Source organism: Flavobacteriales bacterium, from assembly GCA_019694795.1.
GTDB lineage: Bacteria > Bacteroidota > Bacteroidia > Flavobacteriales_D > UBA2798 > UBA2798.
This window is the reverse complement of record JAIBBF010000002.1, coordinates 115,343-168,602: the sequence shown is the minus strand read 5'-3', so window position 1 is coordinate 168,602 and position 53,260 is coordinate 115,343. Positions and strand designations below refer to the sequence as shown.

The 53,260-nt window shown below is 41.7% G+C and carries 50 protein-coding genes (1 of these 50 only partly in view); 16 read left to right on the top strand and 34 right to left on the bottom strand.

Going from position 1 to position 53,260, the window contains the following annotated elements; all coding sequences use genetic code 11:
* Nucleotides 1–103: 103 nt before the first annotated feature.
* Both K1X56_02135 and K1X56_02130 read right to left on the bottom strand, forming a co-directional pair.
* Complete coding sequence (locus K1X56_02135; GenBank protein MBX7093491.1) at nt 104–1,681, bottom strand: 4Fe-4S binding protein; 1,578 nt, start codon at nt 1,679–1,681, stop codon at nt 104–106.
* Nucleotides 1,678–3,015 (bottom strand): NAD(P)/FAD-dependent oxidoreductase, encoded by a 1,338-nt coding sequence (locus K1X56_02130; protein ID MBX7093490.1) that lies wholly within the window; start codon nt 3,013–3,015, stop codon nt 1,678–1,680. The genes K1X56_02135 and K1X56_02130 overlap by 4 nt, the downstream gene beginning before the upstream one ends.
* Before the next feature lie 72 nt (nt 3,016–3,087).
* Between K1X56_02130 and K1X56_02125 the strand changes: the two genes are divergently transcribed.
* A complete protein-coding gene (locus K1X56_02125; GenBank protein ID MBX7093489.1) occupies nt 3,088–3,681 on the top strand; it encodes a hypothetical protein in 594 nt (197 codons plus the stop codon).
* On the opposite strand, the gene K1X56_02120 is transcribed toward K1X56_02125, so the two are convergent.
* The 6 genes from K1X56_02120 to K1X56_02095 all read right to left on the bottom strand — a co-directional run bounded on the left by K1X56_02120 (nt 3,682) and on the right by K1X56_02095 (nt 12,557).
* Nucleotides 3,682–4,140, bottom strand: coding sequence for a DUF4293 domain-containing protein (locus K1X56_02120; protein MBX7093488.1), 459 nt, complete (start codon nt 4,138–4,140; stop codon nt 3,682–3,684).
* Nucleotides 4,141–4,152: 12 nt separating this feature from the next.
* Nucleotides 4,153–5,880, bottom strand: coding sequence for a M3 family oligoendopeptidase (locus tag K1X56_02115; protein ID MBX7093487.1), 1,728 nt, complete (start codon nt 5,878–5,880; stop codon nt 4,153–4,155).
* On the bottom strand, nt 5,880–6,512 hold the full coding sequence (locus tag K1X56_02110) for a DUF5606 domain-containing protein (protein ID MBX7093486.1): 633 nt from the start codon (nt 6,510–6,512) through the stop codon (nt 5,880–5,882). The genes K1X56_02115 and K1X56_02110 overlap by 1 nt, the downstream gene beginning before the upstream one ends.
* A 115-nt stretch (nt 6,513–6,627) precedes the next feature.
* Nucleotides 6,628–7,893 (bottom strand): DEAD/DEAH box helicase, encoded by a 1,266-nt coding sequence (locus tag K1X56_02105; protein ID MBX7093485.1) that lies wholly within the window; start codon nt 7,891–7,893, stop codon nt 6,628–6,630.
* Between the two features lie 166 nt (nt 7,894–8,059).
* On the bottom strand, nt 8,060–10,615 hold the full coding sequence (locus tag K1X56_02100) for a DUF5686 and carboxypeptidase regulatory-like domain-containing protein (GenBank protein MBX7093484.1): 2,556 nt from the start codon (nt 10,613–10,615) through the stop codon (nt 8,060–8,062).
* 64 nt (nt 10,616–10,679) lie between these two features.
* Complete coding sequence (locus K1X56_02095; GenBank protein MBX7093483.1) at nt 10,680–12,557, bottom strand: ABC-F family ATP-binding cassette domain-containing protein; 1,878 nt, start codon at nt 12,555–12,557, stop codon at nt 10,680–10,682.
* Between the two features lie 88 nt (nt 12,558–12,645).
* Here K1X56_02095 and K1X56_02090 point away from each other — a divergent pair, with 88 nt between their 5' ends.
* Nucleotides 12,646–14,640: a SpoIIE family protein phosphatase gene (locus tag K1X56_02090; GenBank protein ID MBX7093482.1), complete on the top strand. Its 1,995-nt coding sequence runs from the start codon at nt 12,646–12,648 to the stop codon at nt 14,638–14,640.
* On the opposite strand, the gene K1X56_02085 is transcribed toward K1X56_02090, so the two are convergent.
* From K1X56_02085 to K1X56_02070, 4 genes are all read right to left on the bottom strand, one after another.
* The gene (locus K1X56_02085) at nt 14,641–14,958 is read right to left on the bottom strand and encodes a hypothetical protein (GenBank protein ID MBX7093481.1); all 318 of its coding nucleotides are present in this window, start codon (nt 14,956–14,958) and stop codon (nt 14,641–14,643) included.
* 108 nt (nt 14,959–15,066) lie between these two features.
* Complete coding sequence (purL, locus tag K1X56_02080; protein MBX7093480.1) at nt 15,067–17,331, bottom strand: phosphoribosylformylglycinamidine synthase subunit PurL; 2,265 nt, start codon at nt 17,329–17,331, stop codon at nt 15,067–15,069.
* A 216-nt stretch (nt 17,332–17,547) separates the two neighbouring features.
* Nucleotides 17,548–18,792, bottom strand: coding sequence for a hypothetical protein (locus K1X56_02075; GenBank protein ID MBX7093479.1), 1,245 nt, complete (start codon nt 18,790–18,792; stop codon nt 17,548–17,550).
* Between the two features lie 5 nt (nt 18,793–18,797).
* Nucleotides 18,798–19,454: a hypothetical protein gene (locus K1X56_02070; GenBank protein ID MBX7093478.1), complete on the bottom strand. Its 657-nt coding sequence runs from the start codon at nt 19,452–19,454 to the stop codon at nt 18,798–18,800.
* A gap of 128 nt (nt 19,455–19,582) precedes the next feature.
* Here K1X56_02070 and K1X56_02065 point away from each other — a divergent pair, with 128 nt between their 5' ends.
* Genes K1X56_02065 through K1X56_02045 form a run of 5 tightly spaced genes read left to right on the top strand, consistent with a single transcriptional unit; the run spans nt 19,583 to nt 25,868 of the window.
* Nucleotides 19,583–20,716 carry an ATP-binding protein gene (locus K1X56_02065; protein ID MBX7093477.1) on the top strand — a complete coding sequence of 378 codons (1,134 nt, stop codon included), beginning with the start codon at nt 19,583–19,585 and terminating at the stop codon, nt 20,714–20,716.
* Nucleotides 20,713–22,497 (top strand): hypothetical protein, encoded by a 1,785-nt coding sequence (locus K1X56_02060; protein ID MBX7093476.1) that lies wholly within the window; start codon nt 20,713–20,715, stop codon nt 22,495–22,497. Before K1X56_02065 ends, K1X56_02060 begins: the two co-directional genes overlap by 4 nt.
* Nucleotides 22,498–22,547: 50 nt before the next feature.
* A complete protein-coding gene (locus K1X56_02055) occupies nt 22,548–23,192 on the top strand; it encodes a hypothetical protein (GenBank protein ID MBX7093475.1) in 645 nt (214 codons plus the stop codon).
* Between the two features lie 2 nt (nt 23,193–23,194).
* Nucleotides 23,195–24,046, top strand: coding sequence for an MBL fold metallo-hydrolase (locus K1X56_02050; GenBank protein MBX7093474.1), 852 nt, complete (start codon nt 23,195–23,197; stop codon nt 24,044–24,046).
* A 4-nt stretch (nt 24,047–24,050) separates the two neighbouring features.
* Nucleotides 24,051–25,868, top strand: coding sequence for a sulfatase-like hydrolase/transferase (locus K1X56_02045; GenBank protein MBX7093473.1), 1,818 nt, complete (start codon nt 24,051–24,053; stop codon nt 25,866–25,868).
* Here K1X56_02045 and K1X56_02040 read toward each other — a convergent pair whose 3' ends face one another.
* Genes K1X56_02040 through mazG form a run of 3 tightly spaced genes read right to left on the bottom strand, consistent with a single transcriptional unit; the run spans nt 25,869 to nt 28,816 of the window.
* Complete coding sequence (locus K1X56_02040; GenBank protein MBX7093472.1) at nt 25,869–26,813, bottom strand: protein kinase; 945 nt, start codon at nt 26,811–26,813, stop codon at nt 25,869–25,871.
* Between the two features lie 2 nt (nt 26,814–26,815).
* Nucleotides 26,816–28,009, bottom strand: coding sequence for a hypothetical protein (locus K1X56_02035; GenBank protein MBX7093471.1), 1,194 nt, complete (start codon nt 28,007–28,009; stop codon nt 26,816–26,818).
* Nucleotides 28,010–28,045: 36 nt separating this feature from the next.
* On the bottom strand, nt 28,046–28,816 hold the full coding sequence (gene mazG / locus K1X56_02030; protein MBX7093470.1) for a nucleoside triphosphate pyrophosphohydrolase: 771 nt from the start codon (nt 28,814–28,816) through the stop codon (nt 28,046–28,048).
* Nucleotides 28,817–28,876: 60 nt separating this feature from the next.
* Here mazG and K1X56_02025 point away from each other — a divergent pair, with 60 nt between their 5' ends.
* From K1X56_02025 to K1X56_02015, 3 genes are all read left to right on the top strand, one after another.
* Complete coding sequence (locus K1X56_02025) at nt 28,877–29,998, top strand: acyloxyacyl hydrolase (protein MBX7093469.1); 1,122 nt, start codon at nt 28,877–28,879, stop codon at nt 29,996–29,998.
* Entirely contained in the window at nt 29,991–30,725 is a 735-nt protein-coding gene (locus K1X56_02020) for a DUF2807 domain-containing protein (GenBank protein MBX7093468.1), read from the top strand. Before K1X56_02025 ends, K1X56_02020 begins: the two co-directional genes overlap by 8 nt.
* A gap of 79 nt (nt 30,726–30,804) precedes the next feature.
* Complete coding sequence (locus tag K1X56_02015; GenBank protein ID MBX7093467.1) at nt 30,805–30,996, top strand: membrane or secreted protein; 192 nt, start codon at nt 30,805–30,807, stop codon at nt 30,994–30,996.
* Here K1X56_02015 and K1X56_02010 read toward each other — a convergent pair.
* Genes K1X56_02010 through K1X56_02000 form a run of 3 tightly spaced genes read right to left on the bottom strand, consistent with a single transcriptional unit; the run spans nt 30,993 to nt 33,569 of the window.
* Nucleotides 30,993–32,039 carry an FAD:protein FMN transferase gene (locus K1X56_02010; GenBank protein MBX7093466.1) on the bottom strand — a complete coding sequence of 349 codons (1,047 nt, stop codon included), beginning with the start codon at nt 32,037–32,039 and terminating at the stop codon, nt 30,993–30,995. The two genes, K1X56_02015 and K1X56_02010, sit on opposite strands and share 4 nt — an antisense overlap.
* Nucleotide 32,040: 1 nt before the next feature.
* Nucleotides 32,041–32,775, bottom strand: coding sequence for a hypothetical protein (locus K1X56_02005; GenBank protein ID MBX7093465.1), 735 nt, complete (start codon nt 32,773–32,775; stop codon nt 32,041–32,043).
* Entirely contained in the window at nt 32,772–33,569 is a 798-nt protein-coding gene (locus tag K1X56_02000) for a DUF2797 domain-containing protein (protein ID MBX7093464.1), read from the bottom strand. The genes K1X56_02005 and K1X56_02000 overlap by 4 nt, the downstream gene beginning before the upstream one ends.
* 102 nt (nt 33,570–33,671) lie before the next feature.
* Between K1X56_02000 and K1X56_01995 the strand changes: the two genes are divergently transcribed.
* The 5 genes from K1X56_01995 to K1X56_01975 all read left to right on the top strand — a co-directional run bounded on the left by K1X56_01995 (nt 33,672) and on the right by K1X56_01975 (nt 37,991).
* Nucleotides 33,672–35,183 carry a GH3 auxin-responsive promoter family protein gene (locus K1X56_01995; GenBank protein ID MBX7093463.1) on the top strand — a complete coding sequence of 504 codons (1,512 nt, stop codon included), beginning with the start codon at nt 33,672–33,674 and terminating at the stop codon, nt 35,181–35,183.
* Complete coding sequence (locus tag K1X56_01990) at nt 35,132–35,968, top strand: hypothetical protein (protein MBX7093462.1); 837 nt, start codon at nt 35,132–35,134, stop codon at nt 35,966–35,968. Before K1X56_01995 ends, K1X56_01990 begins: the two co-directional genes overlap by 52 nt.
* 85 nt (nt 35,969–36,053) lie before the next feature.
* Nucleotides 36,054–36,713 (top strand): deoxynucleoside kinase, encoded by a 660-nt coding sequence (locus K1X56_01985; GenBank protein ID MBX7093461.1) that lies wholly within the window; start codon nt 36,054–36,056, stop codon nt 36,711–36,713.
* Between the two features lie 39 nt (nt 36,714–36,752).
* Nucleotides 36,753–37,328, top strand: a complete 576-nt coding sequence (locus K1X56_01980) for a hypothetical protein (GenBank protein MBX7093460.1) — start codon at nt 36,753–36,755, stop codon at nt 37,326–37,328.
* A 69-nt stretch (nt 37,329–37,397) separates the two neighbouring features.
* Nucleotides 37,398–37,991: a hypothetical protein gene (locus K1X56_01975; protein MBX7093459.1), complete on the top strand. Its 594-nt coding sequence runs from the start codon at nt 37,398–37,400 to the stop codon at nt 37,989–37,991.
* On the opposite strand, the gene K1X56_01970 is transcribed toward K1X56_01975, so the two are convergent.
* The 7 genes from K1X56_01970 to K1X56_01940 are packed head-to-tail and all read right to left on the bottom strand — an operon-like array spanning nt 37,988 to nt 44,700.
* The gene (locus K1X56_01970) at nt 37,988–38,413 is read right to left on the bottom strand and encodes an acyl-CoA thioesterase (GenBank protein ID MBX7093458.1); all 426 of its coding nucleotides are present in this window, start codon (nt 38,411–38,413) and stop codon (nt 37,988–37,990) included. The genes K1X56_01975 and K1X56_01970 overlap by 4 nt on opposite strands.
* Nucleotides 38,410–39,000, bottom strand: coding sequence for a sugar transferase (locus K1X56_01965; GenBank protein ID MBX7093457.1), 591 nt, complete (start codon nt 38,998–39,000; stop codon nt 38,410–38,412). Before K1X56_01965 ends, K1X56_01970 begins: the two co-directional genes overlap by 4 nt.
* Nucleotides 38,997–40,220 (bottom strand): DegT/DnrJ/EryC1/StrS aminotransferase family protein, encoded by a 1,224-nt coding sequence (locus tag K1X56_01960; GenBank protein ID MBX7093456.1) that lies wholly within the window; start codon nt 40,218–40,220, stop codon nt 38,997–38,999. The genes K1X56_01965 and K1X56_01960 overlap by 4 nt, the downstream gene beginning before the upstream one ends.
* 1 nt (nt 40,221) lies before the next feature.
* Nucleotides 40,222–41,490, bottom strand: coding sequence for an O-antigen ligase family protein (locus K1X56_01955; protein MBX7093455.1), 1,269 nt, complete (start codon nt 41,488–41,490; stop codon nt 40,222–40,224).
* Nucleotides 41,487–42,716, bottom strand: a complete 1,230-nt coding sequence (locus K1X56_01950; GenBank protein MBX7093454.1) for a glycosyltransferase family 4 protein — start codon at nt 42,714–42,716, stop codon at nt 41,487–41,489. Before K1X56_01950 ends, K1X56_01955 begins: the two co-directional genes overlap by 4 nt.
* Entirely contained in the window at nt 42,713–43,789 is a 1,077-nt protein-coding gene (locus tag K1X56_01945) for a glycosyltransferase (GenBank protein ID MBX7093453.1), read from the bottom strand. Before K1X56_01945 ends, K1X56_01950 begins: the two co-directional genes overlap by 4 nt.
* Nucleotides 43,786–44,700 (bottom strand): glycosyltransferase family 2 protein, encoded by a 915-nt coding sequence (locus K1X56_01940; GenBank protein ID MBX7093452.1) that lies wholly within the window; start codon nt 44,698–44,700, stop codon nt 43,786–43,788. The genes K1X56_01945 and K1X56_01940 overlap by 4 nt, the downstream gene beginning before the upstream one ends.
* Nucleotides 44,701–44,759: 59 nt before the next feature.
* Between K1X56_01940 and K1X56_01935 the strand changes: the two genes are divergently transcribed.
* Complete coding sequence (locus K1X56_01935; GenBank protein MBX7093451.1) at nt 44,760–45,920, top strand: glycosyltransferase family 4 protein; 1,161 nt, start codon at nt 44,760–44,762, stop codon at nt 45,918–45,920.
* On the opposite strand, the gene K1X56_01930 is transcribed toward K1X56_01935, so the two are convergent.
* The 9 genes in view from K1X56_01930 to K1X56_01890 are tightly spaced (at most 2 nt apart) and all read right to left on the bottom strand, a layout consistent with a single transcriptional unit that may run on beyond the window.
* Complete coding sequence (locus K1X56_01930) at nt 45,889–46,770, bottom strand: hypothetical protein (GenBank protein ID MBX7093450.1); 882 nt, start codon at nt 46,768–46,770, stop codon at nt 45,889–45,891. The two genes, K1X56_01935 and K1X56_01930, sit on opposite strands and share 32 nt — an antisense overlap.
* Entirely contained in the window at nt 46,767–47,672 is a 906-nt protein-coding gene (locus K1X56_01925) for a glycosyltransferase (protein ID MBX7093449.1), read from the bottom strand. Before K1X56_01925 ends, K1X56_01930 begins: the two co-directional genes overlap by 4 nt.
* A gap of 1 nt (nt 47,673) precedes the next feature.
* Complete coding sequence (locus K1X56_01920) at nt 47,674–48,387, bottom strand: glycosyltransferase (protein MBX7093448.1); 714 nt, start codon at nt 48,385–48,387, stop codon at nt 47,674–47,676.
* Entirely contained in the window at nt 48,384–49,661 is a 1,278-nt protein-coding gene (locus tag K1X56_01915; protein ID MBX7093447.1) for a glycosyltransferase, read from the bottom strand. Before K1X56_01915 ends, K1X56_01920 begins: the two co-directional genes overlap by 4 nt.
* Entirely contained in the window at nt 49,661–50,632 is a 972-nt protein-coding gene (locus K1X56_01910) for a polysaccharide deacetylase family protein (GenBank protein ID MBX7093446.1), read from the bottom strand. The genes K1X56_01915 and K1X56_01910 overlap by 1 nt, the downstream gene beginning before the upstream one ends.
* A complete protein-coding gene (locus K1X56_01905; GenBank protein MBX7093445.1) occupies nt 50,619–51,407 on the bottom strand; it encodes an FkbM family methyltransferase in 789 nt (262 codons plus the stop codon). Before K1X56_01905 ends, K1X56_01910 begins: the two co-directional genes overlap by 14 nt.
* The gene (locus tag K1X56_01900; GenBank protein MBX7093444.1) at nt 51,404–52,375 is read right to left on the bottom strand and encodes a hypothetical protein; all 972 of its coding nucleotides are present in this window, start codon (nt 52,373–52,375) and stop codon (nt 51,404–51,406) included. The genes K1X56_01905 and K1X56_01900 overlap by 4 nt, the downstream gene beginning before the upstream one ends.
* 2 nt (nt 52,376–52,377) lie before the next feature.
* Entirely contained in the window at nt 52,378–53,076 is a 699-nt protein-coding gene (locus K1X56_01895) for a hypothetical protein (protein MBX7093443.1), read from the bottom strand.
* A 1-nt stretch (nt 53,077) separates the two neighbouring features.
* A protein-coding gene (locus tag K1X56_01890) for an ABC transporter ATP-binding protein (GenBank protein ID MBX7093442.1) crosses the window boundary here: on the bottom strand, nt 53,078–53,260 show its final stretch. Its footprint extends 1,050 nt past the window's final position; only the last 183 of its 1,233 coding nucleotides appear in the window; its start codon lies off the right edge, out of view; the stop codon is at nt 53,078–53,080.

Below are 53,260 nucleotides of genomic sequence, written 5' to 3'. Positions count from 1 at the left end.
GGCGAAAATGATGATGGGGACAATAAAATAAATCGGACGAAATACTTTTTCAGGATATTGTTTCCTTCGGGGTTTCTCCTGTTCGTCTAAGATTTCCGACATGTTATTTAATTAAATCTGTATTCATTTTTACACCTTCTCTTCCAATGAGAATCGGATCATTATTTATTCTGCCTGCTTCAGGAGCGTTTTCGAGTTTAAGGACACCGCGCGGACAAACACTGGAGCAAATTCCGCAACCCACACAAGAAGCGCGAACGATATTTTGTCCCCTTTGCGCATACCAGCGCACATCAATTCCCATTTCACAACTGGCACTGCAATTACCACAAGAAATGCATTGTCCGCCATTGGTAGTAATTCTAAACCGCGATTTAAACCGCTGGATGATTCCCATGTAGGCAGCGAGCGGACAACCAAACCTGCACCATACACGATTTCCCATTAGGGGATAAAAACCCGTACCAACTACACCGGAAAAAATAGAACCAATTAAAAATCCATAAATCATTTTTATAAAACCACTGCTTATGCCCATCACCTCATCTTTTCCGCTATACCAGGCTACCACAACAAGAAGCGTCATAACACTCACAAACACCAGCACCGAATAAATCATCCAGCGTTCAATTTTCCATGCCTTTTGCGATTTATCACTCAGGTGACGAAAAGGATCACCCGCGGTTTCTGCGAGTCCGCCACAACCACAAATCCAACTGCAATACCAGCGTTTGCCGTAAAAATAAGTGAACAAGGGAACACCGATTAAAAACAATGCTATTCCCCACCAGAATAAAGTAATTCCAATACCACCGAAGGCATACATCTGATCGATACGGGCGCCATCGAAATAATTATAGTGGAGCGGCCAGATATGTTTTACATCTACGGCAGGTTGATTTAATGCAGATAGAATTTCGGGAATGATAAATGCAAAACACAATTGAAAAAACATCACCGAAACTGTACGGAAAGTTTGATAGCGATTTCCCTTCCATTTGATCAGCATGCGTATTCCCATTACCAGCATGGCCATGCAATACATCCATCCGTATAAAAACCATTGGTCCGCCTCACCTTTATCCGTAAACCAATGTCGCAAAGGATCGGCAAGCAACATCCAGGGCGACAAATAAGCGGGGAAAAAATAAAGAATGATGTAGAATAAAATCAATCCGCTGCCCAACACAATTCCCGCAACACCACGATTACTGAGCGAAGAAAACCACACCGCGCGTCGACGATATTCATTGGCGGGACCCGTCACTAAAAAATAAAGAATTCCACCCAACAACATACCCAAAAAGCAAAAGGTAGAAACATATACAGCATGATCGGCCAACCAACCCGACGAAGAATGTTTGGTAATCATTACCAATTGATCATCTTTAATTACTTCATCCCAATTACCTGCTGCGATAAGTGGTTCATTGTATTTTTTTATGATGGCAGAATAATCGGAAATAAATCCAAATGAAGAATGGTACTCCACATTGACCATCGGTTCCAGTTGCGGTCGTAAAATTTCGTAATAGGATTTGCCGGAAGCCGTGTACATCACACTAAACCGTTCGGCAATCACCTGATCGCTTAAACGGTAAGATGACAAAAAGAGACTGCTTAAAAACAGCAATAGCGCTGCAAAAAAGACGGTGAGAGATATGTTCCTTATCGCCCTCATCTCCACTGAAAAATTCGTTTAAAATCTCTTTTCTTCAAGCGCAGGTTTTTTCCGCTTTCGCGATTATACAAATCCAGCACTTCCTGTTCGAAAGGCAAAGCAAATTCCTGGTCGAAATTAAGATCGCATAAATGGGTCAATACGTCCTCCACACTCTTGTTCTCATTGAGCCAGCGATCGCATACTTCGTGACGCAAACGAATTCCCAATGCGCTGACCCCTTCGAAACGAAGTGTGGAATCATCGTAATAAATACGAATGCAACGACGTTGAGCGTGATTTTCCCAAAAAACGGATTTCAGTTTATCGCTTAACACCGTTTCTCTGCTGTAAACCTGAAACTCGATATCGAAGAGTTTGGATGAATTAAAATAATTGGAAGGGCGATACACCGATGGGCTTCCCGAAATAATTTCGGCCAGCGTTTCGCCATGCATTCTTCCGGTGTACCAATTTTGCTCAATGGCTAAACGTCCCGGTAATGCAGGAGAAAATTCTGCGCAATCGCCAATGGCATAAATATTTTTTACGGATGTGCGAAATGAAGCATCAATTAAAATGCCTTTGTTGCATTGAATGCCACTCTCCGCTAAAAATCCGATTCTGGGTTTTACACCAATGCAAATTCCGGCAAAGTCGCAATCAATTTCTTCACCACTTGTGGTGATAACTGCTCTCACATTTCCTTCTTCATCGCCTTTAAATTCTTTTACCTCCACACCCATTTTAAGGTTCACCCCATGATCGGCCACCAGGTGTTGTTCAATCATGCTTGATTCATGATCCGGTAAAACGCGATTCCAAAATTGAAACTCGCGAACGAGGTAGGTTACCTGAATATTTTTACTGCGGAACATCTCCGCCAATTCAACACCAATTAGTCCCCCCCCAATAACCACCGCTTTGCGGATGGAATCGGATTGCTGAGTGATCATTTGTAAATCATCGAGTGTTACAAATCCGTGTATAGCACCAAAATGTTCGCCGTGCCAATGCACCGATTCGCGTTCAGATCCGGAAGCAATCACCAGGTCATCGTAGACCATGGAACTACCGTCGTCGAAATGCAACAGCGAAGTGGAGGGATCGATGCGCTGGACAAACGCGCGCTTGCGTTCAATTTTATTTTTTTCCCAGAAATCGTCGCCATAAGGTTTCAGTTGCTCCTCACGTAATTGTCCCATGTACACATACATCATAGCGGGACGCGAAAAGAAATAGTCGGACTCCGATGAAATAAGTGTAATGCGATGATTGCTTCGTTTACGCAATGCACGTGCAAAGGAAGTCCCGGAAATTCCATTACCAATAACTACTACGTGGCGTTGCGACATAGGCCTAAAATAAGGAAAATGTTGAAGCAAGTAAAAAGTCGGGCCGAAGTATTTTGCTTATTTTGCACATTCATGTTTCGACCGGCACTTTATATTCTCTTGCTAATACTCAGCTCCTGCTCCATCCGAAGCGGAAAAATCATTTTAAGAGCCGTAAACCACACCGAGCAAGCTTCCCCTGAACAGCTGGATGTCATTTCTGAAGATCTCCTGGTAAAAACAGAAATCAGAAAGAGCGATTCCATTGCTGAACCAACAGAAATAATTTCCCCTGTTCCATTGTCATCACCTGTAGAGGTGCAGTATGTTGACGAATTAAAGGAAGAACAAAACACCATCAGAAAGGTGGTAACCGAAAAATCGATTCGTCGCAAAGGTGCATTTTCTATTGCCGCAGGAGTGGCCGCTGTTGGATTAACCGCCGTTGGAATGACCATGGCCTTTGCCGGTGCTCCATTGGTAATTTTGTGGTTTCTGGGCGGATTATTACTCGCATTTTTAGGTCTGCGACTCTCCGTTTCCGCCAAACGCGACATTTCCACCCTTACAGATCGATCTACACTAAAATGGCTCGAAAAACCGGCAACGGTAGGATTTATTATCAATGTAGGAGTGCTGATTTTATTCGGACTCCTGTTTTTAATTGTGGGAGTAAATCTGCTGTAATTAACGCAAACGTTCGAGCGATTTTACCAACTTCTCATCTGCTTTAATTGCACGATTGGCCAAAAACAAAAATGCGATGGCTGCAACGGGCAAATAAAATCCTACGCCGTAAGAAATAATGGCTGCACTTCCGTTCGGTAATTTTTCCATGGCTGCATCGGCAGAGAAAAACAAAGTAACAACCAGCACCAGGTGAAGCAAATAGTTTAAGCGTCCCATTTTCAATTGCGCGGGACGATTTTTAAAAAGGAAAATAGTTGCCAGGGTATACACCGCCAACAATCCGATAATAATCGCAAATGGAATATCCACGATATTCTTTCCATCCACTTCCAAACCTTTGAACGAAAAAATATATTCGCTGGTAACCACATCGATTTTCGCAAATGAAAAAGCGTACATTAAAAAAACACAAATGGAGGCCAGCAAAAGGTAGATGGTCTGAATGCGCTGTAACATGATTGATTTGTTTTAGTCTTTTAATTTTTCCAGTTCGGCCTTTACAAAATCGGCCAGTTCGCGAACATAATTACGCGAGAAATTAAATTCAATTCCGGCGGCAGCATAAATTTCGGGAATGGATTTGGTGTAACCGAGCGACAATGCATTGATGTATTGCTGAACAGCTTGTTCCGGATTTTTTTTGTAATTCCTCCAAATGGCAATAGCACCTAATTGAGCCATTCCGTATTCGATGTAGTAGAATGGAACTTCATAGATGTGCAATTGTTTTTGCCATGCACTTTTTTGCGCAAAATGAAATTCGGTCCAGTCCACCGTTTTCGTAGAAAATTCTTCCTGACAACCCAGCCACGCCTGCGCACGTTCATCACGCGTATGCGTGTGGTGGGTGTACAACCAATGCTGAAATTTATCTACCGTAGCAATCCACGGTAAAATGCTTAGAATTTTTTCGAGCTGATCACGCTTGGCACGTTTCAATTCCGAAGCGTCGGAATAAAATTCATCCCATGCATCCATGCTTAGTAATTCCATGCTCATGGAAGCAAGTTCTGCCACCTCACTGGGTAATCCTTTAAATGCGGTTAATTCCAGATCGCGGGTAAGAAATGAATGAATGGCATGTCCACCTTCGTGAACCATGGTCACTAAATCACGCTGCGTGCCTACTGCATTCATAAAAATGAAGGGGACACCAATTTCATACAAAGGATAATTGTATCCACCCGGGGCTTTTCCATCTTTCGATTCCAGATCGAGATGTCCCATTTGATTCATAATGGAAATGCACTCGCCGAAATACGGTTTAATGCGATGGAATGCTTTAATGGTAAGTTCCACCAATTGTTTTCCGTTTTCGAAAGGATGCAAGGCCGGTTTTCCGGAAATATCCACTTCCGTATCCCAGGGCATCAATCGTTCCAGATTCATTTTCCGTTTGCGTTCTTCCATAAATCCTTTGGTAATGGGAAGAATTTCGCTTTGGATGGACGAATGAAAATTTTCGCAATCGCTTACGTTGTAGTCGAACCGTCCGAGCGATGCAAACATATAATCGCGGTAATTGGAGAATCCCGCATTTAAGGCCACCGTGTGACGAAGACCTAATAGTTTATCGAACAGTTCATCCAATGCAGGAGTATCCTGTTCGCGACGCTCCGTCATTAAACGGAACACCTTTTCGCGCTCTTCACGATTGGTGCTCTTTAAGAAGGTCGCCGCTTTGGGCATGGTGATGGTTTTCCCATCGTAGTCCACACTCTGCGCACCGGTAATGGCTCCGTATTTTTGCGATTCGTTTTGAATTTCTGCAATGATGGGAACGTTCACTTCACGGAACAATTGCAATTCCTGTTCGATGGACCGAAGATAAATGAAGTACTTTTCCTTATTGAGCAATCTCACCAATGGCGATTCCATCAACTTGCGGTTCAGCTTATCGTGATAAGGCGCAATCTGAGGTTCAATTTCACTGACAAAATACGTGTACAATTCCACCGCTTTCTCATCCTTGGTGTTGATGGTCATGCGGATGTACCTCCAAGCCCCTTCTTCTTCCACTACCGCTTCCAGCTCTGAACGATCCTGCAGCCATTTTTCCAAATCGGCCACCTGATTCAATTCACGGTCGGTGAGTGATTGAAAATAAGGCAGGAGTTTTTCCCAGGAATCAATAGCCATATCCTGCGTAAGAAAATTACGCTGCGGACGTTGGGGTAATTCCGGATGCAAAGGCATTATGCTCCGCGTTTAACGGTAGTAGTGCGTACGCTGGTTTTCGCTTTGGATTCCGCTTTTGCTTTTGGAGCCGCAGTTTTCTTTTTCGGTTCCTTTTTATCGGCAGCAGCTTTGGCCGGTGCTTTTTTCGCTTTCGCTTCTTTTGCCGGTTTTTCCTCTTCGGCAACCGCATCTTTCGCCGCCGCTTTTTTCTTCGGCTTCGCTTCCGCTGCTTTGCTTTCGGCTTCAGCCTTGGCTGTTTCCTCTACAATTTTTGCTAAAGTACCTGAACCTTGCAGCAGGTTGTACCATGCAAATAATTTTTTCAGATCGCTGTTGTAAACACGTTCTTTATCGTAATTCGGCAGAACAGCTACGAAATAATTATGCATTGCATTCGCATCTTCCTTCGCATCGATACATGCGCCACCGTTTTCTTTGTCCCAAATTTTCTGGATCACTTCACCCAGCGGAACGTCTTCGTCGGTTGTGAAAATACTAATATCACTCAGCGCTGAAATTTTGTTAGCCGAGAATGCAGGAAAACGCTTTCCATCGTGAATACCTTCCACGATTAAGGTGTTTTTTCCCTGAGAAACAACCCTGTAAAGTCCGGGTTTACCTGAAATTGAAATGATGCCTGTTAAATTCATCCCTACTAGCTTTTAATGTGTAGAAGGCCAAAAATAATGATTTCGGGACTAAATGCCTCAACAGGTTTTCAATACCTGTTAATAACTTTAAACCCGGCAGAGGGGGGCAATGGAATCACTTCCTCACCCCGGTGCTCTTCTTTTTCTTCCAGAATGGTTTTTTACCCGATTTATTTTTATTGGGTTTAGGCTGTGGTTTTCGCTGTGAGGATGGCGCAACGGAAAGGGGTGCGCTGCGGTCCACAAACATTTCGAAGGGGTGTCCGCCCACCACCTGAATGGGTTTCTGAATTAATTTTTCTATCCGGTTCAGGTATTCCACTTCTTCGGCATCGCAAAATGAAATTGCTTCGCCCTCGTTACCGGCCCGACCAGTACGACCGATACGGTGGACATAAGTCTCCGGTTCATTGGGAATATCGTAATTGATGACGTGCGACAAACGGTCCACATCAATTCCGCGCGATGCAATATCGGTTGCCACCAGCACTTGCACAGAACGGTCTTTAAAGCCATTTAAGGCATTTTGACGCGCATTCTGAGATTTGTTACCATGGATGGCCACCGCTTTAATTCCGCCTTTATTTAATGCCTTTTCAACCTTGTTTGCACCGTGTTTTGTGCGGGTAAAAATGAGGGTGTGATCGATGTCTTTGTCCTGAAGCAAATGCATCAGTAATTTGGGTTTACTTTCTTTCATTACGAAGTAAACCGATTGCTGAACAGTTTGTGCGGGAGTGGAAACCGGTGTGGTGGAAATGGTTTGTGGTTGTTTCAGAATGGAATCGGCCAGTTTTTTAATTTCTTTTTCTGCGGTAGCACTAAAAAACAAGGTTTGTTTTTGAGCCGGAAGCATGGGTAGAATTCTGCGGATATCGGCAATGAAACCCATATCCAACATGCGATCGGCTTCGTCGAGCACAAAAATTTCGACTTTATTTAATTTTATAAATCCTTGCTGAATTAAATCGAGTAATCGTCCGGGTGTTGCAATTAACACATCTACCCCATTGCGCAATTTATCGGTTTGAGGTTTTTGTGAAACACCACCGAAAATCACTGCTGTGCGGATAGGTAAATATTTACCGTAATCGATAAAGTTTTCGTGAATCTGAAGAGCAAGTTCGCGCGTGGGTGCAAGTATCAGCGAGCGGATGGCTCGTTTGCCTGATAGCATTTCTTTGTTCGCAGCCAGTTTTTGCAGAATGGGAAGTGCGAAGGCAGCGGTTTTTCCGGTTCCGGTTTGGGCCATACCGAAAATGTCTTTGCCCTGGAAAATAACGGGAATGGATTGTTGTTGAATGGGTGTTGGTTGAGAATACTTCTTATCCTCGAGCGCGCGAAGCAATTCATTGCTCAGCGACAATTGTTGAAATGTCATTTTAAAATCATTGGTTAAACGTGATTAAGGCATCTCCTTAATCGGCCAGGAAGCTGTAGTGCTGAAAGTAAAGCGAAGCGCTGATCTACCGGCAGGAAAAACAATTTCCTATTTCCCCACAAAGATAGGGATAAAAAGGGAGAAGACCTAATGAGGTAGTCCTCAATCAATAATCGTACTTTCCGCTGAATGGATTAAAGAAACTGATTCCGAATTTCAAATGAAAATCGCCCTGGTTTTCTGTATTTACGGAAGTAACCGCATAAGCGCCGAGGCGAATAATTTGTTTGCGGATACGAATGGCACGCTCTATTCCGCCGAATGCTTCTGCATGTGCAAATTTTTCTTCGGGCATCAACAAGGTTCCTCCACCTGCAGCCAGGTTTATTTTAAACCAGTTAATCACCGGAACTTTACTTAGAATAACCCCATCGAAATGGTGAATGATATTGGCGCGGAAATAAGCGGTGGCGGTGCTTAAACTCGGACCCAGCAGTTGAAATGATTTTAAGGGGTCGGAAAAAATCCATTGGTCGGAGCCCCTGAAATATTTGTATTCGAGTACGCGCAAATTCTGACGATTTACAAATGAGCCTGCCTGGATGTTCCATTTAAAGGTTCCCAATCGCGCAATTTTTCCCTCGTGTTTTGCGCCGATTTCAATGTAATCGAAATTCACTTCACTGTTCAGCATTCCCGGTACACCTTTGCGATAAATGAAATTTATTTCCGGGTATTTATTGGTGAACACAATCTTTCTGCCTTTGCGAATGGTGTATTGCTGACGAATACGGTAAGTCAACTGCAACCTGAATTCACTTTTTGTATAGCGATCGAAAGCAGTAGGATTGTTCAAGGTATCAAAAAGATCTTGCGACCATGAATCCATTTTTAATCCCGTAATCGGAATCTGATCATTGAATTCATAGGTCAATTCCCCATACAATCCATTTACTATTTCCATCCGCTGCGAAATGCTGAACATTTTATTCCGGGCATAATTACTGCGCGAAAAAAAAGTGGAAGCCGAAGCGTAATTATTGATCATATCGTAATAATCGCCCACGCGCACAAAGGTTCGCATAAAACGAATGGGATTGTAGGTAAGTCCAACTCCCAATTTCCCTTTCACATCCTTATTACTGAAACCATAATCGATATCGCCGGTCGTTTCCAGTACATATCCGTTGTCAAATCCCTTATTGAAATAACCACCCAGGCGGTGACGATAACCGCCAATACCGAAGGGAACCGCCTGCATAACGAGCGGATTGATATAAAACTCAATATCACGTTTGCGGGAGCGGTGACCAATTCCGTTTACTAAAAAACTCCAGATGTTAATGCGGTTAAAGGAAGAATCGGCCAGACTGTAATAATCATCGCTGTGGTAATAATTCCTTAAGGAATCCATGCGGTGTTCGAATACCTGTTCTTTTTCATTGAGGCGAATGCTACGGTTTTGCTTCCAGTACGAGGAATCTTTATCATAAGCATCCGTTGCATAACGCGTAATTTCATTGGTAAAAAACTGATCCGGATAATCGCGGTTGATGGAATAATCTGAATGCAATACCGAAACATTTCCGTAATAGCGGGTTTTTCCGTCTTTAATTTTATAATTAAACTCCTTTTTAACCGGCATTACAAATCCGTTTTCATCCATGGCATATTCCATCACCAGGTGAAATTCTTCGCAAAAAAGTAAAACGCGCGGATTGATTTTTAAATCGCATTTCATCAATGCAAAAGAGCTGTCGGCAATCAACATTTCTCCTTCGAACAAAGCTTCCCCGGGGAAGAGGGGTTTGACCAGAATGCGGTATAATTTTTTTCCGTTTTTATCTACGGTTTCTCCCCCGTAATCGTAACTGTAATTCAACACTGCCCCATTTCCTATTGGCGAAAGCAATTGTTTTTCGCAGATGGAAGGAATGTTGATCAGACTTTCATAGATATCAAAATCATACACATAACGATCGCGGATGAGTACATAAGGATTAGCCACCCAGGGCGATTCAGGTGTAATGGAGGGCTCTCCAAATTCAACCGTAAAAGATGCTCCTCCTCCACGGAAGTTATCTTTGGGTTTAATATCGGAATGATCTTTCAAAGCTATAATGTCCTCCCGAAATTTTCCGGGCGGATCGATATGTGCATCAGAAACTGTTTCAACCAGGTGAGAGGTTTCCGATTTTAAAAATGAGGTATCGTTGACGATCCATTGGGTGGAATCGGTTTCCGATTTCAAACTGTCTTTTTCTTTCACTTTGCGTTCTCCGGTAAGTGCAGAACGCTGATAGGTGTGAACGGAATATTTTTTTAAACGGTCGCGCTGGTCTTTTCGAAAATCACGGGCCTTCCGAGCAATTTCTTTGGCAAAATCTTTATAATCGGCCGCCACTACAAAATCCGACAACATCGCTGCATCGGGTTCGAGCTGGATATTGATGGTTTGCACTTCGGTGGAACGAATACTCACTTGCTTCTCCACTTTTTTATACCCCACAAACGAAAATACCAGTGTGTAATTCCCCTTGCTTAAGGTGATGCCGTATTTACCGTTTTGATCGGTTGTGGTTCCATTCTGCGTACCCTTTACCAGAATGTTGACCATCGGTATCGTTTCGCCTTTTTCGTCGGTGACTACCCCTACCACCTTTCCTGCCCAAAGGTAGGTGCTGCAGGTGAGCATCAGTAAAAGCGAAAAAAAGTAGTTCATGTGGGGGTATGACGAATCTGAGTCGGAAAAGTTACTGCTAATAACAGTTGAAACGAAAAAAAGATCAGGAAATCAGATCCGCAAGTTCCATCCAGCGCAAGGTCTTCATTTCGAGATCTTCCATCAGCGTGCCCAGTTTACCCGAAACTTCAGAAAGTTCATCCACCGATAATTGTCCCCCCGCCAATAAGTCCTCCAACTCTTTTTTCTTTGTCTCCAATTGAGGAATCTCCTTATCCAGCTGCTCGAATTCGAATTTATCTTTAAACGAAATCTTCTTTTTATCACCGGGTGACGAAACTATTTTTTCTTCTTTTTCCGGGATTTTTTCTTCCCTTTCCAATCTGCGTTCTTCGGCTTGCTGCTCTTTTAACGTATCGCGGTATTCCGAATAATTTCCGAGGATATCCTTGATTTTTCCCTGACCCGCAAAATAGAAAATATGATCCACAATCCGGTCCATAAAAAACCGATCGTGCGTTACCACCAATACACAACCCTCATAACTTTCGAGGTAATCTTCCAGTGCCGTAAGCGTAAAAACATCCAGGTCGTTGGTAGGCTCATCGAGGATCAGGAAGTTGGGGTTTTTCATTAAGATCGTGAGCAGGTAGAGTCGGCGTTTTTCTCCTCCGCTTAATTTGGATACATACTGATAATGCATATGTGCCGGAAACATAAAACGCTCCAGCATTTGTAGCGCAGTTAATTTTTTACCTCCGGCCAAAGGAATAAATTCAGCAATTTCACGAATCACCTCGATCACCCGCTGATCTTCTTTGATGATCATTCCCTCTTGCGAATAGTAACCAAAAGCCACCGTTTCTCCCACCGAAATTTTTCCGCCATTGGGCTCTTCCGTCCCCATAATCATGTTCAGAAAGGTACTCTTCCCTACTCCGTTTGCGCCAACAATGCCAATCTTCTCGCCGCGTTTAAACACATAATCGAATCCTTCAAGAATAATTTTATCGCCAAAGTATTTTTTCACTTTGTGAAACTCCAGAATTTTTCCGCCGATGCGTTGCATGTTGACGTTAAAACTGATTTCATCTTCCTTCAGTTTCTTTCCGGCTTTTTCTTTCACGTCATCAAAAGCATCCACCCGCGCTTTAGCCTTGGTGCCGCGTGCTTTGGGTTGCCGGCGAATCCAGTCGAGTTCTTTACGGAATAAATTTTTGGCTTTGCTGATTTCGATTTGCTCGTTGGTTTCCCGTTCTTCTTTCTTTTCGAGGAAATAGGAATAATTGCCTTTATAACGATACAAATTCCCACCATCGAGTTCAAGAATTTCATTGCAAACCCGCTCTAAAAAATAACGATCGTGGGTCACCATTAAGAGCGTAATGTCCGATCCGCTCAAAAACATTTCCAGCCATTCAATCATTTCAAGATCGAGGTGATTGGTAGGTTCATCGAGAATCATGAATTCGGGTTTACGAATCAGGACCTGCGCAAGAGCAAGACGCTTTTTTTGTCCCCCGCTCAAGGTCTCCACCAATTGAGAAGGATCGTGCAAATTTAATTTGCCGAGAATTTGTTTTACCCGCGTTTCATAATCCCAGGCCTGGGTGGTGTTCATGCCCTCTATGGCGCCCTGTAATTCTTTTTCATCACCACCATTATGGGTTACTTCCACATAATTTTTTAAAGCCAGTGCAGCAGGATCATCACTTCCCAATACGGCATCAATGATGCTTAAACGGGGGTCGAATTTCGAATCCTGCTCCAAAAATCCAATGCGCACATCCTTGCGAAATACCACCCTCCCCGAATCGGCGGTTTCCTTACCCGCCAGAATCCGCATGAGGGTCGATTTACCCGTACCGTTTTTGGCCACCAGAGCAACACGTTGACCCTGATCAATACCGAAACTAATACCGGTAAACAGATTTTTTTCACCGTAATTCTTCGCTAATTCTTCTACCGACAAATAATTCATATCCTGCTTTAAGGCGCAAAAATAGCCATTCCCTTTCATTTAAAACGCTAATCCACCATATTACTGAAAACCTTATCTTTACTTTCTAATGAAAGCAAACTTGCCGGTTTTTCGTTTTGTTGTCCTTCTCTTTTTTCTCATAAAGAGTTCCTCTGCATTTGCCACACGCGAAACGGACAGTCTTTTAGGCGTATTGCGACAAAACCCCAGCGATTCTCAGCGGGTGATTTTACTGAATAAATTATCCTGGCAGATCAGTTATGAAAAACTGGATAGCGGACTCTATTACGGAAAGCAAGGTTTGTATTATGCCACGCGAATGGACTACCGCCAGATGATGGCCCGGCTCAATTCGACCTTAGGAACTATTTATACCGACTTAGGTCAATTCAGCGAGGCGGCGCAATGTTATTACAATGCCATTGATATTTATAAAAAGGAAAACGACGAATCGGGATTGGCTTTTGTGTATGCCAATATGAGTAATCTCGAAAATGTGCGCGGCAATAAAAATAAAATGTTGTATTACCTGAAGGAAGCCATGCGCATTTTTCAGAAAAACGGGAATAAACGATCCGTTGCGGGTGTATGTAATAACCTGGCTTCGTATTATGCCTCCACCAACAACCTCGATTCGGCTTTTTATTACATCAACCTTTCCGGAAAAATCATTGAAGAAGGAAACATTCGCGAATACTACGGTAATCACATGGCCATGCTGGGCGATTTGTACAGCATGAAAAAAGACAAAGCGAAAGCGAAAGAATGTTTCGATAATGCGGAAAAATATTTTGTGGAGCTGGGTAATTATTATGATCTCACCCACATGATCATGATGAAGGCGAATTATGCCATGGACGAAAAAGATTGGAAAGGCGCCATTCAAAGTTATAATGCCGCCGAAGAATCGGCGAAGCGAATCGGGATGAATGAAGATCTGCGAAACATTTATAAAAAGCGATCTCAGTGCTATGAACAACTCGGCGATTTTGCCAATGGACTTCGTGATTTTCAAAAATACAGTCAACTTAACGACAGCCTCAATTCTGTTGCTTCTACCAATAAGCTCAATGAGCTGAACGTAAAAATGGAAACGGAAAAGAAAACGCAGGAATTGGAATTGGTAAAAAAGAACAGTGCCTTACAGGAAATAAAAAACCAGCAACAGGAAGAACGGATCGGACAACAAAACCTGGTAATTGCAGTAGGCGTTATTTTCCTGCTGGTAGTGGCTTTCCTTGCTTTGTTTCTGTTTCGCTCCAATAAAGCCAAGCAAAAAATCAATGCCCAATTGCAGGAACAAAAAGCCATTATTGAAGAAAAAAATAAAGAGATTGTCGATTCCATCACCTATGCAAAACGACTCCAAAGCGCAATTCTTCCTTCCGATCGTTTGATGAAAGAATCACTCGGTGATTATTTTTTACTGTATAAACCGAAGGACATTGTTGCGGGCGATTTTTACTGGATGGAAAAAGTGGGCAACAAATTACTCTTTGCCGTTTGCGATTGTACCGGACATGGCGTTCCGGGTGCAATGGTCAGCGTGGTTTGTCACAATGCACTTCACACGGTGGTGACGGAAATGGGCATTACCGAACCCGGAAAAATACTCGACAAAGTGCGTGAACTTGTAGTGGCCACCTTCGAAAAAAACGAACAGGAAGTGCGCGACGGAATGGATGTTTCATTGTGTTGCTATCACCCGGCTACGGGTGAACTGGAATGGGCTGGAGCGAATAATCCTTTGTGGGTCATCCATTCGCACGATCAGGAGAATCTGGTGGAGTTTCGTCCCGATAAACAAGCCATCGGTAAAACCGAAAATGCAAAAGCATTTAGCACGCAACGCTTGATGGTAAATGCCGGCGATCGAATTTATCTCTTCTCCGATGGATATGCCGATCAGTTTGGTGGTGATAAAGGGAAAAAAATGAAGAGTTCCAATTTCCAGAAATTGTTGCTTCAAAGCACCACACTTTCATTGGCAAATCAGGAAAAAGAACTCGACTCAACCTTCGAATCCTGGAAAGGAAATTTTGAACAGCTGGATGATGTTTGCGTGATGGGAATTCAATTCTGATTAAGCCATCATATCCCCATCGAGGGTATCCGACATCACTTTCTTTTTCTCTATCTTATAATCCCTTGCATGCTTAATGGCCTGTACCAGTCCAACGATAATAACCACTTTTAGAAAAGCACCTTTAGCTGCATTTTCCGGACTACCAATTATCGCCATCACTTGCAATAAAATGTAAATGGAAAGTGCGGCGATGGAAATGCCGTATGGACTTCTGTAATAAAAAATGGAGAAGGCAAGAAAGGAAAAAAAGAAGGGTGCGTAAATGGCCAAAATCAATGGTTCTTCACCATACATGTTGTATTCCACCAGCGCCATAATTCCGAGTAAAACGGTAAGAATAATAATGATAATTCTTCCCTGTTTAACTTTTTTACGCGCTTCTTCCGAAATTTAATCCAGCAATTCTGCCATAATTTTTTCCGATTAATTAGCCATTATTTTTTCTCCCAGCGAATGATCGTAGGCTGGTTTAACATCGTTAATAAAACCAAAATGTTCGCCATCCACTACCATTTTACCTTTGGTAACGTGTCCCAATAATGTAAACGGAACTTCCTGCGTAGCCATAAATTCGATGAACTCTTCCTGATCATCTTCGGTTACTGTAACCACTACCCGACCTTGCGATTCGCCGAATAAAAAGGCATCGAGACGCAATTCGCTGTCCGACTCCACATCAAATCCCAAACCTTGCGGCATTCCCATTTCCGAAAGCGTAACCCACAATCCTCCATCGGAAACATCGTGTGCTGCGTTAATGAATTTTCCTTTGATCAGCGCTTTCACTACATGTTGCATTTCGAATTCTTTTTCGAGATCGAAATGAGGTGCGGGTGATAATTTTACGCCTCTCAGGTTGTATAAATATTCAGAAGAGTTGATGTCGTTATGCGATTCGCCGATGAGGAAAATCAAATCGCCTTTTTGTTTGAAATCGAGTGTCATCACCTGATCCTTTTCACGCACGATTCCGATCATACCAATGGTTGGTGTTGGAAATACCGCGTTACTTACATTACCGCCGGCTTTACCCACACTGGCAGATTGATTATAGAAACTTACATTACCACCGGTAACAGGCGTCTCAAATTTTTTGCAGGCGGCCGACATCCCTTTGATGGATCCGACAAATTGCCAATACACTTCCGGATTGTACGGATTACCGAAATTGAGGCAATTGGTAATAGCAGAAGGTTCTCCACCGGAACAAACAATGTTTCGCGCTGCTTCAGAAACCGCAATGGCACAACCTACTTCAGGGTCAGCAAACACATAACGCGAATTGCAATCCACCGTCATAGCCAATGCCGCATTCGTTCCTTTGAGGTTCACAATACCGGCGTCGGTCGGACGATTCGTGCTCATGTTCACCGTTCCTACCATCGAATCGTATTGCTCATAAATCCAGCGCTTGGATGCGATGTTGGGTTGAGACAACATTTGCGTTGCATATTTTTTCAATTCTTCCATCGAAGGTTCTTTCACCGAATCGATCGAGAATTTTTTGCTTTCTGCATAATAAGCCGGCTCACTCCACTCGCGTTTGTACACCGGAGCTCCACCACCTAAAACCAGTGAATCGGCAGGAACATAACCCACCAGTTCGCCATTGAAATAATATTCCAGCCAACCGGTATCGGTAACTTCCCCGATTTGTGCGCAATTAAGATCCCACTTATCAAATATCTTTTGTACTTCAGCCTCTTTTCCTTTTTCAACCACAATCAACATCCGTTCCTGCGATTCGGAAAGTAAGAATTCGAATGGCTTCATGCCTTCCTGGCGGGCAGGTACTTTAGAAAGATCAATTTTCATTCCCACTTCACCCTTGGCCGACATTTCCGATGTGGAGCATGCAATACCTGCTGCACCCATATCCTGCATGCCTACAATGCAATTGGTCTTTGCCAATTCCATAGTCGCCTCCAGCAGTAATTTTTCCATAAAGGGATCACCAACCTGTACCGAAGGAAGATCTTTAGCGGAATCTTCAGTGATGTCTTTCGATGCAAAAGCAGCACCGTGAATTCCGTCCTTACCCGTTGATGAACCAACAATGAAAACCGGATTACCTGCACCTTTAGCCGTTGCAGAAATCATATCACCCACCTTCATGATTCCGGCAGAAAATGCATTCACCAATGGATTGGTGGAAAAGCTTTCATCGAAGAACACTTCACCCCCAACAATGGGAATTCCAAATGCATTACCGTAATCGCCAATTCCTTTCGATACACCCTTCACCAACCATTTGGTGCGGGCATCATCGATATTTCCAAAACGAAGCGAATTCAATTGAGCAACCGGACGTGCACCCATGGTGAAAATATCGCGGTTGATTCCCCCCACGCCTGTTGCAGCTCCCTGATAGGGCTCAATGGCAGAAGGGTGATTATGTGATTCAATTTTAAAAGCACAAGCCAATCCGTTCCCGATGTCCACCAATCCCGCATTCTCTTCACCGGCCTCAGCCAGCATGTGCGGACCCGATTTAGGCAAGGTCTTGAGCCACACGATTGAATTTTTGTAGGAACAGTGCTCGCTCCACATTACCGAATAAACCGACAACTCCGTAAAGTTGGGCGTGCGTCCGAGGTATTCCTTAATCTTTTCGAATTCTTCCGGTAATAAACCAAGCTGTTGCGCTTGTTCGAGAGTGGCTGCTTCACCTACAGGTATCTTGCTCATGACATTGAAATTTCAAGGCACAAAGGTAAAGGATTCCCACTCATTTAAAAGCGGGAGTTTTTAACATCGGTAAGGGTTTTTCAGCATTGAGGCGCCAAGTGCACTGAGTTTCACCAAGGATTTTTTAAAAGGGCATTAAGTGGAAAAATGCATTCAGAAAAAAAACCACCACCCTCATTTCCATTCTCCATTTTTTTTTCAGCCTCCACTCCCCTATTACCAGGCCTCTGCTTTTGAAATGGGGGTTGGATTGGAAGGATATCTTCTTGCGTATTCACCTTCGCCGAAATAAGCGTCGAAATTTGCTGCGCAACGGGTTTGCACAAGATGCAATTTCGGATTACGGTAGCGGTCGCCTTCGTAAATGTTTTTCATTTTGTCGACCAGTTCAGAACTCAGGTACTGCATCGGTTTGCATTGAGGCAATACTTCTTCCAGTAAAAAATGGGTTACTTCCTTTGAATACCAAAACCAATGGTATTGCACTTCCCAGGCAATAATTTCTCCGCGCATCAAACTGATAAAATCACTTCCAAAATTGCGTTGCAGAATATTCATGCGAACAGCAATCATCCCCGGCAAACAATCTTTGTCGCGCGCGATGGCTTCCCGTGGATTCGCAGCCATCGACCATGGTTCGATATAGGGCGCGATGGAAGTATGTGCCAATGCCCATGAAAACAAATCGCCAACAATAGTTTCCAATGCATCTTTGCAGGCATTCCATTTTTTCTCGCGCGTAATGAGCTCAGCATCGATGACTTCGCAAGCGAGATTGAATTTGGTAATATTGGGCGCACCATAAGGTGATGCCGCGGCCATTTCCTGATATGTTTTTAAATAGCGTTCACTACGCTCTATCTGAATCGGATTTGCAGCAAGCGCTAAATTAAAATCATGCGTGTACTTTAAACCATCCAGTGAAAGGGCTGTGCCTTCCATGGCTTTATCGAGATTCTGTTCGGTTTGAATACGTAGGTATTCGGGTGCACTAATGCCAGATTCACCTAAATCAATCAGTTTCTGAATGGAATCGATGATGGATTTTTCTTTAAAGAGCACATCAGCATCTGCCGCCCGGTCGCCCATGAGTGCTTTGGTTTCTGCTTTGGATTGACGAATACTTTTTATGGCATTTTTTAAAGCATCAACCATGAGCTTGAGCAATGCCTGATCATTTTTTTCATCGTAAGGTGCATTGGGATCGTAACCTCCAAGATTTGCATTTGATGCCAGCACGCGCGAATAATGATCACTGAATTTTCCGAATAGATTTTCGGTGGTCAGCTTAGCACTAAAATCCATGAAGTCGTCGAGACTCGCTGCATAGTGTTCCATTTTATCCAAGGTACTGCGCATACCATCCACATGTTCTCCGCTATAGCCTTTGTCCAACACTTCTTTCATCATGTTTCGAAATGTATCGAGCATGGGATCGGAATAAAGTTTATCAATGGCCATACTGCTTAAGCTTTAGAAATAATGGATTCATACTGTTGTTTACGAAAACGAATTTCTTCGTCAGGATAAGGAAAACGCCGGCGGTGACGGGTTTCATCCAGCAAATTCAAATCAAGTTTCCACCCGGATTTCCAGCGTTGCATATCTTCTTCGGTGCTGCGATGATTCTCGCGTAAAGAAGCACGAATCTCTTCTGCCGATTGCGCCATGTGTTTCTTCCATTGAGCGGGGACTTCTGCTTTCTCATACACCTCCAACCGCTCCAGCATAAACCAATTGCCTTCGAAGGGTTCCAGACTATCCGCAGCAATTTCGAGTGAATTACGATTTTCCTCTTCATTGATCATGGTAATTAAATCCATCACCTGCGTGTATTGATCGGCCTTTGCAATGATACGTTCGGGTCCGAGCGCCCGGACTTTTTCCTCGAGTGCCGTATAGTGCTTAAAACGCATTACGTTACCGTCCTTCGCAAGAGCAATGGCGCAGAGGTCGTTCAGGTTTCCGAGCTTTTGTTTGAATTCACCCAATTCATTGCAGGACAACATCGCATCACGCAAATCATTTTCCGCCTTCGCACTAAAGGGAAAATCAGGATCCGCCTCAAAGCGTTTCGCCCGGGCAGTATAATAGGCTTTATATTCGGCTAAGTAATCAGGCATGGTTTTTTTTTAGAAATATACTGCATTTGATCAATAAACAAAACAACACATCCCCCCACCTTTTACACCAAAAGGTATATTACGCAATTTAAAAAATATTTATACCTTTCGGTATAATAAATTTATTTATGTCGGAATCACCGTTTATTTATGGAAAAACGGTCAGCGACCGCCACTTTACCGACCGGGAAGAGGAAGCTGAGCGTTTAGAAAAGAATTTGAGCAATGGCATTAACACCACCATCATCTCTCCACGAAGATGGGGGAAATCATCGCTGGTGGAAAAAGTGCTGAAGTCGACCTCCCGCACGCAGAAGAAAATTAAGGTGATACAGCTCGACCTGTTTATGGTTAGTTGCGAAGAAGAGTTCCTGGAATTGCTGGCCCGCGAAACCATCAAGGCATCGTCGGGAAAGTTTCAGGACTGGATGAAAACCGGTAAAGAATTTTTTACCCGGCTGGTACCGAAATTTAGTTACGGACTGGATCCAAATTCCGACTTCAGCCTGAGTTTCGACTGGAAGGACCTTAAAAAAAACAGCGAAGAAATTTTACAGTTACCTGAGCGTATTGCCCGGAAAAAGGGAATAAAATTTATTATCGCTTTAGATGAATTTCAAAATATGACTTCGTTTAGCGATTATAAAACCATTGAAAAAAAATGGAGAGCGGCGTGGCAAAAGCAAAAACTGGTCACTTATTGCCTCTATGGAAGCAAGCGCCATATGATGAATGAAATTTTTAATCATCCTTCGAAACCCTTTTACCGCTTTGGCGATATTATTCATTTAAAAAAAATCCCCATCGAAAAATGGGTTCCCTATTTGCAAAAAGGGTTTGAATCCACCAATAAAATCCTACCCGAAAACTACGCCGTAAAGATATGTGTCCTCATGAAAAATCACTCCTGGTACGTTCAGCAACTGGCGCATTATGTATGGGGAAGAACCCATAAAAAGGTAAGCGAAAAAGAATTGATATCGGCCTTAAACGAAGTACTGGAGACCAATGCCCCACTCTACCAGCGGGAGATTGAAACGATGAATAATTCGCAAATAAATTTACTGAAGGCTATTTGTGCCGGCGAAAGTAAATTTACTTCGGCAGAGGTCATGAGTAAATACAATTTAGGAAGTCCCAATAACGTTACCAAAAGCAAACAATCCTTAATCAAAAACGAAATTCTCGACGATGAGGAAGGAAAACTGGTCCTCCTGGATCCCGCTTTTGAATTATGGTTAAACCGCAATCTTAACAAATGAATACGAATTCACCCTTTCACTACTATACCACCTCTCTAACGGCATCGGAATCTAAACTCGCGCGTCTGGAAAAATCAATTTATCTCACCGGAATTTTCCGGCTGTTCAGCTTTATTGCTGCAGCGGGATTAATGGTGCTTTACATTCGAAATTCCGACCTGTTGTTTTTGTTTAGTTCCATTTTTGTTTTTAGCCTTTTCGGTTATGGGGTAAAACGGAATGTCCGCTTCAACTCAGCACGGATGATTCTGCGGAATAAAATTCGTTTGTTGCAAAATGAACTGGATATCCATGCTTCGAAAAATTCTTTTTTCGATGCAGGCGATTCATTTAGTCAAGGTACAGGTTATGATCTCGACCTCGATATTTACGGCGAAGGCAGTTTGTATCACCGGGTGAACAGGGCATGGACCGACAAGGGAAAAAAATTACTGGCTCAACACCTGAGTAATCCCGATATCCGTAAAGAAAGCATTCAACTTCATTTAGCAGCCGCAGAAGAACTGGCAGAAAAACGAAATTTCAGAATCGCATTTTTAGCGCAACTCATTGCCCTCGAAAACACCAAAGACCCGGTGCAGGAACTTCGTCATTGGTCCTCCCGTTCTTCGCTTCGTTTCAGTGGGAAAATGTTGACCCTCCTGATGTATATTTTACCATTGGCAACTTGTTCGCTTTGGGTTTACACGATCATCAGCGGCAACAGTAATCTGGCATTGTGGTTATCCGGCATCAATTTAATGATCGCATTAAATGCAGCACGAACCATTAAAAGAGATCATGAAAACGTAAGTGGAATGCAGTCCACCTTCGCCCTCTACAGCGCATGCTGGTCGCTTATTGAAAATGAAAAAATGGAGCAGCAGCTGAATAAAAAAATCCGTGAAAATATTTCCGAAGCATCCCTTCAATTCGCACTGCTTTCTCAATTGAGCGAACGCTTCGACCGCCGTTTAAATCCTATAGTTTTCGTTGTACTGAACAGTCTTTTTTTATACGATTTACATTGTGCTTCTGCACTCGAAAAATGGATTCGCTCCAACTCGGGAAAAACGGAACAATGGTTTTCTGCTTTTGCCGAAATGGAACTCATGATTTCTCTTGGAAGCTGGAACGATTTGCATCCTGATTTTTGTCTGGCCGAAATTCAGGAGAATAAGGAAATTCTGGCCGAGGCGATGGGTCACCCTTTCCTGGCCGCCGGCACGCGCACGAATAATTCTATTGAATTGGGAAGAGAAGAAAAACTGATTTTGATTACCGGTTCCAACATGTCGGGAAAAAGTACTTTTTTGCGCAGTCTGGGTATCAATCTCATTCTTGCCCAATGTGGCATGCGATGTTGTGCCTCACGATTCGTTTTTCATCCGGCACAATTACTTACTTCGTTGCGACAAACCGATTCACTCCGTGAAAACATTTCGCTGTTCCATGCCGAATTACTTCGACTGAGATGGATTCAGGATCGTATTGCGGAGGGTGGATTTGCCATTGTTTTAATCGATGAAATGTTAAGGGGAACCAATAGTGAGGACAAACTCAACGGAAGCCGCAAACTGATTGAACGCCTAATGCGACTCGACGCCATCGGACTCATTGCCAGTCACGACCTTGCACTTGGTGATATGGAGCAGATTCACCGGGGCTCAATTCGTAACTATTGCTTCGAAAGTAGAATTGAAAACAACGAGTTATACTTTGATTATCACCTGCAAAAGGGTTTAGCCAAAAACAAAAACGCCTCCTTTTTGTTGCGTAAAATGGATATAATTGATGCCTGAGTTTTAGTCATTTTACAGGGTTATTGTCCACCGAAATACTATCTTCGCATATGGAATTTTTCAAATACATTTTTCACCTCGGTATTATTTTCATTGTGTTCAGCCTCATCTGGGGATTTTTCATGATGATATACCGTTTATTGACCGGTCTATCGGAACGTCCCAGTTGGGAAAGTTATATTTTTAAAACACTCAACACCTATTTTCTGGTTTCGCTGGCCGCTATGCTCACCGTAGCCACCACCAAATTGCCCGATGCTCCGCGGATTTTAATTTCGATTGTGGGCATGACGATTGTTTATTCCTACCTGGCAGGCAGAATGCAGCGCACCCGTGTGATGGTTCGTTTAAACAGCATGAAAATGATCAATGAACCCTTTAATGCCCAATGGGAAACCTCATTGATTTTTTTGAGTGTCATTTATTTTTCATTTGGAATTACCTATCCTCAATTGCTCGACACCGCAGTGAACAAATGGTTTTTGAGTTCGATTTACGATATCTACAACACCATCATCATCGGATGGATCATTGCGGCCATCGGTTTGTTTTTGGTGGTGATTAATTTAGTCCGCTCCATCACCATCACCGCGCAGGCGGTGGCCTGGGTATTGGAAAAATTAAACGGCGGAGGAAACAATAACAATAACGACAACAATAACGACGGTTATACCGATTACGAGGAGATCAACTAAGCATGAAAATTTACAGTATAGAAACCGGGAATTTTAAACTCGACGGAGGTGCGATGTTTGGTGTAGTTCCCAAAACCATTTGGCAAAAAACAAATCCGGCCGACGAAAACAATATGTGCACCTGGTCGATGCGTTGTATGCTGATTGAGGACGGAAATCGTCTGATGTTGATTGATACCGGAATTGGTAATAAACAAGACCAGAAATTTTTCTCGCATTATTACCTGCACGGCAATGCCAGTCTGGATGATTCACTAAAAAAATTAGGCTTCGCACGCGATCAGATTACGGATGTGTTCTTAACTCATCTCCATTTCGATCATTGTGGCGGAGCTATTGAATTCGACCCTTCCAAAGAAGGATTTCGTCCCGCATTCCCCAATGCCACCTACTGGAGCAACGATCGTCACTGGCAATGGGCAACCGTTCCCAATCAGCGTGAAAAAGCTTCCTTTCTGAAAGAAAATATTTTGCCCATACAGGAAAGTGGTCAGTTAAAAATGATTGAGCGAAATGCCGATTACACGAGCAATGCATTCAACAACATGGATGTATTTTTTGTGGATGGTCACACCGACAGTATGATGATTCCTCACATTCGCTACAAAGGAAAAACCATTGTTTACATGGCCGATTTATTGCCTTCGGTTGGACATATTCCGCTGGCTTATGTTATGGGATACGATACACGTCCGCTGATTACCCTCGAAGAAAAAGGTAAATTTTTAAAGCGTGCTGCCGATGAAGAATATATTTTATTTCTGGAGCACGATTCGGTGAATGAATGTTGTACCGTACAAAACACCGAAAAAGGCATTCGTTTAAAAGAAACTTTCCGTTTCGACGAACTATAAGCGGATGAATTCATTTCGAAACAAAGTGCCCTACCCCATTCAGCTCATCCTGTTCTGGATGTTGCTTTTTGCTGTATTCCGGCTTTTGTTTTTATTGTTGTATTCCGACCAAACCGAAGGCGGAGCGATGCATACTGCGCGTGCATTTATTGCAGCTTTGCGATTGGATTTGAGTATGTCGTGCTACCTCACTACTCTTCCGTTTTTATTCTGGATTTTGCACCAGTATTTTCCGAAGGGACCCTGGCATAAATTGGGAAAATGGCTGCACTTTTTGCTGATTCCCTTGGTGGTCACCATTCTCATCAGCAATATCGGATTGTATGAATCGTGGAAAACCTTGCTGAATAAACGACTGCTGCTTTATTTAAAAAATCCGGCCGAGATTTCACATTTCATGGATACCTGGAAATTGATTTTGTTGCCGGTTTTATTGGTGGGATTAAGTTGGGGTATTATCGTTTTAAAAAATAAAATCACTGATTCGTACCAGGAGGTAAAAAAAGTATTTCTGCATTTTATAATTGGTATTCCACTTTTATTTTTCGGTATCCGCGGCGGCTGGCAATTGATTCCCATCAACGAAAGTTCTGCTTCGTATTCCTCCTTCCCTGCCAATAATCATTTAGCCATTAATCCGGTTTTTTATTTTTTGCATTCGGCCTCGGAATTCTTTTTCGTCAGCGATAAATACCATTTTTTTTCTGAAGAAGAAGCCCAAAAAATCACGGAAGATTTTTTACTCCCGGAAGAAAACACGGCACTCGGCGACAGTCTTACAACCACAGGGAAACCGAATGTGGTGATCATTCTATTGGAAAGCTGGACCGCTGATGTACTGGAACGCAACGGCGCAACCAAAGGCGTTGCTCCATTTACGGATAGTCTCATTAACGAAAGCTTGTGGTGCAAAAATGCCTATGCATCCGGTTACAGAACCGATCAGGGATTGGTTGCAGTATTCAGCGGATATCCTGCTCAACCCGACAATACCATATTGGCTTATCCGGCTAAAACAGAAACCTTACCTGCGCTCAGCGACGATTTAAAAAAACAAGGATACGCCACCAGTTTCTTTTATGGAGGAGATATTGAATTCGCCAATATGGGTTCCTTTCTCAATCAGCATTCCATGGATTATATCTGCGATAAAACAGATTTTAATGCCAGCGAATACAACAGCAAATGGGGAGCGCATGACGGATCTGTTCTTCAAAAGCAAATCGACTTTTTAAACAAAGAAAAACAACCATTTTTTTCGGGACTCCTCACCCTGAGCACGCACGAACCCTGGGAAGTCCCCATAGAAACTCCGTTTAAATCGAACAGTGATTACGATAAATTCTGTCGCGCTGCCTATTACACCGATCATTGTTTGCGTGAATATTTTGCACAAGTGAAAAAACAAAGCTGGTACAATAACACGCTTTTTGTACTGGTGGCAGATCACGGTCACTATCTCCCCCTGAACCGCAATTTAAATTTCCCGGAATCGCGCCGCGTTACCTTGTTATTTACCGGTGGTGCTTTGCATCCGAATCTAAAAGGGAAGAGCATTGAACGTGTGGTGGCACAACATGATATTGCGGCAACAATTTCCGCCGGACTATCGCTCGGGCAGCATTATCCATTTAGCCGAAATATGCTGAGGAGTAAAAACGGATTTGGATTTTATTGCAATGAAAACGCCACCGGAATCATCACCGATAAAGCCCACCACATCTTTTTCTTCGGCAATTCCCAACACGATGGCGATCCTCAACTGGAGAAGCTCAACAAAAGCTATTTACAGCGCGCCTACGCCGATTTTGTATCGCGTTAATCAGAATAGATTCCAGAATACTGATTTCAACATAAAATCGTCGGAATACAAGTTTTCAAGTGCAGCACGGACTTCTGATGCAGAGGAAAAGCGCTTTTCTAATCCGGCAATGAGTCCTTTTCTTCGTTCATCCGCCGAAATCCGGTTAGGAGGAATGCGAAAGGAATAGCGCGCGGTCATTTTCTCGAGCAGTTCAAACAGATTTTTCGAAATGGATCCATTGTTAACGAGCGGATAAACCATTTGAAGATTCATAAGCACGGCAGGGTTTGCATCTTCCCAGGCTGCTTTTCCGCTGAGCAATTCAAACCAAAGCACACCGAGTGAAAACAAATCGCTGCGTGCATCAATTAAATCCACTTCATTTAGCATTAGCTCCGGCGCCGAATAGCGAAAGGCAAAAGGCAATGGATGTTGTTCATTTTTTGGCCCACGTAGTGAAGGATCAGATGCTATTCCGGCTCCGAGATCAATCAGACTGATTTGGTTGTGCGGACCAATAATAAAATTAGAAGGTTTTAAATCGCCATGAATGATTCCTGCTTCGTGTAAATCATTTACACGACTTAACATTTCGAGTAAAATATTTCTTCGTTCTGCAACAGAACATTTGCGGATCCATTTTTTGCGCGACTCAGTAGAAAAATCTTCGCCTTCAATAAAATTGCGAATAAGGTACAACTGATGATCGGCCTCAATAAAATCGATGGTATGCGAAAATCCGTTTAAACGAAAATCGGGACGGTATTCCGATCTGAACCGCTCTGTTTCCTGCTGTTTGCCAATGAGCCGGGGATGCAGTTGTTTAATGATGACGGTTTGCGAGGTGATTTCATCTTTGCCCAAATACACCAACGAAAAACGACCATTTTTTCGAAGGGTCGTTTTTTCATTTTCGGGATCAAAAATATAGCTGGAAAAATTTCCTTTTAACCGAACGATCATACTTATTTATCTTCCGATTCTCCTCCGATTTTCTTCCCGTCTTTATCGTAATCTTCCGTTAACACAATTTCACCGTCCTGATAAACAATGCGGCGTTTTAATTTTCCGGTTTCCCAGAATTCTTTTTGTTCCCCTTCTAATCGTCCCTGCGAATAATTTTCGAGACTTTTCATTTTCCCGTTTTCATAATAGGTTTTCCAGGCACCGTCGGGATTTCCCATTTTCTGACGTTTTACCGTAGCGGTTTTTCCATTCTTAAAATAGGTAATATCTTCCTGATCCACCTTGTTTCCGAATTCATCAAACCCTTCGTTCAGGGTGATTTTTCCGTCCACATAAACGATTTTACGTTTGAGCTGACCTTCCTTAAAAAATTCTTTCTGCTCACCCACAATTTTTCCGTTCACATAGGTGAGGGTCGATTTTTCTTTTCCATCATCATAATAAGTTCTCCATGTCCCCTCTTCTACACCCATTTTATAGCGCTTAATGGAAGCGATTTGTGCGTTTTTATGATAGGAAATTTCTTCTCCGTCTTGTTTTCCCTCTACATATTTTTTCTCAATAAAAGGAGTTTCATCGTCGAAATACATTTTGTAGTCGCCATGCATTTTATCGTCCTTGTAATTGATCTCGGTTTTCTTTTTTCCATTGGCAAAAAACTCAATGAACACGCCGTTCTTTTTATCTTCTTTCCAGTTTTCAATTTTCTTTTCTATTCCGTTTTCGAAATAGTATTTCCATTCGCCGTCTTTCTTTCCTTCTTTATACGTGTTTTCCCAGGCCAGTTTGTCTTTTTCGTCGACCTGCGTTTCGTAGTAATATTTCCAGGTTCCATTGGGCACTCCCATTTTATGTTCAGTAATGGCCATCACTTTTCCCGGATTTGCATCGAATTTCTTTTCGTCGTTACGCTTATAATATGTGGTAGCAATTCCGTCTTCTTTGCCATCTACGAAATGGACTTCCCGCTCCAGCCGATTGTCCTCATAATACGAGCGACAAATCCCCGTGTAGGGCGCCAGCGATTTAGCGTGGAGGATTAAATCTTTTTTTTCATCATACTCCAAATCCGAGCCGCAATCCGCCTCGGGTTCTTCGCGGGTGGGACGCGTGCGTTGTCCGGGTTGGTGATTACCCTGAGCGGCGATATCGAAGGATGCCAGTAATAAACCGGCGAATAATAATGATTTCATCATTGAGCTTTTGGTGTTAAATGCAATAAACATGCCTTAAAGTGTTTTGGCTTTGTTCCAGTAATAATCCATTTCTTCGAGCGACATCTCGCCCATTTTTTTTCCATCTTTTGCCGATTCAGTTTCAAGGAATTGAAAACGGCGTATGAATTTTTTATTGGTACGCTCCAGGGCTTCTTCGGGATTCACCCCAATGAAACGGGCATAATTAATCATGGAAAAAAGGACGTCCCCAAACTCATCGGCCACCTTATCACTTTTCGTATCCACTTCATGTTTAAGTTCCGACAATTCCTCATTCACTTTATCCCATACCTGATAATCATTATCCCAGTCAAACCCAACGCCCCGTGCTTTTTCCTGTATACGAACCGCTTTTACCATAGCAGGTAATGAAACCGGCACCCCTTCCAATACGGAACGATTACCCGATTTCAGTTTGATTTTTTCCCAGTTGGCTTTTACCTCCTCTTCATTCTCCACTTTTACATCACCGTAAATGTGGGGGTGACGTTCAATCAATTTATCACAAACGGAATGGAGTACATCTGCAATATCAAAAGCTTGTTTTTCAGAAGCAATCCGGGCATAGAACACCAGGTGAAGCATGATATCGCCCAGCTCTTTTTTAATTTCATTAAGATCCCCCTCTATAATGGCATCGGCCAATTCATAGGTCTCCTCAATCGTCAAAATCCGCAGCGATTCAAGGGTTTGCTTTTTGTCCCAGGGACATTGCTCCCGGAGTTCATCCATTATTTTTAACAAACGCGCAAAGGCGTCCTTCTTTTCATCTAATGTTGCCATGATCTAAAAATAACGAAAAGAGACACCGATGGAAGGACCTCTTTTTACTATTTTTACACAATGACCGGTAAGAGAAGTTTAATTCTGTTCGCTATTCTATTGCACAGCCTGATTGCCAGCGCTGAGCCCGATAGCACCTGGTCCTTCGGATTTCGGCCTCAATACGGATTCCTCATTGCGCATCGTCCTTCAATGGTGCATTTGATTCAACATCACATTCCCAGTTTTGAATTGTATGCAGAGCGGAGTCTCGGTAAAAAAGACTGGCATAAAAATTTCGGATACCCATCACACGGTGTAGCTTTTTATGCAGGCAATCTGGCCAATCCGCAATTGATCGGAAACGGATTCGCTTTGATTCACTATGCCAATCTGCATTTCATCCGAAAAACTTCATTCGAATGGAATATTCGTCTGGGAACGGGAGTCGGATATGTCACAAAACCTTTCGACCGCCTCGAAAACAATAAAAACAATGCCATCGGAACACACTTCAACGGCATTATGTCCATACAAACCCAACTTCTTTTTAAACACCAGCATCTCGATTATGGATTTGGAATTTCCATGCTTCATTTTTCGAACGGATCGTTTAAAATGCCCAATCTCGGTATCAATATGCCGGCTGTATTTTTAGATGCGCGTTATCATTTCGGAAAGGCCGATTATCCAAAGAAAGGTTCGTATGAACTTCCCGCATTTACAAAATCAGTTTATGCGGCTGTATTATTCAGTGGCGGCACACGTGAATTAGGAGCGCCGGACGGACCCAAATACGGTTGTTTATCATTGGAGAGTTTTGCAGCTTTTCGTTTTAGCAGAAAATTTTCTGTGTTAGGCGGAATTGATGTGATGAATAATGGTTCTCTTCGTACGGCTTATCATACGGAATTCGGAGTATGGGATTCCAAATGGGATTTTACGCAAGCCGGAGTGATGGCCGGACTGGAAATGAATATGGATCAATTAAAAATTTCGTTTCAGTGGGGAAATTACGTGATGAGTAAATACAAAGGTGATGGTCCCTTTTACCACCGACTCGCCATTCGTTATTTCTTCGGCAATAACATCATTGCACAGGTTGCGCTTAAAACACATTTTGCTAAGGCCGATTATCTGGAAGCTGGAATCGGTTATCGTTTTTTCCAATCCGAAAAAAAGAAAGGAGCGGTGCATGAATAAATTATTGTTCAGTCTGGTGCTGCTTGCCATTGTATCTTCATGCAATAAGGAAGATGCGCCGGATATGTTTAAGACCACCGGTGCCATTACCAAGGAAACACGCGTAGTGAATGGATTTACGCAACTGGATATTGATGATAACGTCAATGTAATTATTCATCAGGACAGCATTAATCAGCATGTAGAAGTGGTTGCCGGAAAAAATCTTTTACCAAAAATCACGACCACGCTTGAAGGAAACATTCTTAAAATCCGAAACAATAACAAATGGAATTTCATGCGCAGTTATAAATATGAAATCGATGTTCACATTTATACGCCGCAATTAACCAAAATTGAATACGCAGGAGGTGGCGACATTAAAAGTGCCAATCGTCTGCAATTTCCCAGTCTTACCCTACTAACCGAAGGCGGCGGATCGGATGTGTTGCTCGATCTGCAATGCGATTCCTTGTTTGCCATTCTTCACACCGGTGTGAGTAATTTATACCTGACGGGGAACTCCAATTTCACTTATTTGTATTCGGCAGGAATGAGTATTTGTCACACCGAAAATCTCATCAGCAACGATGTGCACGTCAACAACGCCTCCTCCGGCGATTTTTATGTGAATGCAACCAATTCTCTATTGGTGGAAATTGAATCCTTCAGCACCACCTGGTACCGCGGAAATCCGGCACTTACGATTTTTAAAATCGGCACGGGTGATGTAAAACCTTTACAATAAACCATTTACAAGTCGCTTCTTTTCCTCTTTTTTCTTGAGCACCGCAATAGGAAAATGTATATTTGCAAAAAGCTTTCTTATGAAACTGGTATTAATAACGATTGGATTGATGGTTTTTGCATTTGCAGGAATCGCTGTGAAATTGCTTTTGAAAAAAGACGGAAAGTTTGCCGGTACCTGTGCCAGTAATAATCCGGTATTGCGCGAAGAGGGTGTTAGTTGTTCCATTTGCGGAGCAAAACCCGAAGAGCAATGTCAGCGTGAAGATTAATTTTCTTCGTCGATTTTCTCTTTTATTCCTTCCGAAATCCAGGTTTTAAATTCGCCTTTTTCATCGGAGAAGATGAGATATACATCCAGTTTTAAATCCGGATTTTTCTTTAAAAATTCTTTCGTTTTTTCAACGCCCATTACCATAAATGCCGTGGCATAAGCATCTGCCGTGCCGCAATCGGATGCAAAAACTGAAGCGCTTAACAAGGTATGTTGCACCGGATATCCGGTAGAAGGATCGATGGTGTGCGAATATTTTATTCCGTCTTTTTCATAAAACTTCCTGTAATTTCCGGAAGTGGCCAGGGCACGGTTTTCCAAATGAACCACAGCTTGCAATTCGCGATCGGTATTGTTGTCCTTCGGCTTATCAATGCCAATGGTCCACCACTCTCCTTGTGCATTTTTTCCTTTCGCTACCACTTCCCCGCCGATTTCCACCATGTAATGTTCGATGTTGTTTTTGGTTAACAATTCTGCAATCACATCCACACTGTATCCCTGAGCCACCGCATTAAAATCCAATTGCAAATCAAAATCGGCAACGGCATATACAAATCCCGCTCCAACCAGTTGCACCATGTTAAACGAAATATGCTGCATCAGTGAATCGATTTTTAGCGAATCAATTTGCTCCGGGTGTTCCGATTTACGTGCAAATCCCCAATATTTTACCAATGGCATTACAGCAGGATTAAAAGCGCCGTTTGTGCGTTGAAAAACTTCTTTCGATAATTTAAACACCGATGGGAAATAAATGGAAGAGGAATCGATATATCGGGTGGAAAGGGATTGACGGTTAAATTTACAGAGCTCAGATGAATCGACCCATAATGATAATTCCTGATCAATGTTCACCAGAATATCCATCACCTCGCGTGATAAATCGAGTGAATCTTTACTCAGGTATTTTACGGTAAAGGTGGTGCCTTGCGCTTCGCCGTGTAATTCATAGGGAATTAATTCCTGCTTTTTTTCGTTTGATCCGCCACATCCATACAGCAGGAAAAATGCAAAAAGTAGTGCAAAATAATTTTTCATTTTATTTCAATTTCAAACGCAAATAATCGGGCTCAGGCCTATTTTCCAAATGGGATGGCCAGCTTCTTTTTAAAACAATGGTATTCGAATTCTCCCAACGTAATCCGTAAGGTTCCCAGTGCGATAATTCCAATTCCCAGGCTTTCACCCATTTTTCTTTTTCGCGTTTAAACAGGACCAATCCGTTAAAACTGTACATCGCGGTTAAATCGGCACCGGATGCCATTAAAAGTTTTGCATCGGGAGATAAAACGGGATATCCATAACAATCGTGGTGATCGCCCGTGTTCAAATCATAAAATTCAAATCCCATTCCTTCGTAATAATACTTTTTCACCAAGGCCAGATCGCCTTGTATTCCGAAAAACACATGCACCAAATATTCATCGAGCATATCATCGCGTTGATCCTTTAAATAAAAATCACCTTTTTCCGTGTGAATTTGTAAGGTCAGACTATCCTTTCGCGAAACTCTTCCGTTAAAATGCGATTTGTAAAAATCCTCTTCGTTCTCCACATCCGAAGGTGGTGTATCGTATGGCGCGTCGACTTTTTTATAATCAGCCTCCGAAATTTTTTCCCAGGTGAAATAGCGCTCCACTTCAGCCATGGTGCTATCCTGTTGCACCGTTAACGAATCGGTGTTTTCCTTTTGTTGTTCTTTGCTTTCTTCGGTGCTGCATGCTGTAAAAACGACAGCGAAAAAAACGGTGAAATTTAGAACAGATTTTTTCATGCGCTTAGATTGATTTCATATCCCGATTGGTTCCGGATATTGGTGACTATTCCATTTTCAAACAAGAGGTATTGTCCTTTAATTCCTTTTAACGTCCCTCCAATAGTTCCCGCTTTCTCCAATGAAACGCTTTTTACTTTTTGCGGAAATTCGATAACTGGAAAATGAATTTCGGTAATGGAATTGTCGGGGAAAATATAGGGACGAAGATGCTCGGGCATTAATGCTGCAGCTGCCGATTTTCGCTCGCTTAAATCAATTCCCTGCGCAATTTCATTTTTCAACATGCGCTGCCAATTGGTTTTATCAGGCAGATAATTTTTTAAAAATACCTCTATTTCTCCGGCAAGTTGGCGGTAAGGAACTTCAGCAAGAATAATTGCAGCAGAAGCTCCCTGGTCGATCCACCGCGTTGGGATTTGTGTATTGCGGGTTACTCCCACTTTTACGTCGGAACTCAAAGCTAGATAAACATAATGCGGTTGCACATGATTCTTTTTCTCCCATTCGGGGTCACGCCCTTCACCGAGGTGACCTTTACATAATTCCGGTTTAACAATGCATTCTGAATTTTCGGGCGAATTCATAAAACAGGGATAACAAAATCCTTGTCCGAATGACTTATTCGTTTTTCGTCCGCATACCGTACAAAAGATCGATCCGGTAGCTTGCAGTTGAATGGATTTCCCAATGAATTCGTTCATCGGAATTTCATCCTTACCCAATTGCAAAAAATAATGCACACGGTCCTTTAACTCCGTACGCATTTTATCTAAGGTTCCTGTAATTTCCATGAGTGCCGCAATTTAATACAAAAGCCGACTCCAAACCTTAATTTTTCATTTTATTCCGCTTAGAAAAGAGGTTACCATTGTACTTTTTCTTATTTTTCCGACATGCCGTTCAACTCCATTTTTTCCTGGCTCATCAAGAAACGAATGCATCAAATCGATTTGTTTCTTAAATACCCTATTGAGGTACAGCAGGAGTGGTTCGAAAAATTAATTCATACGGCCAAGGACACCGAATTTGGGAAAATGCATCATTTTGCATCGATAAATTCCTATGAAAGATTTAAGCAAGAGGTTCCTTTACAAAATTATGAGGACCTTAAACCTTATGTTGACCGCCTGGTAAATGGCGAACAAAATTTATTGTGGCCAACGGAAATAAAGTGGTTTGCCAAATCTTCGGGTACCACTTCAGAAAAAAGCAAGTTTATTCCCGTGAGTAAAGAAGCATTGGAGGATTGTCACTATAAAGGCGGCAAAGATCTTCTGTCGATTTACGTTCACAATCACCCTAACCGGAAATTGTACAAGGGAAAAACGCTCATTGTAGGGGGAAGTGCGCAGGTAAATTATCTCAATGAAGATTCCTATTTCGGCGATTTATCGGCCATCATTTTAAAAAATCTTCCCTTTTGGGTAGAGTTCCGCAGAACGCCGAGCCGCGAAATTGCGCTGATGGAAAACTGGGAAGATAAAATTGAAAAAATGGCTCGTTCTACCATGGACGAAGATGTATATATTATTGCAGGTGTTCCTTCCTGGACCCTTGTTTTAATGCGACGTATTCTGGAGATAAAAGGCAAGGATAACATTGCCGATGTATGGCCTCGACTGGAACTATTCATGCATGGCGGTGTAAGTTTTGCACCCTACAAAGAACAATTCAAAGCCATCATCCGAAAGGATGAAATGAATTATGTGGAGACCTACAATGCCTCTGAAGGATTTTTTGGCATACAAGACACAACGGATAAGGAAGAGATGTTACTGATGCTGGATTATGGTGTTTTTTATGAGTTTATTCCAATGGAAGATTTCGGTAAAGAGCATCCGAATGTCATTCACCTGAAAGATGTAGAAATCGGAAAAAATTATGCACTGGTTATTTCCACCAATGCAGGTTTATGGCGATATGTCATTGGCGATACACTTAAATTCACTTCTACTTATCCCTATCGCTTTGTAATAACAGGAAGAACCAAACAATTCATCAATGCCTTTGGTGAAGAGTTGATCGTTGAAAATGCCGAAAAAGCCATTGCGATTGCCTCAGAGCGCACCCATTGCATGGTGAAGGATTTTACTGCCGCTCCGATTTATATGCAGGGAAATGAAGCGGGGGGACATGAATGGGTGGTTGAATTTGAAAAAGCGCCTGAGAATTTATCCTTCTTCGCGGAAGTTTTGGATAATGCGCTAAAATCCCTCAATTCCGATTACGAAGCCAAACGTTCAAAAAACCTGAATCTTCGTCCACCCCTCCTCCACGCGGCGGCGAATGGCACATTTTATGCATGGTTAAAATCGAAAAACAAATTGGGAGGTCAACATAAAATCCCCCGTTTGTGCAACGACCGAAAAGTGATGGAAGAAGTTTTAAGTATCATGAAGCAATGATGAATATTTTTTTCATAGCATCCCTTTTTCTGAGTTCACCCGACAGTGCTACTACGGTGCAATTAATACGGGAAGTCCACATTCACAATACGGGCATGACCACCGACAACCTGGGGAATTGTTATGTATTGAACAAAGATCAGATTACCAAATTCAATGCAAAAGGCGATTCTTTATCCACCCAAAGTTATAAATGGCTGGGATGGATCAGTTCCATGGATGCCTCGAACGGATTGCGCTTATTATTGTTTTACCGCGACCTTAATCAGATTGCCATTTTAGATAATACACTCAGCATTCAGGGTGAACCGGTAAAACTTGAAAAACTCGGATTGCAATTTGCGCGACTCGTCTGTCAGAGTCCGAACAACAACAGCCTTTGGTTTTACGATACCGACGAATTCAGTTTAAAACGATTCGATCATAATTTCAAACTCATTCGTAATTCGGGAAACATCACCCAGGTGACAGGACAGGACCTCGATCCGAACTTCATGACGGAGTACAATAACATGCTTTATCTGAACAATCCCGAAAGCGGAATTTTGGTTTTTGATCAGTTCGGAACCTACTTCAAAACCATACCTGTAAAAGGTCTCGACTATTTTCAGGTTGTTGATAATTTTATTTTTTACCTCTCCGGCGATCAGCTGATGCGCTATGATATGCTCTCATTCGAACAGCGCGAAATCCTTCTACCTATTAAGAAAATCAAGACTTTCCGAATAGAGGGCAAGCAACTCTACCTGCTGGGTGAGGATGGATTGGGGATCTATTTTCATTAAAAAAATCCATCCTTTTAAATTTATTTTTCCTGATTGTATTGAGGGATTATTTCTTATTTTCGGTCAATAATAAAATTTTTAACCTATGCATATCGCCATTGCTGGTAACATCGGTTCCGGAAAGACCACCCTCACTACTTTATTGGCCAACCATTATAAATGGGAAGCGCATTATGAGGACGTATCCACCAATCCCTACATCAACGATTTTTACGAGGATATGCAACGCTGGTCCTTCAATCTTCAGATTTACTTTTTGAATAACCGATTCCAGCAAATCCTCGACATTCATCGTAATCAGAAAAACATTATTCAGGACCGTACCATTTATGAGGATGCCTACATCTTTGCACCCAATCTTCATTCCATGGGCCTTATGACCTCGCGCGATTTCGAAAATTATTTTTCGCTGTTCTCGCATATGGAATCGTTTGTTGCTGCTCCTGATTTACTTATTTATTTACGCTCCAGTGTACCCACGCTGGTGAATCACATTCAGGCACGCGGACGCGAATATGAAGAAAGCATTCGTCTGGACTACCTCAAGCGTTTGAACGAACGTTACGAAGCCTGGATTTCGCAATACGATAAAGGAAAATTGTTGGTGATTGATGTCGACAATAATAAATTCCATTCCTCCAAAGAAGATCTTGGATTAATCATCCGCAGCATTGATGCTGAAATGGGAAGTGGATTATTTACCGAGATTCCTGAAAAAGAAAAGAAAAAAGCAAAAAGCAAATAAGCTGTAACTTTTATACCCCATTACTTGTTTTACGACCGTATGAGATTAAAATCTACGGTCGTTTTTATTTTAATTGGCTTGATTTATCCTTTGTCGGGTCATTGCTCACAGAGGTTGACTACCAATTACCATTTGCAACAAAAACCGGAGTATTTGCCCGAAGAAAAATACAAATGGCCCTATTTAGGAATTATTCCTGCATACATTGGTATTAACGGTTCTTTTGAAAGTTTCAGATCACCACTGTATAGTGTGGGATTAAGCTATAATCTATTTTCATTCCCTATTTATACATCATTTAACGAACCAAGGGCAGCCTTTTGCGGAATTGAAGGAAGATATAAATTTAACCAAAACAATCAGGTGAGTGGGTGGGACATTAATTTAATTGCGAGGTCGCGAATAGGAATTGGGACAACTTATGGTTCTTTAAAACACGAGGGAAATCAAACAAATTATTTTGGAATCATATTCTCAGTCGGAACAACATTTTTTAATGTGGCTATTATGCATAGATTTTTCAACTGGGAAAAAAATAAAATACCGGAACTTCATCATACCGTTTTAATGGTGAATTTTTTAATTCCGGGGATAAGAATTTCGAAAAACGAATAGTATTATAATATCATTCTTGAAGCCATACATTTATCAAGAATCAATTATCTTAAATTAAATTTGAATAAAATGGGATTCCACCCGAAGGTCGTTTTTATTTTATTCTTCATGGTCATTCATTCTACCCTGTATTCGCAGAGTGATACATTAAAGGATGAGAACGGCGATCGTTATATCTTACACACCGAAAACTTTAGTTATAAATGGCCCTATGTAGACGGACATGTCCCCTCCTTCATAGGTATTTCCGGTTCGGTGGAAAGTTTCAAATACCCGGTTTACAGCATTGGGATTGCTTATTCTGTTATGGAAATGTTTGAGTATTCAAAATTTTTTGGAATCATCGCCAATTATAAGACTGATAAAACTACCAATATAAGGGGTTGGGATTTAAGCCTTATTTTATACAATCTATGGGGAATGGGGCTAACTTATGGTCGCTTGTATTATTTGGAAAACAGCACCGGATATTTGGGCCTCCGAATTGGCACCGGGGCATCTTTAATAAATCTTTCCATTACTCATCGGTTTTTCAATTGGGAAAAAAATAAAATACCCGATTTACATCATACTGCATTTGACTTAAACCTAATTATTCCAGTAGCAAGGTTAAGTCCCAGACAATCCTTTTATTCCAGAAAAAAATACATCGATGAATATTAATTACCGGAAAGCGATTGTTGAATGCGATCAATGCTTGAACGAAGATCATCCGGCACTCTGACTTTCTCATTGTTTTTATAATTAAACATAACAATGACATCTTCTGCCTCAGCGCAAAGTTTTCCCGTGGAATCGATTATTCGGTGACGAATGGTGAAGGAAGTATTCCCTACCTGCGCCACACCCGCTTCTATGATAAATGAACCGGGATAATGAAGCGGTGCTTTAAAATCGCATTTGCAGGATACGAGCATTGGACCAATACCTTCGTTCATGTGCTCATCAATAACACCTGTTTTCTCCCAATAATTCACTCTCGAAGCCTGCACATATTTAAAATATGAAACGTTGTTGACGTGACCAAATAAATCCATTTCACTCCAGTCGATACGTAGTTCCAGTTTTACGGGATAATGGATCATTTGCGAAAAATTTTAAATAGGGTTCGGAAAATAATTTTTAGGTCGGTCAACATCCCCTGCTCCCGAATATACTTGAGATTCAATTCTAACTTGGCCGGCATAATTTCATCAATATAGGTCCTTTCCGGATCGGCGGATTTACCTAACAGTTCATTTTCATTGATGTATTCCAGCGAAGCGAAATCGGTTAAACCGGGACGAACACTTAATACTTTTTTTTGTTCCTGCGAATAAAGATTGACGTAACGCGGAACTTCGGGGCGTGGTCCTACAATACTCATATCGCCCTTAATAATATTAATCAACTGCGGGAATTCATCGAGTTTGTACTTACGGATAAATGCACCAACCCGGGTGATGCGGCTATCTTTTTTTCCAACTGTTAGTTCTCCTTTTTTATCGGCATGGCTAACCATGGAACGAAATTTATACAAACCAAATTCCCTACCGTTTCTTCCAACACGAATCTGGCGATAGAAAACACCACCACGACTGTCGACCACAATTGCAATCGCCAGCAAAATAAAAAACGGTGAGAGCACTAAAAGCACCACCAGTGATGAAACAATATCGAAAATACGCTTCACGAATTCAATATGCGATTAACGGATTCTTTCACTGCGCTAATTACGCGTTGTACATTTTCATCGCTCAACTGATAATAGAGAGGCAACGTAATTTCGCGGGAATAATTATCGTAGGCTACGGGATAATCTTCCATTTTAAAACCGTAATTCTTGTAAAAACTCAGTAAGGGCAGTGGAATAAAATGGACATTCACACTAATATCATGATTAAAAATCTCATCGATAATTTTATCTCTTTGTTCTTCGCTTACACCTTTTAATCGCAATGGATATAAATGGTAACTCGACTCGCGGTTTTCATCGTGATGCATGGGAATCTGAGCCCATTTTTCATTGGCAAATGTATCATTGTACATCTGTACAATTTGCTTGCGCCGAACTAAATTATCATTATCATAACGCTCCAACTCCACCAATCCGATAGCGGCCTGAATATCCATCATATTGCATTTGTATCCGGGCTCAATAATATCATAGCGCCATCCGCCTTTTTGCGTTTTTGCTAATGCGTCTTTATTCTGACCATGCAATGTTTTTATGCAGAGGTATTTGTAAATCGCTTCGTTATCGAATGGCTCAGGAAAATTTAAAGCTACCGCACCACCTTCTGCCGTGGTAAGATTTTTCACGGCGTGAAATGAAAATACAGCTACATCACAGAGTGAACCGGTCCGTTTCCCTTTGTAAACTGCGCCAATGGAATGAGCAGCGTCACTCAAGACCATGATGCGTCCCAACCGCTGCTGAATATCGTTGGCGGGACGAAATTTCAATACCATTTCTTTGCTGTTCACCAATTGCATAATGGCATCCATATCGCAAGGCATCCCTGCAAAATCGACCGGCATAATCACTTTGGTACGATCTGTAATGGCTGCACGAATGGCATTGATGGAAATATTAAAATCATCCGGATTGGTATCCACCAATACAGGTCGCGCACCTACATGCATGCATACATTGGCAGTGGCCGAATAGGTATAGGCAGGAACAATCACTTCATCGCCCTCTCCAACACCAAACCAGCGAAGCATAATTTCCAATCCAGCCGTTGCGGAATTCAAACACAATGTGGATTTACTCCCGGTATATTCCGTGAGTTTTTTCTCGAATAATTTTGTTTTCGGTCCGGTAGTGATCCATCCCGATAATAAAACTTCAGTCACCGCCTCGGTGATTTTTTCGTCCATCCGCGGAGGAGAAAATGGAAGTAAACTCATATCATTCTAAATTTTTATCACTATTCATTTCTTCTTCGCTCAATTTATGTTTGAGCAGAAAACTATATAACACAGCAAAAAACACAACCCCACCCTGCACTTCAAACATCGATTCAACAAGTAAATTCAAACTCACCAACAACAGAAAAAACACCACTAATCCTACTCTTCGCTTCAGCGCAAAAAACAAAGGATAAATAAAAACCAAAAGTAAAACCAATAAACCGGTCCACCCCAAAGCAATGGTACTCTGCTTAAACTGCGAGTGCGCATTCAACGAACGATCCAGCGCACCGGTCATTCCTCTTTCTTTGTATTTTTCTTCCAATGAAGGATACACATCACCTGTGCCAACGCCGAATGGATGTTCCGCAATAATTTCATCCGAAACGATCCAGATCATTCTTCGTACTGCATTACTTTCGGTACTGGCTGCAGATTGTGCAAATAATTCTTCTTCGCTTAATTCCCGGTTATTCATGGCCGCTTTAAAGCGCTCCAATGGCAAGGGAGAAATAAAATTTAAAACGAAAAAGGACAAGATCAAAAACAATACTCCCCCAATAAGGAGTTTCCATTTTCCGGTCTTGAATACATAACTCAGACCTAAAAACAAAAACAGAAAAACCAATCCCAGTAATCCCGCTTTACTCGCCAATAACACGATAAAGACAATTCCTGTTAATTGCGCAAAGAGAAATAACAGGAATGCAGAAGATTTGAGTGGAGGACCCGAAAACAAATACTCGAAACACAACCAGGCCATGGCCATTAATACATACATGGCATTATAGCTGGGATGTAATTCGTAAGAAAATGCGGATGAATAAAAACAATCGCGCGCACCGGTTTCGGAATAACAAGGAATGGCTTGGGAAAAAGATAAAATAAGATTGATGAAAATTCCCAATGAAAAAATGAGGGGGAAAGTTCGTTGTTGGGCCTTGCTAAACGCAGGAAGAAAAGTAAACAGGACAGGCAAAAAGAAAAAGGCCAGTTTTCGTTCAATGGATGCAGAACCTAAATCCATGTGTTCGGTCCAGATCAATCCCAGCACATAAAACAAAAACAATCCGGGAAGCAGGAAACTACGTTTTAAAAAACTTGAGTCAAACCGAAATTGACGGATTTCGAAAAAGGATAATAATATAAATAACAATACCGCTGCAGGAACAAGGGAAGGTTGAATGGGAATAAGCAAAAGGAGAATGGAGAATCCCCAGAATGCAGGACTTCCAAAACCTTTTTCTATTTCATTCACTTTTTTCATTTCATTTTTTCAATCAGCTTCGTTCTAAAACCTTCAGCAATCTTATCCAAATCGAAATACTCCGAAACATAACGATGTCCGTTTTCTCCCAGTTCTTTTACCAAATGCGGATTTGAAATCAGGAGTTCCACTTTAGCCGCAAGGTCTTCGTCATTATCCGGTTCAAAATACAATCCGCCTTTTCCCTTTTCGATAAATAATTCTCTGGCCTCACCATCTACACCCAACAGAATTGGTTTTTTCATGGCGAGATTTTCAAATAATTTAGAAGGAATTGCTCCCAGAAATAAATCAAGTTTTCGCAATGGAATAACCGCTGCATCCGCTGCACTTACCACGGCAGGCATTTTCGCTTTCGGAACAGGATCCAGAAACAGAACATTGTCCAAATGCATTTCCTGTTTTAGCGCGAGTAATCGCTCTTTTTCGGGACCAGAACCCAATAGAACGAATTTCACCTGCTGATGTGTCTTTAATCGCTCTGCAGCTTTCAAAAGAATATCCAATCCCTGCGCATAACCAATAATCCCCGCATACAACAAAACAAAATCATCTGCTTTTAATCCGATTTCTGTTCTCCAGCTTTTCGCTTCGTTTTCCTGTGGTACAAACAAACGGACATTGACGCCATTGGGCAACCACACCACATCCTTTTTTGGAAAACGCTTCTGAATATCTTTTACGATACCCTGAGTTTGTCCACTCACCAGCCATGAACGGCGATATAAAAAGGCCTCCAGTTTATAACTTCCCCACAACAATAATTTATTATTTACGAGTCCAAGTTTCTCCGCACTCTCCGGCCACAGATCGCTGACGTTAAAAATCATTTTCGATCGTTTAAAGAGGGACAATAACCAGGCTGTTTTTCCAAGGAATAAAGGCGGACTCTCCACCAATAAAATATCCTGTTTGCGAATCCTGAATAAACCCACCCAGAATGCAGAAAAAACAAATGAATAGTAATTTAAAAGTCGGCGGACAATACTCTTTTTATTCGAAACATAAATCCAGCTGCGGTGAACAGTTAAACCTTTGATTTCTTCTTTCACCCGCCATTTTCCTTTGTACCCTTCATGAATTTCCATCTTCGGATAATTCGGCATTGCCGTTAAAATGGTTACCTCATCACCTTTTTCTTTTAAACGAATAGCTAATTCGTACAAGCGGTTTTGCGGTGCTCCAACTTCGGGCGGAAAATATTGCGTTAAAATCAAAATCTTCATCTCGAAATCAATTTTTGATATTCGGCAATCATTTCATTAAGGTTCTTTTCCCAGTTGTAGGTCGACTCCACATACTCTCTTCCGCGAACACCCAATTGATTTCGTAACGACTCATTTTCCGCCAGCTTCTCCATGAGTTCAGATACTTTTTTAATCATCATTGGTTCCACCAGATAACCGGTGTAGTTATCCGTTACCACTTCTTTGAGTCCTCCCACATTAGAAACGATAACCGGCTTTTCGCAGGAAGATGCCTCGAGAACGGAAACTCCGAAACTTTCGTAGTGACTCAAATTCACGAACACATCAATTTCGCGATGAACATCCGGTACATTCTGATGTGGAACTTTACCAATGAATTTCACAAAATTTTCAATACCGTCCGACTGAACCTGTCGCATTAACGCTCGTCGCATCGATCCATCACCGGCAATCAATAAACGGGCAGGAATATCCGGCCGGCGACGTTTCATCATTCCAAATGCGGCAATGGTAGCGTCAATTCCGTAAATGGTTTCTAATGCTTTTACGGTTCCTATTACCACTTCTTTTTGGGTAAAGTGATTGCGGACTTTTCCCGGATGAAAACGATCTGTATCTATTCCGAATGGAATTATCGTATTTTTTTTATTCCAGATAACTTCGAGTATCTGCGATAAAAATTTACTGGTGGCAAAAACGGCATCCGCTGCAGCAAGATTTTTCCGCATAATGGAACGGCGAAACGCTCCATGTGGGAAATGGGTGATATCACTTCCCCATACGGAAATACAAAATGGATGAAAATTTAATTTTCTTCCAATCATTCCATAGGAACTGGCATAATGGGAATGTAGGATCTGCGGTTGAAATTCTTTTAATGCTTTCTCCGCGTCTTTGTGCGCAAAGAAATACGCAAACTTTCCGCCTCCTGCACGTTCTTGTCCGAATACTTCAATTTGATGTTTGGTGTACCAATCTTCTTTCGCTTTGGCGAGGGACCACAACCCAATCTTCATTCCTTTAGAAGAAAGTCCGATGGCCCAGCGCTGAACATGTGCCGAATTAATATCTCCAAGTAAAAGAATCTTCATATGCTCATGTCCTTTTTCCAAATATAACGGTTCAACCGCCCGAATGAATAAATATAAGCTTTTGCTTTGGCATTTCGTTTTAAAGGATAAATCAATCCGAAACCGATTATCCGGCTGATGCAATGCAAATAGATAATCAGGGTCAACACCACAAATGAAACCATGCTTCGATGTTTTCGCGTAAACTTTAAACGACTGATCAGTTGATTACTGATTACCCGATTATAATTCGATTTGGAGGATTGTCCACCAATATGCACAATCTCGGGTTCATGAAAATAAATTACTTTTTTTCCGGATGATCTAACCCGGTAACAAAAATCGGTATCCTCCATCCAAAACAAATTCGGATCCAATCCGCCTACTTCATCAAATACTTTTCTCGAAAACAACATCGCTGCACCTGAAACATTTTCCACTTCAGCATCACGCTGATACATTTCTTCAGGATATTGCGTAATGTGAAATAAACGGTGCAGATAAAACAACTCCAATAATGAATCCATTACGCCGGGTGTTTTCCATGCAGAGATTTGGAGCGACTGATCTGTATTTAGCAATTTACAGGCCGATAATCCGGCTTGCTTTTCAATGTGTAAGTTCAACCAATCGATCAAGGCAGGTTGTTTTACGATGGTATCGGGATTCAGCAATAAAATATATTCTCCTTTCCCTTTTTGCATGGCCAGATTATTGGCAGGAGAAAAACCAATGTTTGCGCCGGAAGAAATAAATTCAACACGGGGAAATTCAGATTGAATCATTTCTGCTGTTCCATCCGAAGAGGCATTGTCGACCACATAAATGGTAAATCCGGAAGGTAAATCAGCTATGGAATGCAAACAATCCTTTAAAACGGATTTCACATTATAACTTACAATAACTACATCAACCGTAGCGCTGGTTTCCATTCTAGAAAATGAGTTCCTGCAAATATACCAATACCGATAGAAATCCCTACTTTTGGACAATGAATCGGCAGATTAAAATCGGATTTCTCACCACAACCGACCCGAACGACAAACGTTCCTGGTCCGGAATCCATTTTGCAATGCTGAACGAGTTAAAAAAACGATACGAACAAATCATCGTTTTTGGTCCACTCGATGGCGGAAACGCTTTAAAAATGGGCAAAATCCGCAATCGCTTATCACACCGCATTTTAAAGAAGAGGTATGATTATTCGCATTCCGTATCGCTCAGTAAAAAATATGCGGCACAGGTGATGGAAAAGATCAATCGCTATCAACCCGATTTGCTCATCGCACCTTCGGGATCTTCCATCATTGCGCATTTACCGGCTTCAATCCCGGTCATTCTGCTTTCCGACACAACCCTGGCGAATATGGTTGACTATTATCCGGCCTACTCCAATCTATCGCTCAACTCGAAAAATCAATCGCTCGAAACTGAAACATTCGCCATTCAAAAATCGGCTTTTGCGGTTTTTCCTTCTGAATGGGCACGCTCATCAGCGATAAAAGATCATGGAGGAAAAGCGGAAAAAATGAAATTGATTCCATTTGGACCAAATTTTTCGAATGGTCCAACCAGAGAAATGGCATTGGCAGAAAAGAAAAATGATGTATTGAAATTATTATTTCTGGGAGTGGATTGGCATCGCAAAGGCGGAGATTTGGTAATGGAAAGTTTTCGTCTCCTCCAGAAAAAAAACATCCCTGTACATTTAACCATTGTCGGATGTAATCCTCCATTTTCAGAAGAGAAACATATTCGTATCATTCCTTTCATCAACAAAAATGATGCAGCAGGAGAACAACAAATCATTCAGCTTTTACTGGAATCGCATGTGCTCTTTCTTCCATCCAAAGCAGAATGCTACGGAATTGTGTTTGTAGAAGCAGCTGCCTGCGGAACACCATCTCTTGCACGAAATACAGGGGGCATTTCAGGAGCAGTCATTCAAAATGAAAATGGAATTCTCCTTCCGGAATCAGCCACAGCAAAGGAATATGCAGATCAATTAGAATACTGGTATCATCATCCTTCCGAATATCGTCAAATTCAGGAAAAATCCAGAATGCTTTTTGAAAAAAGTCACAATTGGTCGCACTGGGGTGATGCGATGGAGCAATTGATCAGGCTTTCATTGGAGAAAGGTAATTCCTGAATTTTTCTTTGTTCGCCACAATATACGTTGGCCAACTGGCATCCAGGTCAATAAACCGATAACGAAATCCTCTTCCGAAAATATCTTCCCCATTGGCAATGGCCGACTTTATCCGTTCAGGATCTTTATACTCTGGTTTGTTGTATTCCGAATGCGCAAATGCTTCCAGCTTATGGATAATTTTATCCACTCCTCCCAAATAAGAAAAATGCCAACCCGCATCCTGAATAAAACGAATTTTCCATCCTTTCATGTTTACATGCCGGAATAAATAAAAGGTGTAGTAAATCCGATGCAATGGACGAGGCGTAAACTTAGCCAGCATTTTCATTCCGATTTCGCGGTAATCCTGAATCGGACGATTTAAATCTTCATAGTTAAACATGATGGTTCCATTCCACATGTATTGTTTCGCACCGACTTCAGTTGCATTAATGCAATTGAGATAATAATAATACATCCGTTGACGGAAAATGCGGGTCCCCTTTAATTTTGCCGCTTCAGCGATTTTTTCGGGACGAGGAATTTCATCGACATCCGAAACCATGATCACGTCTCCGCTCTTGCAATCTTTTAATCCATTGGCGATGGAATTACGCTGATGTTTTTCATATACCCAGGCAGAATCATCTGTACGTTCCGGATACTGGTCCACCACCACATGAATTAGTTTTGGAAGGAATTTTTCAAAGCGCGCTTTGTTTTCCGCAAAATGTAAAGGTTTAGGTTTTCCCTGATGCGTTAAAGTAGCCTCCACTAAAACAAAACGATCTACATAAGCATCCAATTCGTTTAAGCGGATTTCGAGTAAATCCAATTCATTAAAAAAGGTAAAACAATCGTAAATCATTGCAGTAAACGCATTAATTTATAAATGATATAAAAAGGGAACAACACGATTAAATGAAGAATCAAAAGAAAAATAAACAAGGATTTTCTTTCGTTCAAAATCAGCTTTTCTTCATTCCGAAAAATTTTATCGGTGAACACAATCGAAAAACGCATCCAAATTCCCGGTTTTAAGGAAAGAGCAACAGCAGGCGATTGAAGAAGTGTTTGCAAAACCGGAAGATAAAATTTCTTCATGGTCGATTGATCCTTACTTAATCCATTCGGATTAACCCGTACGGCACTCATTGCGCGGACATCAGGTAAAAAACGAATTTCCGCACCGCGCGATAAGATCCTCAACCAAAATTCCCAGTCCTCCACACTCCGGAATTCCTCTCTGAATAAACCTGATTCAAGCATTGTATTTTTCCGGATCAATAAGGTATTCATCCTGAAAACATTTCCACGCAATAAAACAGGGACCACAAGATGACCGGATCCGTTCACACGTTCATGAACGGTATATTCTCCTTTAGACGAAAAATCGGCATGGTCGGTAAAATGGAAAAAATCGGAATAAACGATATCCACATTCGGATTTGCCAATAAAAATTGCAGTTGAATTTCAATTTTATCCGGAGCAATTAAATCATCCGCATCTAAAAATTGAATCCACTCCCCTTTCGCTTTTCGAATACCTAAATTTCGCGCAGCCGATACACCTGCATTGGAAATTGTTTTTAAATACTGAAATCGTCCATCACGTTGAATAAACGATTGTACAATGGATGCTGTATTATCCGTTGAGCAATCATCCACCACAATGCATTCCCAATCCGCATAAGTCTGATTCAGAACTGCCGTTAATGCCTCCGAAATAAATGAACCGTAATTATATGTTGGAATGATTACCGAAACCATATTAAGCCCTCCATTTGGAATACATACGGAAGAAAAAAAGCAGGAAACCTGACATGTACCGGTCTTGTACCAATTTTCTCTCGGCTGCAATTTGTGTTTTACGCGCCGGATTAGAACTTAAACCGGTCGTGTCGAATTTAGATATGGTTACATCCACATAACTCAATTTCGCTTTAAACTTTAAAATTTCACGACAGAAAAAATCATAATCCGCAACGATTTTTAACGACTCATCATACCCTCCATGCTTGCTGAATAAGGAGGTACGGATAAACGAAACGGGATGCCACAAGGTATCTTTGTACAATTGTTTGATACCGATTTTCGAAGGCATTTTTCCCAAACGTTCGGAACCATCTTCGGCAACAATCAGCATGTTCCCGTATATAATATCAGCAGCTTGCTCCACCGAAAATACGCGCTCCAAAACATCATCAGCAGCGAAGACATCCCCAGAATTCAGGAAGAGTACATAGTCTCCCTTTGCATGTTGCCAGCCTTTATTTTGAGCATGATAAATCCCTTTATCCTTTTCAGAAACAAAAAAACCAATTCTGCTTTTGTACGAATCAACACATTCCGCACTTCCATCCGTCGATCCCCCGTCAATAATCACCATTTCCATATCAGGGAAGCTTTGGCGATAAACAGAATCAAGGGTTTTAATCAATCCTGCTTTATTGTTATAATTGATGGTTACGATAGAAACTTTCATGCATCTACTCCTTTCCTGTAAAGAGAAATGAAAGCATCAGCGATGAGCGATTGACCAAAACGCAATTTTGCATCCGCCGCTATTTGTGCTCTGGAAAAATTGGTGGTCAATACTTGTTCAATGGCACCACCTAATGCAACTGCATTTTTCTCCTTCACTAAAACGCCATTCCCCGAATTAATTTGCTCCGGAATTCCACCTACTTCAAAAGCAACGCAGGGCGTTCCACAGCATAAAGCCTCCGCAATGGTATTCGGAAAATTCTCCGCCATCGAAGGTAAAACAAATACATCCGCCATCGAATACAATGCAGCCATGGTCGATTCATCCTGCACATAACCCAATTGATAAAATCCGGGGATGGACGATAATTCTTCGGAAGGATAACCTACCGAACATAAAACCACTTCTTCGCGATTCATGCTTTGAAATGCTTCCAATAAAAAGGGAATTCCTTTACGGATATTGTTAACATGATGCGCTACAAACAAAATAACTTTTTTCCCTTGCGACCAGGAATATTTTTTGCGCATTTCTTCCACATCCACCGGATGAAAAACCGAATTGTTTACACCATTCGCAATGGTAATATGGTTAAAGCTTGAGAACAGTTTAGAACTTTGCGATAATTGAGTTAACCAATGCGAGGGAGCAGTAATAGTTAATTGCGAATTTTTTATATCTGAAACGGACTTCGCTTTATAACTCCAGATCGCGTGAGAAATACCGGGATCAATGGTCCCTTTTAGTTGCGGACAAATCGAACAGTTCGACTGAAAAAGTGTACAATCATCGGCATGGTGACAACCACCGGTAAATGGATTCATATCGTGAAGCGTCCATATTAGCGGTTTTTGACAAGCAGAAAAAAATGTTGACCAATTCAGCATTCCTTCACTCACCCAATGAAGATGGATGATATCAGCGGACATGACCAAAGGATGACGTTCCAAGCGGGTCAATCCATCGGGAAAAGAAAAATTCTCAAAACCGGTGCCGCGTCCCTTTAAATATTTTTTCCCTTTACGATCATGCGCAGGCTGGTAAATTCTAAACTTACGTTTTACTTTAATAATGAAATCCTTTAACCAACCAAGTGGTGCAATCATTACATCCTTATTGGCATAGGTTACATGATTTGGAAGGGTTGGTCCAAACTGATAAAGCGTAAGCAAATGCGAATCCACATTTTTTTCCAGCAATGATAAATGAAGACGTACAGCAGCTATTCCTGCACCTCCTCTATCGCTGGTACTTATGTGGACAATCTTCATCAGAAAAATGTAACTAAATGACGTTTAAATTCCTCCAGATTCCAATCGCGTACAAGATGTCGGGGAAAGGCAAATGGATTTGATTTTCTATTGGCAAACTTCGGAAAATTAGCTGCTACCATTTTAAATCCTGCTTTACGGCAAATACGAATGGTGTCTTCCGTAAAATCAAGTTTTGTTCCAAAAGGGTAAGAAAAATGTTCAATGCTGCAATTCAGTTGCTGCTCTAAAATAGATTTGGAACGAAGAATTTCCTGCTCCTGTTCTTCCACATTTAATTTTCCAAGCGAAGGGTGTAAATGCGTATGCGCACCAATAACTGCAGAAGCTGATTGATGCATGGCTTTTAATTCATCCCAACGCATGGCACGGTGTGATGGTCGACCATCATTATTGTGAAATACTTCAGCTAAGTGCTTTATTTTTTGTTCTCTTGTTTCTGATGGGAGTCGACGCAAAACCGGCAATAAGGATTCATAAAGTAGATGACGATCTCCATTTAAGTCAAAAGAAACACCGCCCGCTTCAAGCATCATTTTTTCTGAAGGTTGTTTTCCGTATAGTACAATCCGCTCTACGGCATCCCACCAATATTCATTGCTCGTATTAAGTGTACCGGTAGAAATGTAAAATAGCGCTTGCAATTGGTGTTTTTCCAGAATAGGAAGAGCTTCCAGATAATTATCGGCATATCCGTCATCGAAAGTGAGCACTACCGATTTTGCAGGAAACCGTTTTTTACTCAGTAAAATTTCCGAAAATTCCTCAATGGGTAATACGCGGTAATTATTTTTTAAATAATTCAATTGCTCATCGAAATGTTGTGGACTAACCGAAAGCAATTGCGGATCCGATTCCAGTTGTGTCGCCCGGTGATATAACAACACGGCACAAGATCCATTCATTGAACGATCGATTTTTTTATCGATGTTCAACAACATGTTTTTTATTTTCGATTTAAATACGCTCATTGATAGCGTGAATATCTAACTGTATATCCATTTCTAAATCTGCCGGCAATCCTAAAAAAGGATGATGAGCAATATGTCCGATTGTTTTTAACTGATACCTGAATCCCAATTCAGCCAGTAATCCCAGTAATTGATCCAATTGCTGCGGACGATTCTGAAAGGAATGGTATTCCACATACAAATACTTTATTTTCTTCAGGGAATCACCACAATCCTTCAACACCTCCACTTCAGCTCCTTCGATATCCATTTTTAAAACATCCACCCGTTCAAAACCGCCTAAAACATCTTTTAAGCGGACAGATGGAACTTTCTGACTATTTTTTTCATGATAAACCGAACCACCATCGGCACCTTCACCTCCAAAATTCACTCCATCATTATTTATCCAAACCGCCTTTTCGTGAACCTTGGCAGTAGTGACCTGATTGGAGGATAAATTGTTTTTTAAACAATTCAACACGCGGTTCTCCGGTTCAAAACAATGCAATTGTGCCTGCGGAAATAAGCGACTAAAATAAAGAGCGGCAATTCCCACATTGGCTCCACAATCCAAAATAACTGGAGAAGGATTTTTCGATTCAAACTTCAATCGTTCTTCACCAAATATTTCAGCAATTTGCCAGGCCACAGAAAGAAAATCGCTCACCTCAATATTCATACCCCGATACGTAAAGCGATGAGGCGTAAAGCGGGGAAATTGATTTGCATCACGGAGTAAAATTGCTTCTTCCGTGGGTTTCCCATGCAACAGTCTTCTTACAACAGATTTCATATCGCTTTTACAGTTTTATTTCGGTACCAATTCCTGAATGAAAAAGGCAATCGTTTCCACACCCAGAGTTTCCAACCGCTAAATCCGTTGGTGTCGGAAAAATTAGCTAACAAAAATTTTTTCCAGTAACCGAATGCCTTCAAATTCTCTTCTACGGAAATGGGTTTTAACGCAATAGGTTCCTGTGCTAATCCTAAAGTCGCATTATAATCACGATCGTTGGTTTCATGAGTAGCCCCTTCTCCAAATCCTTCATGGCGCGATAAACTTCTGGAAGGATAAATAGAGTACATATCTTCTAAAATAGCCGTAGCGGTCCAGCGAATGGCCCAGCTATCTACTTTTCCTTCGCATTGCTTCTTCAGCATGTCGGAGAAATAAGAAATGGAACGGTCGCCATTAAACCGTTGCATCAAATTTTTCGCTTGTAATTCTTCCATGGCTTTGGCGCCGTCTGATCTGAATTTCGACCAGGACCGTTTCCAGGTTGCCCAGGCAATACTATCGGGATACCGAAGAAAAAAGGAATCATCAGCAATTTTTCCATCCGCAAAATAATTCCAGGAACCCACAGCTAACACACGGTCAGAAGAAGCATACATGTTCAATGCGTCATTCATGAAACGAAGAAAATACTTCGATAAACGAACATCATCTTCCACCACAATAACCGATTCATGGGTATTCAGCAACATCGAAACACCTTCCATAACCGAAGTAGCTAATCCTTTATTTGATTCCGCAGCGATTACCTGTGTTTTTCCGCACCAGTTTCTGGAGGAAGCAATTTTTTTTACCTGATCAATGGCAGCGCGTTCGGCAGGACCCGCCTGTGCTTTGGGACCATCACAAAAAATAAAAAGTTCGGTGTTGGCCGACTCAGCATTCCCGGAAAGCGACACAAGTGTTTGCTCAAGCAAATCGGGTCGCTTATAGGCAAAAACAATAACCGGTGCCAAAGAATTCATTCTTATTTTTTACGGTAAATACGCGTCTCCGAAAAATCGACAGAAAATAATCCCGGACACATTCCCCCAACCACCATTTCCATCTGGTTTACAATTTCTGTATTCAAATCGGTATAATAAATGCGCTCTGCATTATCTAATATCAACCAGCCGCCTCGTTTTAATTTTGGAAAAGCATATTTTAAACACGAAGCACGCGAACGACCATCAATCAATACCACATCAAAATATTCGTTCGGATAATTATCTACCGTCAGCACATAATCCTTATAGTTTTTACCCTTGGATGCTAAATCGTCCGAAGAAAATAAATCAGGATCAGCAGGATCAGGATTTGGACTTAAATCACCCGTTTGTGGTCCCACAAAACATCCGTTCCATTTTACATTTTTACGCGACTGCATCGATGTTTCCAAATGCTTAAACCATTCGGCATCGTGCTCCACGGTAACAACTTCTGCAACACGTGTGCTCCAATACAAAGTGCTGCCTCCTCCGCCATATTCGAATACTTTAAAATCGGATCGAATATTTTTTTCCAGAAAATCAACTGCCCGGAGAGAAATCCATGGCATTTCATCTTTCATCGAATTGGAAACCTGACTTTTCTTCCAGCGCTTATAATAACGAAAGGCCCAGATGCCGACACCTTCGTGACGATGAATTCTGATTTGATGAATAAATTTTCTGAATGGACTCACGTTATGAAAGTGTAAAATGATGCTTCAATAAAAAATTTCCTTGTCCCTCGGGCGGAAGTTTTCCCGTTCCATAAAAATCGCCCGACTCCACAAAAAAGCTACCGGCATTCTGAATATAATCGGCTAATTCGCCATTTACGGTTGAATAAAGCGTAAATGAATAGCTTCCATTTTTTAACGGTAA

What these genes read in the sequence shown, in the direction of transcription:
- K1X56_02135 (MBX7093491.1), bottom strand. Translation starts at nt 1,681, where the DNA reads ATGAGGGCGATAAGGAACATATCTCTCACCGTCTTTTTTGCAGCGCTA.
- K1X56_02130 (MBX7093490.1), bottom strand. Translation starts at nt 3,015, where the DNA reads ATGTCGCAACGCCACGTAGTAGTTATTGGTAATGGAATTTCCGGGACT.
- K1X56_02125 (MBX7093489.1), top strand. Translation starts at nt 3,088, where the DNA reads ATGTTTCGACCGGCACTTTATATTCTCTTGCTAATACTCAGCTCCTGC.
- K1X56_02120 (MBX7093488.1), bottom strand. Translation starts at nt 4,140, where the DNA reads ATGTTACAGCGCATTCAGACCATCTACCTTTTGCTGGCCTCCATTTGT.
- K1X56_02115 (MBX7093487.1), bottom strand. Translation starts at nt 5,880, where the DNA reads ATGCCTTTGCATCCGGAATTACCCCAACGTCCGCAGCGTAATTTTCTT.
- K1X56_02110 (MBX7093486.1), bottom strand. Translation starts at nt 6,512, where the DNA reads ATGAATTTAACAGGCATCATTTCAATTTCAGGTAAACCCGGACTTTAC.
- K1X56_02105 (MBX7093485.1), bottom strand. Translation starts at nt 7,893, where the DNA reads ATGACATTTCAACAATTGTCGCTGAGCAATGAATTGCTTCGCGCGCTC.
- K1X56_02100 (MBX7093484.1), bottom strand. Translation starts at nt 10,615, where the DNA reads ATGAACTACTTTTTTTCGCTTTTACTGATGCTCACCTGCAGCACCTAC.
- K1X56_02095 (MBX7093483.1), bottom strand. Translation starts at nt 12,557, where the DNA reads ATGAATTATTTGTCGGTAGAAGAATTAGCGAAGAATTACGGTGAAAAA.
- K1X56_02090 (MBX7093482.1), top strand. Translation starts at nt 12,646, where the DNA reads ATGAAAGCAAACTTGCCGGTTTTTCGTTTTGTTGTCCTTCTCTTTTTT.
- K1X56_02085 (MBX7093481.1), bottom strand. Translation starts at nt 14,958, where the DNA reads ATGGCGCTGGTGGAATACAACATGTATGGTGAAGAACCATTGATTTTG.
- purL (MBX7093480.1), bottom strand. Translation starts at nt 17,331, where the DNA reads ATGAGCAAGATACCTGTAGGTGAAGCAGCCACTCTCGAACAAGCGCAA.
- K1X56_02075 (MBX7093479.1), bottom strand. Translation starts at nt 18,792, where the DNA reads ATGGCCATTGATAAACTTTATTCCGATCCCATGCTCGATACATTTCGA.
- K1X56_02070 (MBX7093478.1), bottom strand. Translation starts at nt 19,454, where the DNA reads ATGCCTGATTACTTAGCCGAATATAAAGCCTATTATACTGCCCGGGCG.
- K1X56_02065 (MBX7093477.1), top strand. Translation starts at nt 19,583, where the DNA reads ATGTCGGAATCACCGTTTATTTATGGAAAAACGGTCAGCGACCGCCAC.
- K1X56_02060 (MBX7093476.1), top strand. Translation starts at nt 20,713, where the DNA reads ATGAATACGAATTCACCCTTTCACTACTATACCACCTCTCTAACGGCA.
- K1X56_02055 (MBX7093475.1), top strand. Translation starts at nt 22,548, where the DNA reads ATGGAATTTTTCAAATACATTTTTCACCTCGGTATTATTTTCATTGTG.
- K1X56_02050 (MBX7093474.1), top strand. Translation starts at nt 23,195, where the DNA reads ATGAAAATTTACAGTATAGAAACCGGGAATTTTAAACTCGACGGAGGT.
- K1X56_02045 (MBX7093473.1), top strand. Translation starts at nt 24,051, where the DNA reads ATGAATTCATTTCGAAACAAAGTGCCCTACCCCATTCAGCTCATCCTG.
- K1X56_02040 (MBX7093472.1), bottom strand. Translation starts at nt 26,813, where the DNA reads ATGATCGTTCGGTTAAAAGGAAATTTTTCCAGCTATATTTTTGATCCC.
- K1X56_02035 (MBX7093471.1), bottom strand. Translation starts at nt 28,009, where the DNA reads ATGAAATCATTATTATTCGCCGGTTTATTACTGGCATCCTTCGATATC.
- mazG (MBX7093470.1), bottom strand. Translation starts at nt 28,816, where the DNA reads ATGGCAACATTAGATGAAAAGAAGGACGCCTTTGCGCGTTTGTTAAAA.
- K1X56_02025 (MBX7093469.1), top strand. Translation starts at nt 28,877, where the DNA reads ATGACCGGTAAGAGAAGTTTAATTCTGTTCGCTATTCTATTGCACAGC.
- K1X56_02020 (MBX7093468.1), top strand. Translation starts at nt 29,991, where the DNA reads ATGAATAAATTATTGTTCAGTCTGGTGCTGCTTGCCATTGTATCTTCA.
- K1X56_02015 (MBX7093467.1), top strand. Translation starts at nt 30,805, where the DNA reads ATGAAACTGGTATTAATAACGATTGGATTGATGGTTTTTGCATTTGCA.
- K1X56_02010 (MBX7093466.1), bottom strand. Translation starts at nt 32,039, where the DNA reads ATGAAAAATTATTTTGCACTACTTTTTGCATTTTTCCTGCTGTATGGA.
- K1X56_02005 (MBX7093465.1), bottom strand. Translation starts at nt 32,775, where the DNA reads ATGAAAAAATCTGTTCTAAATTTCACCGTTTTTTTCGCTGTCGTTTTT.
- K1X56_02000 (MBX7093464.1), bottom strand. Translation starts at nt 33,569, where the DNA reads ATGGAAATTACAGGAACCTTAGATAAAATGCGTACGGAGTTAAAGGAC.
- K1X56_01995 (MBX7093463.1), top strand. Translation starts at nt 33,672, where the DNA reads ATGCCGTTCAACTCCATTTTTTCCTGGCTCATCAAGAAACGAATGCAT.
- K1X56_01985 (MBX7093461.1), top strand. Translation starts at nt 36,054, where the DNA reads ATGCATATCGCCATTGCTGGTAACATCGGTTCCGGAAAGACCACCCTC.
- K1X56_01980 (MBX7093460.1), top strand. Translation starts at nt 36,753, where the DNA reads ATGAGATTAAAATCTACGGTCGTTTTTATTTTAATTGGCTTGATTTAT.
- K1X56_01975 (MBX7093459.1), top strand. Translation starts at nt 37,398, where the DNA reads ATGGGATTCCACCCGAAGGTCGTTTTTATTTTATTCTTCATGGTCATT.
- K1X56_01970 (MBX7093458.1), bottom strand. Translation starts at nt 38,413, where the DNA reads ATGATCCATTATCCCGTAAAACTGGAACTACGTATCGACTGGAGTGAA.
- K1X56_01960 (MBX7093456.1), bottom strand. Translation starts at nt 40,220, where the DNA reads ATGAGTTTACTTCCATTTTCTCCTCCGCGGATGGACGAAAAAATCACC.
- K1X56_01955 (MBX7093455.1), bottom strand. Translation starts at nt 41,490, where the DNA reads ATGAAAAAAGTGAATGAAATAGAAAAAGGTTTTGGAAGTCCTGCATTC.
- K1X56_01950 (MBX7093454.1), bottom strand. Translation starts at nt 42,716, where the DNA reads ATGAAGATTTTGATTTTAACGCAATATTTTCCGCCCGAAGTTGGAGCA.
- K1X56_01945 (MBX7093453.1), bottom strand. Translation starts at nt 43,789, where the DNA reads ATGAAGATTCTTTTACTTGGAGATATTAATTCGGCACATGTTCAGCGC.
- K1X56_01940 (MBX7093452.1), bottom strand. Translation starts at nt 44,700, where the DNA reads ATGGAAACCAGCGCTACGGTTGATGTAGTTATTGTAAGTTATAATGTG.
- K1X56_01935 (MBX7093451.1), top strand. Translation starts at nt 44,760, where the DNA reads ATGAATCGGCAGATTAAAATCGGATTTCTCACCACAACCGACCCGAAC.
- K1X56_01930 (MBX7093450.1), bottom strand. Translation starts at nt 46,770, where the DNA reads ATGATTTACGATTGTTTTACCTTTTTTAATGAATTGGATTTACTCGAA.
- K1X56_01925 (MBX7093449.1), bottom strand. Translation starts at nt 47,672, where the DNA reads ATGGTTTCGGTAATCATTCCAACATATAATTACGGTTCATTTATTTCG.
- K1X56_01920 (MBX7093448.1), bottom strand. Translation starts at nt 48,387, where the DNA reads ATGAAAGTTTCTATCGTAACCATCAATTATAACAATAAAGCAGGATTG.
- K1X56_01915 (MBX7093447.1), bottom strand. Translation starts at nt 49,661, where the DNA reads ATGAAGATTGTCCACATAAGTACCAGCGATAGAGGAGGTGCAGGAATA.
- K1X56_01910 (MBX7093446.1), bottom strand. Translation starts at nt 50,632, where the DNA reads ATGAGCGTATTTAAATCGAAAATAAAAAACATGTTGTTGAACATCGAT.
- K1X56_01905 (MBX7093445.1), bottom strand. Translation starts at nt 51,407, where the DNA reads ATGAAATCTGTTGTAAGAAGACTGTTGCATGGGAAACCCACGGAAGAA.
- K1X56_01900 (MBX7093444.1), bottom strand. Translation starts at nt 52,375, where the DNA reads ATGAATTCTTTGGCACCGGTTATTGTTTTTGCCTATAAGCGACCCGAT.